The following is a 57,671-nucleotide window of genomic DNA, read 5'->3' as shown; positions in this document are numbered from 1 at the left end:
GGGCGCAAGATTGACGACCAGAAAGCGAAAGAAGTACGATCGTTGAAATTGCCGGGAGTTTACATAACAGAGGAAGGGAAGCGGTTTTATCCCTTTGAAAATCTGGCCTCCCATATCCTTGGATTTACAGGAGCCGTCAACCAGGGGTTGACAGGGCTTGAGGCATGGTATGACGAGCGGCTCCGCGGAAAGAATGGAAGCATATCGTTTTTTGCCCAGGCCAATCAGCAGAAGATGCCCAACGAGAATGACTCCTATACGCCCCCCGAGAACGGACTCAACATGAAACTGACCATCGACAAGGAAATCTCCAACTTTGTCCGACGCGAGATCGACAATCTGGTGGCTGCCTATAACCCGGATGGCGTTATGGCCATTGTCGCTGACCCGAAGACCGGGGAAATCCTGGCTATGGAGAACTATCCCACCTATAAACCTGCGCAGTACAAAGAGTATCCCCAGGAAGTCTACAACCGGAATCTGGCCATCTGGAAAACCTTTGAGCCCGGATCCACTTTTAAAATCGTGACATTGGCGGCTGCATTGGAAGAGAAGAAAGTCCAACTGACAGAACGGTTCTTTGACCCCGGTTACTACGAAGTGGCAGGACGCAAGATTCGCTGCTGGAAAGCGGGGGGCCACGGCTCCGAGTCCATGCTGGAAGTTGTCGAGAATTCCTGCAACCCGGGTTTTATGCTGATGGGGCAAAGACTTGGCAAAGAAAAGCTGTTTTCCTATATCGACAAGTTCGGATTCGGCAAGAAAACCGGCATCGACATGCCCGGCGAAGGAACCGGAATCCTGTTTAAATTGAACCAGGTCGGACCTTTGGAACTGGCTACCACCTCTTTCGGCCAAGGAGTATCGGTGACTCCGATCCAACAGGTGATGGCCGTTTCCGCAATTGCAAATGGCGGACTTCTGATGGAACCCCATATAGCAAAAGAGTGGATCGATCCGGAAACGGGGAAAGCGGTGGAAACCGTTCAGCCCAAGGTGAAACACCGGGTAGTGTCGGAAGAGACGGCCAAAACGGTTCGTGAAACTTTGGAGAGTGTGGTTGCACAGGGGACGGGACGCCACGCATACCGGGAAGGATACCGGATTGCAGGAAAGACGGGCACCGCCCAGGTTGCGTCACCCGGAGGGGGTTACAAGCAGGGCCATTATATCGTCTCCTTCGTCGGCATGGCTCCGGCAGATGATCCGAAACTCGTGGCTTATCTGGCGGTGGACAATCCAAAGGCCGGTCTGATCTTTGGGGGTTTGATAGCAGCACCCGTTGTCGGCAACATCCTGGCTGATTCCTTGCATTATTTGAATGTCCCCACAAGGAAAAACGGCATCTCTCTCGAATATCGATATGGTGACATCAAACCTGTCGAGGTGCCTCCGGTGGCCGGTCTGACGCTGGAAGAGGCAAAAAGGGAAATGATTAACAGCCACATGCAGCTGCGGGTGGAAACCGTTGGCGAGGGCAAGTTTGTGGTGGCCCAGGCACCAACCCCCGGCACCAAAGTGACTCCGGGGGCGACGATCCGGATTTTCCTGAGCGATCAGCCTGTTCCTTGACAGGTCCTTGCATCTGCCGTACATTCTGACTAATGGGGGGTGAATTCCCCCGTGCATTTGTTTGAGGAGGTTTTTCCATTGCAATTGAGTAAGCTGCTTGCTCCCATTTTGCTGAAGAAGATCACCGACACCATTGATACGCTGGACATCACCGGCATTACCGCCGACTCCCGCAAGGCATGTCCCGGGTGCCTGTTTGTCGCGCTTAAGGGTCATACTGTAGACGGGCACGATTTTGTTGCCGGGGCGGTGGAGCAAGGAGCTGTGGCGGCAGTTGTCGAAAGGGAAGTGGAAGGACTTCCGGTGCCGCAAATTATCGTCCATAACACCCGGGATGTGGTTCCGATCCTGGCTTCAACCTTTTACCGGCATCCGTCCCACTCGATGAAAGTCATCGGTGTGACCGGGACCAATGGCAAGACAACTGTTACAAACCTGATTGACAAAATTCTGACCGATCAGGGACACCGAACGGGCTTGATCGGCACAATCAAGAATCGTATCGGGAATCAGGAGTATGATGCGGCCAACACCACTCCCGAAGCGTTGGAATTGCAAGAGACATTTCACCGGATGAAAGAATTCGGGACAGAATATGTGGCGATGGAAGTGTCCTCCCATGCGCTTGATCTGAAAAGGGTCGCCGGTACCCGCTTCCGGACGGCTGTTTTTACGAACCTGACCCAGGATCACTTGGATTTTCACGGATCAATGGAAAAATACCGGAACGCAAAAGGGAAGTTTTTTTCCCAACTGGGCAATACATACGAGGACCGGCTGGTGGACAACCGATTTGCGGTCATTAATGCGGACGACCCGGAGGCCGGTTTCTTCATTGGTCAGACTGTCGCCCAGGTTGTTACTTACGGAATTGACAAAGAGGCGGATGTCCGGGGCTTGAATGTGCAAATCGAGGCAGGCGGCGCGTCTTTCACGTTGGCGAGCTTTGCCGGATCGATAGATTTGCATCTGCAAATGACCGGAAAGTTTTCCGTATACAATGCATTGGCGGCAGCTGCCGCCTGTCTGTGTGAAGGAGTGGGTTTATCCGCGATTAAAGCTTCCCTCGAATCGGTTTCCGGTGTGGACGGCAGATTCGAACGTGTGGTGGCCGGACAGGATTTTACCGTCATTGTGGACTATGCCCATACGCCGGATTCGCTTGAGAATGTTCTGAAGACCATCCGGGAGTTTGCGAAAGGGAAGGTCTATACGGTCGTAGGATGCGGGGGGGACAGGGACCGTACAAAGCGGCCCATCATGGCACGGATTGCTGCCGCTTACAGTGATGTGGCAATCATTACCTCGGACAATCCCCGAACGGAAGATCCCGAGAAAATTCTTGACGACATGGAGCAGGGGCTGACTGATGTTTCCCGAGACCGATATGTGCGCCTGACAGACAGAAAAGACGCGATCCGTCACGCGGTGGGTCAGGCTGTTGCAGGCGATGTGGTCCTGATCGCCGGCAAAGGGCACGAAACCTATCAGATCATCGGCACAACCAAACATCATTTTGACGACCGGGAAGTGGCAGTCCAGGCGATTCGAGGTGAACTATGATCCGGGCCAGCATCCAAGAAATCGTGAACATGGCGGAAGGGGAACTGCTGAAAGGCGACCCTGCCCTTGTGATACATGGAGTTTCCACAGACTCGCGGAAGCAAATGACCGGGTGTCTTTTCGTGCCGCTGATCGGGGAGCGGCATGACGCACATGAGTTCCTGTCCCAGGCGGTTGACAATGGGGCTGTGGCTGCCCTATGGCAAAAAAACCGGCCTCTGCCCGAACAATCTGTAGGGAAACTTGCGTTCATCGGGGTTGATGATACGCTTGCCGCCCTCCAAAAAATCGCAAAGGCATACCGCCGCACGCTCCGGACAAAGGTGGTCGGCGTTACGGGTAGTAATGGAAAGACCTCAACCAAGGATATGATCGCCCAGGTGCTTTCCGAACGGTTTAAAGTGCAAAAAACACAAGGCAATCTCAATAACCATATCGGACTGCCTCTCATGGTGCTGACATTGGAGCCGGATACGGATGTGGCCGTGCTGGAAATGGGGATGAGCGGCAGAGGAGAGATTGCACTGCTTGCCGACATTGCAGCGCCCGAGATTGGCGTTATCACAAACATCGGGGAGGCGCACATCGAGTTTCTGGGTTCCCGGGAAGGAATCGCCAGAGCCAAATTCGAGCTGATTGAGGCATTGTCCCCGGACGGTTTGGCTTTGCTGCATGGTGACGAGCCGCTGCTGCGGGCTCTCGCTGACAGAATCCCCTGCTTGACCCAATGGTTTGGGTTTGAAGAAAATAACGATTACCGAGCCGTCGACATCCGCTCTCTCGGTTTGGAAGGCACCTCTTTCCGGGTGGAAGGGGAGGGGCTTGAGTACCGGCTTCCGGTTCCGGGTGTTCATCAAGTGGGAAATGCTTTGGCTGCGGTTGCGGTTGGACGTCATCTTGGCATGTCCGTCGGCGAAATTGCAAGCGGTTTGTCAAAGACCGCCTTGTCAGCCATGAGAATGGAAGTAAGAGCCCGTCCCGCCGGCGGATATATTGTCAATGACGCCTATAATGCCAGCCCTACTTCGATGAAGGCGGCCTTGAAGATGTTGTCCGATACACCCGGGACCGATTTCAGGGTGGCTGCCATCGGAGATATGCTGGAACTGGGGGATCTGGCAGCGGAGATGCATTATGAAGTGGGCCGAAAGGCAGGGCATCTGCGGATTGACCTGCTGGTGACCCTTGGCCAACACGCCGCGGATATCGCAAGGGGCGCCGAGGATGCCGGATTCGCCAAAGACCGGATTTTTATGGCGGAAACCAAACAGCAGGCAATCGAATATATTCAACACTGTATCGCAGACAAAGAGTTCCCTGTCATACTTGTAAAAGCTTCACGAGGGATGAAGATGGAAGAAATCGCAGCTGGGTTGTTGGCGTAAGGGGGACCGCGGAATGGAATTGCAAGCGTTGTTTTGGACAGCCGGGGTGGCGTTTTTGATCGCCGTAGTTATCGGCCCCCTGTTTATACCTGTATTGAGACGATTGAAATTTGGGCAGGCGATCCGCTCAGAAGGCCCGCAGGGACATCAGAAGAAGGCAGGAACCCCAACCATGGGGGGGACCATCTTTCTTGTCGCCCTGGCCATTACCTCCATTCAATTCTCGGACAGATCCTCCGAGTTGTGGCTGCTGCTTCTGGTCACGCTCGGGTTTGGCCTGGTCGGGTTTCTGGATGATTACATCAAAGTGGTGATGAAGCGGAATCTGGGACTTCGCGCCAGACAGAAGTTATTGGGACAGATTCTCGTTTCGGCCATTTTCTTTGCGGTCTTATACATTCAACAATTTGACTTTTCCGTATCGGTTCCGTTTACTGATAGTACATGGGACTTGGGCTTGTTATATGCTGTATTTCTGTTTCTTGTGCTGATCGGCACGACCAACGGGGTCAACCTGACAGACGGGTTGGACGGTTTGGCGGCCGGAACCTCGGCTATTGCGTTTGCCACCTATGCTCTGATTGCGGCGGTCTGGTCGAGCCAGTTTGATGTGGCCATTTTTTGTGCCGCAATGGCAGGGGCTCTGCTTGGATTTCTTGTGTTTAACGCACACCCCGCCAAAGTGTTCATGGGGGACACCGGGTCGCTGGCCCTGGGTGGCGGACTGGCTGCCGCAGCGATCCTGACCAAGACGGAGCTCCTGTTGGTGCTGATCGGGTTCGTGTTTGTGGCTGAAACCTTGTCCGTCCTGATCCAGGTATTTTCGTTTCAGGTTTTTGGCAAGCGGGTATTCAAAATGAGTCCTTTACACCACCATTTTGAGCTTTCCGGCTGGTCCGAATGGCGGGTGGTCGCCACCTTCTGGGCTGCCGGTTTGGCCTGTTCCATGGCTGCTTTGTCAGCTTACTTCTAAATAAGCAGAATGAAGGAGCTCTACCACAATGGATTATCAGGGGAAGAACGTTTTGGTTTTAGGCCTCGCCCGGAGTGGCGCGGCCGTTGCCCGTTTATTGAACAAACATGGAGCCCGGGTGGTTGCAAATGATCAAAAGGAGCGCGAATCTTTCGGCGATGTCCCGGACGAACTTGGGAAACTGGGAATCGAAGTGATTTGCGGCGGGCACCCGGAAGGGATTGTCTCCCCGAATCTTGACCTGCTTGTGAAAAATCCGGGAATCCCTTATACGGCAGCCCCGATTCAACAGGCACTGGCATTGGGAATTCCGATCGTTACGGAAGTGGAGGTTGCCTATCAGTTTGCTAAAGCCCCCATTATTGGAATCACAGGATCCAACGGGAAAACCACGACCACCACACTGACGGGTGAGATTCTGAAAGCGGCCGGACTCAATCCGGTGGTCGCGGGCAACATTGGTACCGCGCTGTCCGAAATCGTGGAAGAAGTGCGGGCGGATCAATGGCTGGTGGCGGAACTGTCTTCTTTCCAATTGTTGGGTACCGACACCTTCCGTCCGCGAATCGGGGCGCTGCTCAACTTGTATAAAGCGCATCTGGACTATCATGGCACCATGGAGGAGTATATTGCCGCCAAAAGCCGCCTCTTCCGCAACCAGGCGGAAAATGACGTGGCTGTGCTGAACGCGGATCAGCCGGCGGTAATGGAACTGGCAAACTCTTTGCAGGGGCGGATTTTTCCGTTCAGTATCCGGAAAAGATTGGAAGAGGGAGTTTTTGTCAAGGATGAAAGTATCATCGTTCGATCCAGCGGCCAGGACGTCCCTGTATGCCGGTTGAATGACATTCCCATCAAAGGGGCCCACAATCTGGAAAACGTTTTGGCAGCCACTGCCATAGCCTATTCTGCCGGTGCGTCCCCCGGATCCATTCGCGAGGGAATCCGCGGGTTCAAAGGAGTCGAGCACCGCTTGGAATTCGTGGCCGAGAAAAATGGGGTCACCTACTACAATGATTCAAAGGCCACCAATGCGGAAGCGGCCACAAGGGCCATTACGTCCTTCTCCAACCCGGTGGTGCTGATAGCAGGCGGCCTTGATCGCGGAACCGATTTCGCCGAGCTGATTCCCGTTTTTCAAAAACATGTGAAAGCGATCGTCACTCTGGGGCAATCGGCTGACAAGTTGGCGGCTGCGGCCGAGAAGGCCGGCGTCCTGACAAGGTTCAAGGCCGGTTCCATTGAGGAAGCGGTTTCCATTGCAGCCAATGCTGCGGAAACAGGGGATTCGGTTCTGCTTTCACCCGCTTGCGCCAGTTGGGACATGTACAGTTCGTTTGAAGAAAGGGGACGTATTTTTAAAGACGCCGTGCATACAATGTAGCGATTGGACGAGACCGAGAAGGGGGATCTCAATTGCAGGCGTACGATCGCAAAAATCCGGATTTGATCATTATTGTGACGGTTCTTCTGCTGCTCGGGCTTGGCGTCGTGATTGTATACAGCGCAAGTGCGATTAAAGCGGAAGGAACGTACGGGGACAGCTTCTATTTTGCCAAACGCCAGTTGCTGTGGGCAATCGCGGGACTTGGCATGATGTTTTTCATGATGAACTTCCATTACACCCGGTTGAAAAAATGTGCCAAAACCATCATGCTGGTCTGTTTTTTGCTGCTGATTCTCGTTCTGACTCCGCTTGGAGTGGAGCGGAACGGTTCCCAGGCATGGCTGGGAATCGGCTCATTCGGCATTCAGCCGTCAGAAGCGGCCAAATTGGGATTGATCGTTTTTTTCGCCTGGTATCTGGAAAGGCATCAGAATCAGATCCATCATTTCAGGAAAGGTCTGCTTCCTCCCCTGTCCATTCTGGTTCTGGCGTTGGGACTGATCATGCTGGAACCTGACCTGGGCCAGAGCACAGTCATTGCGGGCACCACCATTATCCTGATTTTTGCGGCGGGGGCAAGGGTCAGTCATTTGCTTGGATTGGCGTCCCTGGCGATTCCGGCTTTTGCTGCTTTGGTCATGGTGGCGCCTTACCGGCTCAAGCGGATTTTTGCATTCCTGGATCCGTGGAAATACGAGCTTGGTGAGGGATACCAAATCATTCAGTCGCTTTACGCGTTGGGGCCGGGGGGGCTGATGGGACTTGGGCTGGGCCGTTCCCGCCAGAAGTTTTTGTACCTGCCGGAACCGCAGACTGACTTTATCTTCTGTATTTTGGCGGAAGAACTGGGGTTCATCGGAGGGGCCACCGTTATCATGCTGTTCCTGCTGCTGCTTTGGCGGGGGGTACGCGTGGCCATCACCGCCAGGGATCCCTTTGGCAGTTTGCTGGCTATCGGAATTACAGCCATGATCGCGGTTCAAGTCATCATCAACATCGGAGTGGTCACCGGCTCCATGCCTGTAACGGGGATCACCCTGCCTTTCATCAGTTACGGCGGTTCCTCCCTGCTCCTGATGTTGACCGGGGTTGGAATTCTCTTGAACATTTCCCGCCACTCGCGCTAAAATTGACTTGCAAGCTTGCCTAACGGGAGAAAGCGGGTGTGGATCAGCTTGAAGATCGTTGTTACGGGTGGAGGAACGGGTGGGCATATCTACCCGGCCTTGGCGATAGCAAGATATTTCTCTGAAGTGGAACAGGCGGAGATCCTTTACATAGGAACCGAGCGGGGGCTGGAAAGTGACATTGTACCCCGCTCGGGTTTTGCTTTTCGTACGATTGAAGTCAGCGGACTGAAGAGAAGCTTGTCGTCGGACACGCTAAAGACCTTTGCAAGGCTTGGCAAAGGGCTGCTGCAAGCCCGCAGGATTCTGAAAGAATACCAGCCTGATGTGGTAATCGGCTGCGGGGGGTATGTGGTGGCGCCCGTTGTCTTCATGGCCAAAATGCTGGCCATTCCGACATACATTCACGAAATGGATGTCTTCCCCGGACTTACCAACCGGTCCCTGAGCCGTTTTGCCGATCGGATCGGGGTATCCTTCGAGGGATCGGTGAACTATTTCTCCAATGTAAAACACAAGGTGGTTGTTGCAGGAAACCCAAGAGCCAGCGAAGTGGTGAAGGTGACGCCTGACGAGACTCGTCAGGTCAAACAGGAATTGGGCCTCGATCCGGAGAAAAAAACGGTCGTAATCGTATCCGGATCCCGGGGGGCGAAACCGATCAACGATGCTGTCCTGAGTATGCTCGAGTCGGTGTCCAACCAGAGACGGTTTCAATTGCTCTATATTACGGGTCAGATCCATTACGAGGATGTGGCCGGTCAATTGAAACGCACAGGTTTCGGTCCGCAGTCGGGCATTTTTGTCCAGCCGTTTGTCTACAACATGCCGCCTCTGTTGGCAGGATCCGACCTGCTTGTCTCCCGGGCAGGAGCCACCACAATTGCAGAAGCTACGGCACTGGGCGTACCCGGGATTTACATTCCTTCGCCTTACGTCACCAACAATCATCAGGAATATAATGCCAGATGGCTGGCGGATGCGGGCGCCGGAGTGATGATCAGGGAATCGGAACTGACTCCCGGGCTTCTGTTCCAGGCCATTCAGAGGCTGATGGAATCCCCGTCCGACCTCCGGAAGATGAAGGAGCGGAGCAAGGCGCTTGGTCTTCCGGAAGCGATGTCGAACATTCATCGAACAATTATGGAGTTGGTGAAATAACCGGTGTCTCTCTGGGCTCCTGTCACACATCGGTGGGGGAAGCATAGTATAGGGTACGTAGGCGCTGAACACATTGACCGGATTACGGAGGTTCGTATGAGCAGCAACGATTGGCAATCCATTTTTCACGGGCTTGACCTCGGCACGATTCTTTTTGATGAACCGCTCTCCAGACATACTACGTGGAAAATTGGCGGCCCTGCGGATGTGTTTGTTATTCCCACGAAAGTGGAACATCTTCAAGCATTGGCCAGAATATGTGCGGAGCACCATATTCCCTGGTATGTAATCGGCAGGGGATCCAATCTGCTGGTGCGTGACGGCGGGATGCGCGGAGTCGTTATCAAGCTGGCGGACAACTTTGCGGATCTGTCCGTTGATGGGTCTACCAACCAGTTGACTGCCCAAGCCGGCCGGTCTTATGTGTCAGCGGCAAATACTGCGATTCGCAACGGTCTGCAAGGGCTTGAATTTGCAACCGGTATTCCGGGAACAGTTGGCGGGGCTGTCATGATGAATGCCGGGGCGCATGGAGGAGAAACAAGAGAGGTGCTCCTCAGCGCCGAAATTGTAGAAGAGGATGGCTCCCTTGTAACTCTTCAAAATCATGATCTCCAGTTTGCTTACAGGTACAGCATTCTGAAAGATCATCCGCGGATCGTGGTTCGGGCAACCTTTCAACTGAGACCGGGAAATACGGAAGAAATGCAGGCGAAGGTTCGGAACTGGACCAAACGCAGGCAAACCACACAACCTCTGCAACTGCCCAACTGTGGATCCGTGTTTCGAAATCCGGAGGGAACCCATGCGGGCTTATTGATCGAACAGGCAGGCCTGAAGGGGACCCGTATCGGAGGTGCGCAAATCTCCGATCTGCACGCCAACTTTATTGTCAATATTGACAAAGCACAGGCTTCCGACGTTCTTGCGCTGATTGAGTTGGCGCAGACGACTGTCCGTAATCGTTACGGCGTTTCTCTCATCCCTGAAGTGCGAATCGTAGGAGAGGACTGACAACAAGGAGATCGTGGGGGTGATGAGGTGGAACGACTTGCCATTGAGGGTGGCAAACCTCTCATTGGTTCCGTTCGTGTGCATGGCGCAAAAAATGCAGCCCTGCCGATCCTGGCCGCCAGTGTGATGGCCAAGGGGGAAAGCGTGATTCATGATGTTCCGGATTTGCAAGATATACGTGTTATGGAAGAAATCTTGCGAAGCCTTGGCGCTCGTGTATTCAGAAGAGGCTCCACCGTTACGGTGGATCCGACTCCCATTCATTCAACCGAAGTTCCCGATGAATTAATGCGTCAAATGAGATCCTCCATATTCCTTATGGGGCCGCTTTTATCCCGTTTCGGATCGGTGCGGGTGTCAAAACCGGGAGGATGCACCATTGGGTCCAGACCGATCGACCTGCATACCAAAGGTTTGACTGCCATGGGGGCGGACATCCGGGAAAGTCACGGGTACCTGTTCTGCCAGGCAAACCGGTTGAAGGGAACCTCGATTTATTTAGACATCCCGAGTGTGGGCGCCACTGAAAACATCTTAATGGCAGCGTCTTTGGCAAACGGCACAACCATGATCGGAAATGCGGCCCGGGAACCTGAAATCGTGGATTTGGCCACCTACCTGAACAAGATGGGGGCCAAAATAACCGGTGCCGGGGAAGACACCATCTATGTGGAGGGCGTAGCGGAGCTGACTCCGACAGAACACACCATTATTCCTGACCGGATCGTGACAGGCACTTTGCTGGTCGCAGCCGCAGTCACAAACGGGAACATCCTGCTGGAAAACGTAAATCCCTCCCACCTAGGAGTTGTGCTTACCAAATTAAGGGAAACCGGTGTTGAAATCGAGTTGGGTCGTGATATAATGACTGTAAAATCTAGTAATCCTTTGACTGCCGTAGATAGAATCCAGACATCCTACTACCCGGGATTTCCGACCGACCTGCAAGCTCCCTTCATGGCCATGCTGACTGTCGCAAAAGGGACATCCATTGTTTCGGAGACTGTTTTCGAAGAAAGATTCAAACATGTCAGCGAACTTCGCCGGATGGGGGCGCGGATTAAAGTGGATCTTCGGACTGCATTCATCGAAGGAGTACCCGAGTTGACGGCAGCCAGTGTGGAAGCCACAGATTTACGCGCCGGCGCAGCATTGGTTATTGCGGGTTTGGCGGCTAACGGAACCACCTGCGTGGAGAACACGCACCATATTGATCGAGGGTATGAACGGATTGAAGATGTCCTGTCATCCCTTGGCGCAAGAATTCATCGCATCCAAGATTAAGAACACAAGCGGCGGCATATACAAGGATATGCCGCCTTTTTATGGGGGCATCTTATGGTTGCTGGACAGAAGCGCAAACCCAGATGGAAGGCTTTGACTCTCCTTTTTGTTTTTTTTGCGGGGGTCGGGGCAGCCGTTTTTTTTACATCTCCCTTGTCCAAAATTCGTTCCGTGCAAGTAATCGGCAACAGCCAGATTCCTGCCGACCAGATTGCAAGCGCAAGCGGAGTCATAGTGGGAATGAACTTCTGGGACGTTAAACCTGAGAATGTGGACAAGCAGGTTCGGGAGCAGTATCCGCTTATTGCCAAAGCGGACGTGGAAGTCAAGTTCCCCGGTCATGTGACGATTGCGGTTGCCGAGAAACCGGTTGCGGCAGTTCTGGTGCGGAACGGCGGCATGTTTTACAGGCTGCTGAGCGATGCGACTGTCTATGATGCAATCAAAAACACAAATGGGACAAACCTTCCCCTGATCATTGCACAGAATACGCTTGAAGTGGAACCGGGCAAACAAATCCCCGACCGGGACGTGCAAGAATTTTGCGAACAGCTTGTATCGGTTGATCGCAAGTTGTTGGAACATATATCCCATTTCGAAATCAGGAAAAAAGAAGACAAAAAGGAAAATCTCTGGTCCGCCTGGACGGTGGAAGGGTTTGAAATCCGCTTTCCGCCGGGCAATCTGGCCACAACTCTGGACGTTTATATGAAATTTTGGAAGAAAGAGTTAGAGGGAAAGCTTCCCGGAATCATATATATTTATAGTGAGGATGAAGCTTGGTACGACAGCAACAGGGGGGAGCAGCAGCCCAAAAAGGAGTGAGGAGCATTGTCTTCAAAAACAAGGCTGATACTGACGCTGACCATAATCTCCATAACCCTTGGTTTTATGATGGCAGTCCAATATAAACACACACAAACAGTCAACGAACAGGTAAGCTGGAACGTTTCAAACAGGGACGTGCTGGAAGCCAAGGAAAAATTGGTCGCCATTCAAAAGCAAAACAAAGAACTGGAAAACCACCTGAACGAGCTCAACAAGCAAATCTTGGCTCTGGAGCAGGAAGCTTCCAAATATGACACATCCGATATCCAGAATTCGCTTGAAAAAGCCAGGATCTTGGCAGGAACGTCCCCCGTCAAAGGGCCGGGAATCGTGCTTACGATTGATGACAGCAAAAGAGGGTCAAAGTCATCAGACCCCGTTACCCATGACACGGACGTAATGAGGCTCGTGAACGAAATTTTCCTGTCAGGGGCGGAAGCGGTAAGCGTTAACGGAGAAAGGATAGGGTCGGTTACAGGCATTATGTGCGTTGGGCCCACTGTGCGGATCAATGATCGCTTGCTGACACCCCCCTATAAGATTGAGGCGATCGGAGATCCTTCAACGCTTATCAAAGGACTGACTATGCAAGGCGGTATGCTGGATGAATTAAGGAGTATGGATCGATTATTGCAAATTCAAGGTCCGAAAGAAGTTGATCTGATCCGAATGAAAGGCTATTCCGGAGATCCGGAAAAGCTCTCTTCAAATCCGGCCCGACAGTAATGCGGGAAACAGATAAAGACGGAAACGGGGGGTGGAGTATGGGAAACAAAACTGTGAACAGATTCAAGTTCAGCCTTTTCGGTGTCAGTATTTTGCTGGGCGCCATGCTGACCATTCAGATGACTTCCGGCAAAGGAAAAGACTCCGACTTTGGCGGCGCCGACATCATACAGGTAAAAAACGCTTTGGCTTACGAAAGCAAGCACCAGCAACAATTGATGGACCAAATTTACAAGATGGAAAGAAAAATCCAGGAGTATCAAGCATCTCCCGGCGACAGGGAAAAAGTCCTTGAAAAGATGAAAGAGGAACTTGAGAAAGCCCGTATAGAAGCGGGGTTGACTTCATTGGAAGGAAACGGGATCCGGATTGAAATCAGAGAAAGCTCCATTTTTCCGGATTCAAGGGGCCCACACTCCAAAGAGTTTCATATTTTTGACCATGAACTTGTCTACCTGGTCAATATTCTGCAGGCGAATGGGGCCAAGGCTGTTGCGTTCAACAACCAAAGAATTGTCTCGTCCAGCGGCATCCGGGAAATCGGGATAACTCCCGGCGAGAACAATGTTATTTACCCCGGAGTCATGCAGGTGAATTTTAATGCCGTTAACTACCCGTACGTGATTGACGCAATTGGCAATATTGACAAAATGAAAGGCGCTCTGCTCACTTATCTGGGAAAAGAATTTTTCATTTCGAAAGGGAAAGAACTTGTGATTACGGAATACCGCGATCAGAAAAAACTGATCCTGCCCGCTTTCTCCGGGATTCCGGGCTATCGGTACGCAACTGAAGAAAAAGCGGAGGGAGCGGTCAAGCCATGATTTGGATTCCTATTGTCGGACTCGCTTTGGGTATCTTTTTGGGGTTGATGTTCAACATCGACATCCCTGTGCAATACAGCAGCTATATGTCAATTGCAATTCTGGCTGCGCTTGACACCGTCTTCGGCGGTATCCGTTCCAGTCTGGAACGGCACTTTGAATCTGAAGTTTTCATCACCGGTTTTTTCTCCAACATGTTGATGGCCGCCCTGCTGGCTTACATTGGAAATGAGCTGGGAGTGGACCTTTACCTGGCAGCCGTATTTGCTTTTGGCGTAAGACTGTTCAATAACCTTGCCACCATTCGCCGGTTGCTGCTGCAAAAAGCAAAGCCGACCAACACCAAGAATCTTTAAAACTGTAGGTTCGTCCGTCCGGACATCTCCACAGCCCCCGTAAAGGGGGCTTTTGCAGAAGGTTTTTTTCAAGAAAGTTGGAAAGAAAAAAAGGGATTCGACATAACGCGTTGAATCTTTATAGGGTAAGGTTGTTTTAGATGTTGGGGAGGTGCCACCGCTTGACTAAAGGCGATATCATCGTCAGCTTAGATATTGGAACATCCAAGGTACGTGCGATCATCGGTGAACTCAACGGATCGACCCTAAGCATCATAGGTGTTGGGTCTGCTGACGGTGAAGGAATACGCAAAGGTTCCATTGTTGACATAGATAAAACGGTTCAATCCATCCGTGAGGCGGTTGAACATGCGGAAAGAATGGTCGGTATCAAAATTGAGTCCGCATTCATCGGGATAACAGGGAATCATATTGCACTTCAGCCCAGTCATGGCGTTGTTGCGGTATCTTCTCCCGACAGGGAAATCGGAGACGAAGATGTAGACAGGGTGCTGCAGGCAGCGAAAGTGATTGCAGTTCCGCCTGAACGTGAAATTATCGGTGTTGTTCCCAAACAATTCATAGTTGACAGTCTTGATGAGATTACTGACCCCCGTGGTATGATCGGAGTTCGTCTCGAAGTAGAAGGCTCCATAATTACAGGCTCCCGCACGATTATTTCCAACTTGGTCCGTTGTGTTGAAAGAGCGGGCTTACACAATGCCGGTTTGGTTCTAATGCCCCTGGCAGCCAGTTCCATTGCGCTTTCCAATGACGAGAAGAAACTTGGAGTCGTGCTTGTGGATATCGGTGCGGGCCAAACCACCGTATCTGTCTTTGAGAACGGCGTTTTATCCGCATTGTCCGTATTGCCCATCGGCGGCGATCATGTGACCAACGATATTGCCATTGGCTTGAGGACTCAAACGGAAGTGGCTGAGACGGTCAAACTGCGATACGGCTACGCCATGGTTTCGGAAGCTTCCCCTGAGATTATGTTCAAGGTGTCGCGCATTGGAAGCAATGTGGACAAAGAATTTTCCCAGGCCGAACTGGCCAACATCATTGAGCCCCGAATGCAGGAGATATTCTCAATGGTAAGGCGGGAGGTCGAGAGGTTGGGATATGTGAAAGAGATTCCCAGCGGCTACGTACTGTCAGGAGGAGTTGCCTGCACACCGGCTGTGGACAAGCTGGCCGAATTTGAACTGGAAGCACCTGTAAGGGTTGCCATTCCCGAGTATCTGGGAGTGCGTGATTCTTCCTTTGTGAATGGCGTAGGCATCATTCAATATGCAATCAAAAATTATGTGCGCCGGTCGCACAATGCAAGCAACACTCCCGCGCACCGCAAGGCGGGTGGCTTTATTGAGCGGGTTAAAGGCTGGTTTAGCGAGTTTGTATAAGATTTTATGGTAGTGGCCTAAGGTTCGAATGATCGAGGAGGAAATGGTATGCTTGAATTTGATCTTGACATAGACGCACTGGCCCAGATAAAGGTCATCGGCTGCGGAGGCGGCGGTTGCAACGCGGTAAACCGGATGATCGAATCAGGGATCAAAGGAGTTGAATTCATTACTGTAAATACGGACGCACAAGCGCTAAACCTGTCCAAGGCCCATCAACGTTTGCAAATCGGCGAAAAATTGACCCGCGGACTGGGAGCGGGTGCAAATCCTGATATCGGGAAGAAAGCCGCCGAAGAAAGCCGGGAAGCTATTACAAACGCTCTGCGCGGAGCGGACATGGTTTTTGTCACCGCAGGCATGGGTGGCGGAACAGGCACGGGTGCCGCTCCTATCGTAGCGGAAATTGCCAAAGAATTGGGAGCTTTAACTGTCGGCGTTGTCACCAAGCCGTTCACGTTTGAAGGTCGCCGTCGCATGCAGCAGGCGGAACAGGGGATTGCCAACCTTAAGGAGAAGGTCGACACCTTGATCGTAATTCCGAATGATCGGCTGCTCGAAATTGTTGACAAGAACACGCCAATGGTGGAAGCGTTCCGCGAAGCGGACAATGTGCTTCGTCAAGGTGTTTCCGGCATCTCGGATCTGATTGCCGTTCCGGGATTGATTAACGTGGATTTTGCAGACGTAAAGACCATCATGACCGAGCGGGGATCTGCCCTAATGGGGATTGGTGTGGCAAAAGGCGAGAATCGTGCAACGGAAGCGGCAAAAAGCGCCATCATGTCGCCGCTCTTGGAAACTTCCATTGAAGGTGCACGGGGTGTCCTTATGCATATTGCAGGCGGCAGCAACCTGTCCCTGTTTGAGGTGAACGAAGCAGCCGATATCGTATCGACTGCTGCGGATCCGGAAGTCAACATGATCTTTGGCGCCGTCATCAATGAGAATCTCTCTGACGAAGTGATTGTAACCGTGATTGCAACCGGATTTGAGCATAAAGAGCGTCCACCGGCACCAAGACCTCAGAAAACTTCGGATCTGCGTCCGTTCCATAATGCGGGGACTTCTCTGGACAGTCTTGATGTTCCGGCATTCCTCCGGCGCAATACCGATAAATAATGAAACAGATTTCTCCGTACCAGCGACTTATTTTTAGAACGGATTACAGCGTAACCGCGACAAATGTTTGGAACCCATTACACGGTAACCGTACCAAGTAGAAAGTTTATGCTGAATAGGGGCTATTCTGAAAGTAGATGTTACTTTTGGACTAGCCCCTTTTTATAATAGTACTCTCAGGTAACAGGTGGCAGGTTTTCGGTTTTACAGAATAAGTGTTTAGCAACTATCATTGGCGGACAACTATGCAGGCGGACCACTATCCTAGGCGAATAAACATTTTCAGGCATCTATGTAAGATTTAATACCGCCATTTTCTCAGATAGCGCACTTTTGCGCACTCATTCGGCATTTTTAACTCTAATCTCTTCTTTTGGATGGTGAAACAATGGCACCCAGTGTTGCTATTTCAAGCGATCCCCCTTCAACAAGCCGATTAACGGTATCCAGTGCCGCTATTTCAAGCGATTTCCCTTCAATAAGGCGATTTACGGCACCTAGTGCCGCTATTTCAAGCGATGCCCCTTCAATGATCAGATTAACGGCACTTGGTGCCGTTAAGCAACCTCGGTTGACTCGATAACGGCACTTGGTGCCGCTAAGCAACCTCGGTTGACTCGATAACGGCACTTGGTGCCGTTAAGCAACCTCGGTTGACTCGATAACGGCACCTGATGCCGCTAAACACCCTCGGCTGACTCAATAACGGCACTTGGTGCCGCTAAACACCCTCGGCTGACTCGATAACGGCACTTGGTGCCGCTAAACACCCTCGGCTGACTCGATAACGGCACTTGGTGCCGCTAAACACCCTCGGCTGACTCAATAACGGCACTTGATGCCGCTAAACACCCTCGGTTGACACAGTAACGGCACCTGATGCCGCTAAGCAACGTCGGTAGGCAGCCGAGATAACGGCACCTGATGCCGCTAAACACCCTCGGCTGACTCGATAACGGCACTTGGTGCCGCTAAACACCCTCGGTTGACGAGGTAATGGCACCTGATGCCGCTAAACACCCTCGGCTGACTCAATAACGGCACTTGGTGCCGCTAAACACCCTCGGCTGACTCGATAACGGCACCTGTTGCCGCTAAACAACCTCGACTTATAGGCGTCAGTAGCCCCGGTCTGGTAGCGGAAAGTCGAAACTTTTCCCGATTCTATCGTCAAGTTGCGACAAAATTTGTAATAGATATGTACTATACTAGGGGCATCGACATGTACGGGAGTTGAACCCGTAGGCATGTGCTGTATTGCGGGAGTTGAAACCGCATGTATGTGCTTTATATTGATGTGGTTTGGATTGTGAATTTTCTAATGGACGCGGTGATTCTATCCTTTGCTGCCTGGATGGCCAACCGCAGGGTGAGGGTCTGGCGGATTGTTGCCGGTTCTGCATTGGGCGCATGTTATGCGCTGTTCCTATTCGTGCCGGAAGTGTCACAGCCTGCAATGAGCTTGGCAGCCAAGTTCCTGTTTTCCTGCCTGATGGTTTTGATTGCATACCGCCCCCGTCATGTAATCGGGTTCCTGCGGGATTTGGGGCTGTTTTACCTGGCTTCCTTTGTAGTCGGGGGAGCTGTATTTGCCCTGAACTACATGATTTCGGACACGCGCGTATTGGGGGGTATGGTGCTGATTTCGGGCGCTGCCCTTTGGAATTTAAACATCGGATTTCTTACCCTTATGCTGTCTGCCTTGACTCTTTATCTGATAGGTAAGGCCGTATGGCAAAGAATAGAGAAACAGCGAAACAGAGAAGCCCATTTGTGCCGGGTACGGATTGAGGTTGACGGAATCCGGACAGAGATGACCGGACTCATTGATACGGGGAATGCTTTGACGGACCCGATTTCAGGCCTGCCGGTTGCCGTAGTGGAATGGCAAGCGCTGGTTTCCGTTTTGCCATTCTCTTTGCAGGAAGTATACAAGGCGAACCGGGACGCCACCTTGGCCTTGGGAGATTCCCCACTGGAACCTCGCTGGCAATCCCGGTTGCAGATCGTTCCTTACCGGGGTGTGGGGGGGGCCGTCGGAATGTTGCTCGGTTTTCGACCGTGCGAATTCGTCATTCTCTCCGAAACTGGAAGCCTGCAGCCGGTGAAACTGATAGTTGCGGTCAATCCGAAACCACTATCAACCGATCAGACATACCAGGCGATATTGCCTCCGGCGTGCATGTCCGAAACCGATTCGTCATTGGCTTCTTAGCGGTGGGAACATACTGGAGAATCTAAAAGGACTTATCTTTTTTTATTGGGGAAAGGGGAGTGCCACTTCATGATCATGCCGTACAAGTTTCGGCTGCAGCTTCGTTTGCTCTACTTGCGAATCCTGTTTAAACTTGGAAAACAAGTCGAAGAAATATTCTATGTAGGTGGCAGTGAAGCTCTCCCTCCTCCGTTGTCGCGGGAAGAGGAAGAATTCTTGCTGGGCAAGCTGCCGACGGGAGACGAAGCGGTCAGAGCGGTTCTGATTGAGAGAAACCTCCGGTTGGTGGTTTATATCGCACGAAAGTTTGAAAACACGGGCATCAACATTGAGGATCTGGTGTCCATCGGGACGATCGGACTGATCAAAGCGGTCAACACCTTTGACCCTGAGAAAAAGATCAAGCTGGCTACATACGCTTCCCGTTGCATCGAGAACGAAATCCTGATGTTTTTGCGCCGCAACAATAAAATTCGTTCGGAAGTCTCCTTTGACGAACCGCTTAATGTGGACTGGGACGGAAACGAACTCCTCCTGTCCGACGTGTTGGGGACTGAGAATGACACGATCTACCGCAACATCGAGGAGCAAGTGGACCGTAAGCTTCTCTACAAGGCCCTCGACAAGCTGTCGGATCGGGAAAGAAGGATCATGGAACTTCGGTTTGGCCTGGCGGACGGAAAAGAGATGACACAGAAAGATGTAGCCGACCTGCTCGGTATTTCCCAATCCTATATTTCACGTCTGGAGAAGCGCATTATCAAACGGCTTCGGAAAGAGTTCAGCAAAATGCTGTAATTTCCAAGGGTGCATATTTCTTCCCTCCGAGGAAATACTGTTGACGAAATCCTGCGGCGGATGTGTCAACAGGGAGGGAATGGCATGAAGCGAAATAAAGTCGAGATTTGCGGAGTTAACACAGCTGAGCTTCCTGTTTTAACAAATACGGAAATGAGAAAACTGTTTGTGGAATTGCAACAAGGGGATTTGTCCGCCCGGGAGAAACTGGTTAACGGGAATTTGCGGCTGGTGCTTTCCGTTATTCAACGCTTTAACAATCGCGGGGAGTATGTGGATGACCTGTTTCAGGTAGGCTGTATCGGATTGATGAAGGCGATTGACAATTTTGACCTAAGCCAGAACGTAAAGTTCTCCACCTACGCGGTGCCGATGATCATTGGCGAAATTCGCCGGTATCTCCGGGACAACAATCCCATCCGTGTAAGCAGAAGCCTTCGCGATATTGCTTACAAAGCCCTGCAGGTTCGCGATCAGCTGACCAACAAGAATCTGAGGGAACCTTCCATTATGGAAATCTCCGAGGCGATGGAAATACCGAAAGAAGACGTGGTATTTGCGTTGGACGCCATCCAGGATCCGGTATCCCTGTTTGAGCCGATTTATCATGACGGGGGAGACCCGATTTATGTAATGGACCAGATCAGCGATGAGAAAAATCAGGATTCGCAATGGGTGGAGGAAATCGCTATCGTGGAAGCGCTGCAGAAGTTGAATGAGCGGGAGAAGCGCATCTTGTCCATGCGGTTCTTTGAAGGAAAGACCCAAATGGAAGTCGCTGAAGAGATAGGGATCTCACAGGCACAAGTATCGAGATTGGAAAAAGCGGCCATCAGCCACATGCAAAAGTACATACGACCCTAAAAGTTGGGGAGCAGGACCAGCTGGAAGTCGCGTGATTGCGACTTTTTCTTTTTGTCCTTGCATAGGATGATAGTGGGGTCAAATTCTATCGCCGAGGGGAAGGAAATGATCAAAGTATCGGAACTGCAATCGAAAGATGTGGTGAGCATCACGGATGGCAAACGTCTGGGGATGATAGGCGATCTGGACATCGATTTGGAGAACGGGATGATCCGGGCCATCGTGGTTCCCAGTACAGGCCGATTTTTCGGGCTTTTCGGTTCGTCGCAGGACTATGTCATCCCCTGGAATCAAATCGTAAAGATCGGAGCGGATGTGGTACTGGTGGAACTCAATCCGTCCAGCCAATCCTTCTCTCCACCTTCCTTTTCACCCCGTTCCGGTGGAAGTTCGGATCATTACGGAGGCAATTCGGGCGGATATTAAACGGATTGCAAGATGCGCTTCTTAGGGGCGCTCTCCCAGGATCTACGCCCTTTGCGGGTATCGCGGGTCTGTGATACGATGCAAAAAGAACGGATGAGAGGAGATACCGATGCTGGAACCGCATGTATTGATTGCTGACAATATCAACAGAACCGGAATTGCAAAAGCGGTTTTCACAACCCGGCAGGGTGGCGTTTCAACCGGTGAGTGGGCAGGCCTGAATCTGGGCCTGCATGTGGGGGATCTGCCGGAGTCTGTTATCAAAAATCGGGAACTCGTTTCGCAAATATTGGGTGTTCAGTTGAGTCAATGGGTTTGCGGTGAACAGGTTCATGGCAAACAAGTTGCCGTGGTCGGCAAAGAGCATGTCAGCCGGGGCGCTTTTGTCTATACGGATGCAATTCCGGGGACCGATGCGTTGGTCACCAATCAACCGGGGGTCGTGCTTTCCACGTTTGCGGCCGATTGTGTCCCGATTTTGCTATTGGACCCGGTGCAAAAAGCGGCGGCTTCCATTCACGCCGGCTGGAAAGGAACCAAGAGTCAAATAGCCAAAGAAACGGTTCGCGTTATGCAGGAAGCGTTCGGTTGCGATCCGGCAAATCTGGTGGCTGCCATTGGACCGGGCATTGACGATTGTTGTTATGAAGTGGACGATAAAGTATACGATCCGTTTGTCAACGAATATCCCCGGGGTGCTGCCTTCTTTAAGGCCAATTCCAACGGGAGATGGCAACTGTCGCTTCCTCTGGCCAATCGGCAGATTCTTCTGGAAGCGGGGCTCAGACCGGAGCATGTGGAACGTTTCGGCGGTTGCACCGCATGTGACATAGATACCTATTTCTCTCATCGTGCGGAACGGGGAGCAACAGGACGGCTTGCAGGTCTGGTTGTCCTGTTGTGACAGGCAGGAAAATAGGAAATCAGGAAGAATATATTTCCATTAGGGACAAGCAGTGGTGATAACCGATGGATTACAAAGACAGGCTGACTTCCATACAAAACAGGATTGCACAGGCTTGCGGCAGGTCCGGGCGCAGGCCTGAAGAAGTGACGGTTGTCGCGGTGACCAAATATATCGGCATTCAAGAGACGCGAGCGCTTCTGGCGACAGGTATCCAAGATCTTGGGGAGAACCGGATCCAGGTTGCTCTGCCAAAAGTCAAGGAAATCAAAGACAGCGCAAGATGGCATTTTATCGGCAGTTTGCAGACCAACAAGGTGAAGGACGTTCTGCCCCATTTTCACCTGATCCATTCATTGGACCGCTTGTCATTGGCCAAAGAAATGCAGAAACAAGCGGAGAAACTGGATTGTACCGCATCCTGCCTGATTCAGGTCAACATCTCAGGCGAACAGACTAAGAGCGGATTGGCACCGGATGAGGTTCCTTCTTTTCTGAAGGAAATAGCCGGGATGGATCGAGTTCAGGTACAAGGTCTGATGACAATGGCTCCCATAACCGATGATCCGGAAGAGGCCAGGCCGGTGTTTCGCGGCTTGCGCGAATTACGTGACCAGTTGAGACCGGAATACCCCGATATCAGCCATCTGTCCATGGGCATGTCCGGCGACTTTGAGGTGGCGGTTGAAGAGGGGGCCACTCTGGTCCGGTTGGGAAGCGTATTGGTAAAACCATAAATACGGGGGTATCATCATGTGGAATAAGATGATGCAGTTTCTCGGGTTGATGGACGAAACGGCAAATACGGACAAAAGGCAGGACAAAACGCAGGAAATGGAAAGTGCTTCCGATGTGATTTCCATGCAGCGGAAAGCGGCTGTAGTCAGTTTGCACACACAAAAGCAGGTCCGTCTGATGCTTTGTGAACCTCAATCATTCGAGGAGGCGCAAATGATCGCAGACCATCTTCGGGCTCGCCGCACTGTCGTGCTGAATCTTCACAAGGCGCAATTTGACCATGCACTCCGTATCATTGACTTTCTGTCGGGAACCATTTATGCTCTGGGTGGGCGAATGGAAAAAATCGGCCATCAAATCTTCTTGTGTGCTCCCGATAATGTGGATGTACAGGGGGCTATAAGCGACCTTCTCAACAATAAACCGGAACTCAGTCAAATGGTCTCCAAAAGTCAAATGAGGTGAAAAAATGTCGGAATATGAGCTTTCAAGGCTGATTGACACTGCCTTTCGAGTATATGAATTTATTCTGATCGCCCGGGTGTTGATGTCATGGGTTCCTGATATGGAACGTACCAGTCTGGGCCAATTTTTGTACAAGATTACAGAACCTTACCTGAAGTATTTCAGACGGTTTATCCCTCCATTGGGTCCGATTGACATTTCCCCGATCGTTGCGATCTTTACGTTGATCCTGATCCAAGCAGGTCTGGAAACTGTGCTGAGAAGCATCTTGTAAGGCAAGTGTCAGGGAGGGACTCATGAGTGACAATTGGCTGATGCATTATCGACCGGAAGAAAAGCCTTTCGTTCAGCGGATGATTGAGCTGGTCCACCGGGCCTCCTCCCGGCATTCACCGGTATTGACCCCTTTCCTGGATCCTCGTCAGGTTCGAATCGCCGAGAACATCGCCCGTACAGTGGGCGGTGTTGTTGTTTTTGCAGACGGCGGATGGGAGGGAGCGGAAAGAAAGCGAGTCTTGTTGGCACCCGACTATTGGACTCCGGAACCATCTGAATTTGAACTGGACTGGATGCGCCTTGAGATACCGGGTGAATATTTGACATTGAAGCACGGGGACTATCTGGGGGCATTAACCGGTTTGGGACTGAAACGGGAAAAGATTGGGGATTTGTCCGTGATGGAAGATGGCTGTGATTTGGTGGCGGCCGCCGATGTGGCAGACTATATTCGATTGCATCTTAACAAAGCCGGGCGAGCGTCTGTACTGGTCCGTCAAATAAGCCGTGAAGAGTACCGCCGACCGGTGATTCATTTTTCCGAGCGGGAATTTACTGTCATGTCCCTGCGGGTAGATGCGGTAACGGCTGAAGGGTTCCAGTTGGCTCGCGGCAAAATTCTGGACCCCATCAAGAGCGGCAAGCTGCAGTTGAATTGGCAAACGGTAACGGACCCATCCCTGCAAGTCGAGGAAGGGGATGTCATTTCCTTAAGAGGTATGGGCAGGCTTAAAATCATGGAAATCGGCGGGCTGACCAAGAAAGGGCGAACCCTTGTCAGAATTGGGAAATATCTGTGAGTTGCGTGCAGGAATAAGACTCATTTTGTCGAAATAAAGGACAGGATGTACTTGTTCAATTCAAATGGAGGTGCCTCTTGCATGCCCTTGACTCCCATGGATATTCACAACAAGGAATTTTCCCGTGCCCTTCGCGGTTATAACCAGGATGAAGTTAACGAATTTCTTGATCATGTAATAAAAGATTACGAATCCCTGATTCGTGAAAAGAAGAACCTCGAAGAGCAGGTCTCCCAGTTGAAGGAACGCTTGGCTCATTTTGAGAATATCGAGGACAGCTTGAGCAAATCGATCGTTGTGGCACAGGAAACGGCGGAAGAAGTCAAGGCCAATGCCCGGAAAGAGGCTCAATTGATTGTGAAGGAAGCGGAGAAGAACGCAGATCGAATCGTTAACGAAGCGTTGCTGCGTTCCCGAGAAATCTCATTGGAACTGGAGAATATGCAAAAGCAGGCCTCGATCTACAGGGCCCGGTTCCGTGCCTTGATTCAAGCCCAGCTTGAAATGCTGGAAACCAACGATTGGGACAAGCTGGTTGAAGAATAACGAACTCGTTTGACAGCGCATCAACCCTTTGCATATAATAGAATCCGATTAAAATTTGCTTGGCAAAAAACGATGATCGGGACAAGTACCAGCTGGATGCTTTGCAGCGAACCGGGATTGGTGAGAGCCGGGAAAGCGGAAAGTCAGGGAATATCACCCGTAAGTAGCTTGCTGAAAACCGCTGGCCATTCCTTATGTTTGGCTGCTGCGGGCAGTAGGATAAGCCGGTTCGTGCCCGTTACCGCACCTAAAGTGGCCTGTGCCCTGTTTTTCCGGGGTCCCCATTAAGTACCCGGCGTTTCTGCAACGCTTCACTTCACTTAGCACCCGTCCGGGTATAAGTGGACAACTAAACGGTAAACCGTTAAGTTGCCACTAATGGGGTTAGGCAATGTGGGTGGTACCGCGAAAGTAAGCCTTTCGTCCCTGTTTGGGGCGAAGGGTTTTTTTGATTTGATCCAGGATTGCAAGAATAAGGGGGAATCCAGATGGCAACTGATTACAGCAAAACATTGAATTTGCCAGAAACGGAGTTTCCCATGCGCGGCAATCTGCCGCAGCGGGAACCCGAGATCCAGAAACGTTGGGAAGAAATGGGACTTTACAAAAAGGTGCAGGAGGCCCGGGAGGGAAAGCCCATGTTTGTCCTGCATGACGGCCCTCCATATGCCAACGGAGATATTCACCTCGGACATGCGGTCAACAAAATTCTGAAGGACATGATCGTCAAATCGAAAACGATGGAAGGATACAACGCACCCTACGTACCCGGTTGGGACACACATGGCCTTCCCATCGAGCAGGCGATTATCAAGAACAAGAAGATTAACCGGCACGAAATCCCGGTTCCCCAGTTCCGGCAAATGTGCCATGACTATGCATGGGACTACATTGACCGCCAGCGTGCCCAGTTCAAACGGTTGGGCGTTCGGGGTGACTGGGACAATCCTTACATCACATTGCTTCCTGCTTATGAAGCGGCACAAATCCGAGTATTTGGGGAAATGGCAGCCAAAGGGCTGATCTACAAGGGAATGAAACCGGTCTATTGGTGTCCCAACTGCGAAACTGCACTGGCGGAAGCCGAAATCGAATATGCGGACAAAAAATCGCCCTCCATTTATGTGAAATTCCCGGTAACGGATGGGAAAGGAAGGCTGCCGGAAGGCTCCTTCATCGTGATCTGGACCACAACTCCCTGGACCATTCCGGCCAACGTGGCGATTGCCGTTCATCCGGAGATTGAATATGTCCTGGCTGAGGTAAACGGTGAGAAACTGGTCGTCGCAAAAGAACTGCTGGGGTCTGTCACCAAAGCGGCAGGCTTTGGGGCAGAAGCGAAAGTGGAGGCATCCTTCAAGGGTTCCGATCTGGAACTTGTGGAAGCCAAACACCCGCTTTTCGATCGAAAGTCTTTAGTGGTACTTGGTGACCATGTAACTTTGGATGCCGGTACGGGCTGCGTGCATACGGCTCCGGGCCACGGAATGGAAGACTTCCTGGTAGGGGGGCAGTATGGACTGCCGGTACTGGTTCCCATTGACGACCACGGGAAATTTACAAAAGAAGCGGGTCCTTTTGCGGGTCAATTCTATGCGAAAGCAAACCCTGCCATTACGGAAGCGCTGAAGGAAGCGGGAAACCTGCTGCACGAGTCGGAGATGAACCACTCTTACCCCCATTGCTGGCGCTGCAAGAATCCGGTCATCTACCGGGCGACTGAGCAGTGGTTCGGGTCCATTGACAAGATTCGTGACGAATTGCTGGAACAGATCAAGCAGGTAAAATGGAATCCGTCCTGGGGGGAAGTCCGTCTGCACAACATGGTGGCAGAAAGGCAGGACTGGTGCATCTCCCGGCAACGGGTATGGGGTGTGCCGATCCCGATTTTCTATTGTACGGACTGCAACAAGGAACTGATTACCAAAGTCACGATTGAACATGTGGCCAGCCTGTTTGCGAAGCATGGCTCGCAAGTTTGGTTCGAGCGGGAAGCGGCCGATCTGTTGCCTCAGGGAACCGTCTGTGAATGCGGCAACGGTGCATTCCGCAAAGAGACGGACATCATGGATGTATGGTTTGATTCCGGCTCTTCCCATATTGCGGTCTGTGAAGGCCGGGAAGATCTGCAGTGGCCTGCTGATCTTTACCTGGAAGGTTCCGACCAGTACCGCGGCTGGTTCAATTCTTCGCTGACAACGGCGGTGGCGGTGAAGGGCGGCGCCCCCTACAAGGAAGTTCTTTCGCATGGATTCGTGCTTGATGGGGAAGGCCGGAAAATGTCCAAGAGTCTGGGGAATGTGGTCGATCCGCTCAAGGTGCTGGAAAACCTGGGCGCCGACATCCTGCGCCTGTGGGTGGCATCGGTGGATTACCGTTCAGATGTGCGGGTGTCCGACGCAATCCTGAAGCAGGTGGCGGAAGTATACCGGAAAATCCGCAACACATTCCGTTATTTGCTTGGAAACGTAAATGATTTTGACCCGGTGCGCAATACGGTCCCGTTGGATCAGATGCTGGAAATTGACCGCTGGGCCCTGCATAAGATGGAAGCATTGAAAGAACGGACCATGAAGGCCTATCGGAACTATGACTTCCATGTGGTGTTCCATGACATCAACAACTTCTGCACCGTTGACATGTCCGCTTTCTACTTTGACGTGCTGAAAGACCGAGTATATACAAGTGCGCCTGATTCACTGGAACGACGTTCTGCTCAAACCGCCATGTATCATATTCTGGTGGAATTGGTGAAGTTGGCAGCGCCCATCCTTACCCACACCGCCGACGAAGTATGGCAATACGTCCCGGGCGCGGCGGGAGCAAGCGTTCAGCTGGAACAGTGGAGTCCCGTCAGGACAGATTTCCTGAACCCGGAGCTGGATAAAAAGTGGGAAAAGATCCTTGACCTTCGTGACGAAGTGCTGAAGGCACTGGAAGTTGCACGTCAGGAGAAAGTAATCGGAAAATCCCTGATGGCGGCCGTTGACCTGTATCCGGAGACTTCGGAAGCACTGGTGACTCTGCAGGGCACACCGCGTTTAAAGGAAGTGTTGGGCGTATCGGAAGTCCATCTCTTCCAACCCGGGGCTCCGATTCCACAGGATGCGGCTGCCTATACGGGGCTCTCCATTCGTGTGCGGGTAGCGGAAGGGGAAACTTGTGAACGATGCCGCATTGTGACACCGGAAGTCGGGAAAACGGAAGAGCATCCCACGTTATGTCCTGCTTGCGTGGAGAATGTGAAATTCTTCCTGTAGGAAATGAGAAAAAACCCTTTCACGAGGTTTTTCGTGAAAGGGTTTTTTATATGCGGGTGACGACAAGGAGAGTGATGCCTGCCAAGATGAGGGTGAAGAACACAGGGCTGTAGGGCGTGAGGGTATCGAATTGAAAGATCATTTTTGTCAAGAAGCCTGCAATTATCGCGATAGAGCCGAGCCAGATGAGAATGGAACCTACAGAACGTACCATATGCCGTTTCATGGCAGGAGTTTTTCCCTCCTTTTGGTTACCTTAATACAATACATGATACAAGATATTTCGTCCAATAGAAGATGGAAATAAAGGCATTTCTCTGAACATTTTCGTAACGGCAGCCGCATACATGAGGTATGTCAAAGGTTACAATACCTCAAGGGGGTTGCGGCGGATGAATGAGAAAAAGGATTTGGCAACCGTAAAGGAGCATCTCGAGCGGCTGGCCATGCACCTTGAAAGGGCCCAGTTGGCCGAGTATGTCCAGTTGTTGAACCGACCGCTTCGCCTGATCACTGTCAATTTCATAAGCGGTGTGGCCAGAGGAGTCGGCACGGGGCTTGGCTTTACCGTGATTCTGGCTGTGCTGCTCCTGATTTTGCAGGAACTTGCAGATCGGAAACTTCCATTGATTGGACGCTATTTGGCCGAGATCGTGCGCATTGTAAGGGCGCAATTGGATACGCCGCACATTCCCTGATTACTTTCCGGAGGACGCGGGAACAATTGAAAGTAGCACCCGATGTTGCAGAAGGGGGTCTCCAGGTGAACCTGACAAGCGAACAGTTATTGGAACTGCGCAACCGCTTGGAAGAGGAAATGACCGACATACGCGACGCGCTGGACAGGAATGACCGCTTTGGAATCCCAAATTCCATGGTCGACCAGCTTGGTGAATTGTCCATGTACGATAACCACCCGGCCGATATCGGGGACGAGTTGTATGAACGGGGCAAAGATTTGGCCCTGCGGGATGCTGAATCCATTCGCTTGGCGCGAATTGACGAAGCGTTGGAACGCATGGAGGATGGTACCTACGGAACCTGCGCCCATTGTGGACAAGAGATACCGTTTGAACGGTTGCAGGCGGAACCTGCAGCCGAATTTTGCGTCAGATGCCAGGAAGATGCGGAAGAACACGAGATCGAAGAGAATCGTCCTGTTGAGGAAAACTTTGAGTACCCCGGTTATGGCCGTGTATTTAACGATAACAACCGGCATGAGCAGGTTCCGTATGACGGTGAGGACGCCTGGCAGGATGTTGAACGGTATGGTACTTCCAACTCGGCTGTCGACTTTGAAGACGGGACAGACCCGGAACTGCTTTACATCGACAGTGAAGAAAGAAGGGGTTATGTCGAGGATCTGGAAGGTTATCTGACAGCCGACCTGCATGGCAATCCGACGGGGTTTACGCGAAACGAAGCCTATCGGAGAAATGCCCGGGACTATATGGACGAATTGAACTGGATGGGTCTCGAGTCGGATGACATGTTGAACGAAAGTTCGGAGAACAACTGGGACCGTTTTGACGAAGACCGAAGGGAATAGGGGGGTGTCCCCCTTATTTTTTTTCTTGACAATCGACCAGATTTTTGTAGACTATATTTAGATATTTTTCTAAATATCTAAAGAGGGGATCCAAATGAATGAAACATTCAAAGCCTTGTCCGATCCGACACGACGGAAAATCATCCGACTGCTGCGGGAACGGGACATGACAGCGGGGGAGATCGCCGACCAGTTCAATATGACGAAACCGAGCATTTCCCATCATCTGAATTCTTTAAAACAAGCCCGTCTGGTGTTGGATGAACGGAGAGGACAAAACATCGTGTATTCTCTGAACTCGACAGTGGTGCAGGAAGTCATAGGGTGGTTTCTGGAAATTACCGGAACTGCTGCAGAAAAGGGGGAGAAGAAAGGTGCACATGAAAAGTAAGTGGGGATGGATCGATGTTGTCTTACTCTTTTGAAGCCAATGCTGGCCCTGTAGAAGTGATTTTGCTATCTGGTAGATGTAGCTTCCATAGACAGCGTAAATTATAATTTGGAGTGTGGAGATGAGCTGCATTGCAAAATTGGTTATACATAGGACTTATGGTATTGGCAGGTGTCATGATAGGATTCCAGTCGCCTATTAATACTGCACTTTCAAAAAAAGTGGGGATAATGGAATCCTCCTTCATTTCCTTTACGGTTGGGGTGTTGACTCTGGCTGTAGTAGCAACAATCTGGGGGAAAGGAAACATCAAAGAAGTCATCCATGTACCCTGGTGGCAGTGGTTAGGAGGATTCCTGGGCGCCATATATGTGACTTCCATAATCGTTGCGGTACCGCAGGTAGGAGTAACAACAGTAATGGTGGCAGCGTTAGCAGGACAACTGACAATTGCTCTCTTAATCGACCAATTCGGATGGTTTGGATTAGCCCCTCGTCCTATCGATTGGCAAAGAGTATTGGGTGTCTTCCTATTATTCGTTGCTACTTGGCTGATATACAGCAAAAGATAAGCTTTGGAATGCCTTCGGAATCTTGCTCTCCTATTCCGATCTTCTTACATAGGTTTTATCCCTATATTATACTTAGGGACATAGGAGGCGAATCTCGTGAGTGAGGATCTTCTGGATCAAATCTACGAGGCAGTCTGTACAAACGACCCGAGATTTGATGGGTATGCTAATTCGTGCTATAGCCGAATCAATAGGCTTTCGCAGTGTGTCACATTTTTCGACTACCTTTCAGAAAATTACAGGACACACCCCATCAGCCTTTAGACAAAGTGCAGGTGAAACAATCCATGCGTCAACAGAATGAGCACATCTACTGGGAGTATTTACCCTACAACGACTGGGTCTTTACAGTTGCAGTTACAGAAAAGGGACTCTGTCGGATTCTTCAACCGAACGAACCATTTGAAGTGTTGGAAAAATGGGCCCAACGTCATCTGAAAAATCCGATGTTACAAAGGGACGAGATACATACTGCCCCCTATATTGAACAACTCAAGGAATATCTTTCTGGCGAAAGGAAGTCCTTTGACCTTTCCCTGGACCTTCGGGGTACCCCTTTTCAACAACAGGTATGGAAATCCCTTCTGCGAATTCCCTATGGAGCTACTCGAAGTTACTCGGATATTGCAACAGAAATTCAGTGCCCAAAAGCAGTAAGAGCAGTCGGAGCGTCCAACGGAGCCAATCCGGTTCCGATTGTAGTGCCGTGCCACCGGGTTATTGGCAAGAGCGGGTTCCTGACAGGCTATCGTGGCGGTCTCCAGGTGAAAGAGGAATTGCTCCTGATTGAAGGCGTTACTGCTTTCAGGACTAGGTGAGAGGTTGGGGGTTAGTCACCCCCTCCTGCTCGATTGTTGATTCACCAAATCCAGAACAAAAGATTTCAACCTGTTCAACTTCAACTCGGCTCCTGCATGGCTCTTGTCGACGGCGCTGAAATAGAACTTGATCTTCGGCTCGGTGCCGGATGGGCGAATGGCTACCCAGCTGCCATCCTCCAACACATACTTCAAGACGTTGGATTTGGGCAGACCTTCAATTCCAAGCGCGTAGTCTTTTGTCGCCTGTACGGACAATTCGCCGATCTTTGTCAGCGGTTTCCGCCGCAGTTCATCCATCATCCGGGTGATCTTCTCCGATCCCTGTTTGCCTTTGAAGGTGAAGGAAGAAAGATCTTCCAGGTAGTACCCGTATGTTTCGTAAATCTTTAAGAGAACATCATACAGGGTCTGACCCTTCGTCTTGTAAAAAGCGGCCATCTCGCAGGCCATCATGGCTGCCTGAATGGCGTCTTTGTCCCGTACGAAATCCCCGATCAAATACCCGTAACTTTCTTCGTATCCAAACAGGAACTGATACTGCCCCGTTTGTTCATACTCGTTAATCTTTTCCCCGATAAACTTGAAACCGGTCAATGTATCAACGGTCGCGACATTATAGGCAGAGGCAATGGCCCGTCCAAGTTCGGACGTAACGATCGTTTTGAGCATCACTCCGTTGGACGGAAGTTTGCCAGTTGCCTTTCGCTGCTCAAGAATGTATTGAAGCAGCAGGGCGCCTGTCTGATTCCCATTTAGAGTGACGTATTCTCCGGCGGTGTTCTTGGTCACAAGACCCACACGGTCCGCGTCAGGATCGGTTCCCAACACAATGTCCGCATTCACTTCCCGCGCCAACTTCAGGGCCAGCTCAAACGCCTGCCGTTCTTCCGGATTGGGGGAGGAAACGGTGGAGAAGTTCGGATCCGGCAATTCCTGTTCCCGCACGACATGAACATTGGCGAATCCGAGTTCCCGAAGCACCTTTCGGACCGGTTGGTTGCCCGTGCCGTGCAACGGAGTGAACACGATGTGGAAGTCATTTGCCGCCTGCTTCACTGCTTCCGGCCGCAGTGACAGTGACAATAAGCGGCTGGTGTACTCCCGGTCAATTTCCTCGCCAAGCAGCTCAATCAGACCTTTGGTGATGCCTTCGTCTATGTTCATGGAAACAATCCGCAATTCGTCATCAATGTTGTTGATTTCATTCAGGATTTGATCGGCAGCCGCCGGAGGGATCTGCCCTCCGTCTTCCCCGTAAACCTTATAGCCGTTATATTCCGGGGGATTGTGGCTGGCGGTAATTACAATCCCGGCTGCCGCCCGCAAATGGCGGAGGGCAAAAGAAAGCATGGGGGTAGGACGCAGTTCCCGGAACAGATAAGCCTTTATTCCGTTCTGTGCCAGTACGCCTGCCGCTTCTGCGGCGAATTCCGGTGACAGATGGCGCGAATCGTACGCAATGACCACCCCTTTCTGTTTGGCACCGGCTGCATTTTTCAACAGATGGCGAGCAAGTCCCTCGGTGGCCCGGCGAACGGTGTAGATGTTCATGCGGTTGGTGCCTGCCCCAATAATTCCGCGCAAACCTCCGGTTCCAAATTCAAGATGACGATAAAACCGGTCTTCAATTTCAGTCTCATCGGTCAGACTCCCCAATTCCCGATAAATGGTTGGTTCCAACTGCGCATGCTGCTTCCAGCGCTGAAATGCGAGACGATAGTCGTTCAACTCTTTCTACACTCCCGTTCTATGCAAAATCATTTAACAATCCACTTTCTCTAATGATTCCTGATATACTGAATTATACATGATGTGGGAAGCGATTGTGAGGTGGATGGTTGATGAGTCAACCGTTTGATTTGAACTGGCAGGTGAATCCGCCGACTGCATTCAACATCCTGAAAATGACTCGGTTGGGCATGTTTCTGCTGTTAATTTCGGCTTACCTGTTTGCCGTTGACAATATGGACGGTTGGCAAATGGGGTTTGTGCTGGTTGCAATGGTCGTTTTCACCATCAATCACTTTATTTGTACCAGCCGTTTTGGAATCATCTGTTTCTATCCCGCCATGGCTCTGGATTTCCTTGTAGCTTCCCTGTTCGGTTTTGTGTTTCCGGGATATGAATCGCTGTTTCTGGTTTTCTTCGGAGTCATTGCGGTCAGTTTATTTCTCGGAACGGACAACCGCCGGGCGCTGTTGATCTTTGGCGTTCTTTTTCTGCTTGTCTGGGCAGGGGCGGAGTGGAACACCTACTTCCAAACAGGCGATGTGAAATGGGTCAGCAGCTTCATCAGTTTTGCATTTGTCATTCACGGGTGTCTGGTGGGGGCGCTGATTCGGCACCTGCAACTTGCCCGTCTGAAGATATCGGATCAATATGTCGAAGTCGCCAACGCTCACAAGGCACTTCAGGATGCCCATGAGCAGCTTCGAAGTTACGCCGCGCAAGTGGAGCAGCTGACCGTCACCCGGGAACGAAACCATATTGCCCGGGAGATCCATGATGGAGTCGGACACTCCATGACCGCCTTGCTTGTGCAACTGCAAGCGGCCCGAATGCTGGCTGATCACGATTTGGAGAAGAGCAAGCAAACAATTGCCAGGTGCGAGGAGTTGGCCCGCTGCGCGCTGCAGGAGATTCGTCTCTCGGTCAGAACCCTGCATGAGGAAGGCGCCGTCCAAGTAACATTGGGAGAGTCTCTTCGCAAGCTGATGGCCGATTTTTCCCAGATGACGGGACTTGAAACGTCACTGCAGGTACAGGGGGATCTGTCCTACATCACCACTTCCCTACAGCCGACCATTTACCGGGTTGTTCAGGAGTGTTTGACGAATGCCAAACGCCACGGGAACGCAACTCAGGCTGAGGTGAATATAAGAGTGTCAGAACAACAGGTGGAAATGGACATAGCCGACAACGGTCTTGGCACCGCAGAAGTAGTGCCGGGCTTTGGATTGATCCGAATGCGGGACAGAATCACCGAGCAGGGTGGGACCGTCAGGTTTTGCAGTGAAAAAGGGGCCGGGTTCTCCGTGATGGTAACGTTCCCCTTGCAGCAACAGATCTGGAGATACGGAGGAGTGCAGGCATGATCCGAATCGTGATTGTCGATGATCAGCAGTTGATGCGGGACGGCTTACAAACCATACTCAGCCTCAAACAGGAGATTGAAGTGGTGGGAGTCGCGTCCGATGGGGCCGAAGCGGTGGAAGTGGCGAAGCAGACAAGACCTGATCTTGTGCTGATGGATATTCGAATGCCCGGAGTGGACGGGGTGCAAGGAACAAGGATGATTCGGGAGCAGTTGCCGGAGACAAAGGTGCTCATCCTGACGACTTTCAATGACAGCGAGCTGATCTTTAACGCTCTTGACGAGGGAGCCAGCGGATATCTGCTGAAGGATATGCCGGCCGACACGATTGTTCAGGCGATCTTGACCGTACATAACGGCGGAGTGGTGCTGCCCCCCGATCTGACCGCCCAGGTGGTGGCCGAATTGAAGCGGGCCCGCAATGGCGCTTCCTTGCAGGAGCAAAATGGGGGCAAATGGCAACTGCTAAAGGAACTGCCGGAGGACTTGACCGAACGGGAATATGAAGTGCTAAGACAGTTGGGGTACGGACTCAGCAACCGGGAAATTGCAGACAGGCTTGTCATCACGGAGGGGACCGTCAAGAACCATGTTTCAAACATTATCAACAAACTGGGATTGAGGGATCGGACCCAGGCGGCCATCTTTGCGGTACGGCACGGTATCACAACTTTTGAATAATGCGACATGACTTTTGTCATATGACCTGAGTGCATCAGCGTCCTTTTGCAGGGCGCTTTTTTCATGCCGCCGATCTGCCATGCGGCAGATGTTTTGCGCTCCTCCAAGGAATACAATTTTCCGAGAAGAGCAAAAAGGTGTGGGAGCATGTTCAATTTACAACTGATCGAATGGCTTGCAATTCTTCTGGTCTTATTGACGGCATTTATGGGGGTCGTAGTATTCAGAGCGGCTTGTGACGGTAACAAGGAGGGTTCAGGAATGGAACCGAAGTATGATGTGCTGGTAATTGGTGCGGGATTGGGAGGTTTGTCCTGCGCTGCGCGTCTCGCCAATTTGGGCTACCGCGTCGGCGTCCTGGAGAAGCACACTCTGATCGGAGGGTATGCATCGCATTTCAAGCGGAGAGGGTTTCTGTTTGATGTGTCCCTTCATGGAACAGCGGGACTTGAAGAAGGAAAGTCTCTGCACAGTATATTAACGGCTTGCGACGTGGCAAAGCGTATCACACCGTTGTCCAAACGGCATCCTTATTCGGTCAAGGTTGGCAACGAAGTACTGTCTGTTCCGCAGGACCACATCGAGTATAAAGAGATGTTGTGCCGGATGTATCCCGAAGATCGGGCAGGCATCCATCGCCTGTTTCAAGACTTGAAAAACCTGGATCAAGAGTTGAAATTTCTTTCATCGCCTGATGTATCCAATTGGAAGAAAGGAATGCTGTTTCCGTTCAAGTGCCGGTTGCTGTTGAAATGGTCGAGGATGACCACTTACCAGGTGCTGCGGCATTATGTTTCTTCCGTTTCGCTTTCCAGTTTTTTCACCGTATTGTGGGCCTATTACGGTCTGCCTCCAAAGAAACTGTCTGCCCTTTATTTCTTCATCCCCTGGATTGGCTACCACATGGAAGGAACTTATTACATTCAGGGAGGCGGACAATCGCTCTCAGACGCCTTTGCCGAAGCGATCCGGGAGAAAGGCGGGGATGTGTTCACACGAAAAGAGGTCAAGCAAATCATTACGATCGGCAATCTTGTTTCCGGTGTTCAATTGTCGGATGGATCTGCAGTAACGGCCCGGTGGGTGATTTCCAACGCAAGCCCTGTTCTCACTTTCAACGAGTTGCTGGCAAATGATGTCCAAATGCATGAGAGATATTCGACGAAACTCAACCAACTGGAAGTGGGCTCCTCGTTAACCCAACTGTATTTGGGACTCGAGGGAGACCCGGCAACGTTAGGAATTACACAGGAGGAAACGGTGATCCTGGAAGAGGCGGATCACGAGTTGGACTATGAACGTGCCATGCACGGATTTTATGACAAAGTGAACCTGATTGTAAACAATTACAATTTAATGGATCCTACCCTGAATCCCGGGGACAAGGGAGTGGTAACGGTAACCTGGATTGACCGGATCGGGAATTGGCCGGAACGGGGTTCTGAATATGAACGGAAAAAAGGGCTTGTTACCGATAAGATCCTGGAACGCCTGGAGCGCCATTACCCGGGCATTCGGAAAAATGTTGTCGTGGCGGAATTGGGTACGCCGCGAACCATGCAAAGGTACACCTCCAATCCGGAGGGGGCTGTTTACGGGTATGCCCAAACTGTGAAGCAGTCCGGCATACGCCGCTTGTCTTCCCGGACTCCGTACCGCAATTTGTCTCTGGTTGGGGCCTGGACACAGCCCGGCGGCGGGTATCAAGGCGCGATTCTGTCGGGTTTCATGGAGGCGGAACGAATCGCCAGGAAACTGAAAATCAAGGGCTAGCCTTCCAATGTTGTCACCTTCTCCCAAGTTGTGCTACAATTGGCACGCTGTTGTGCCAAGAGTAAAGCACTTGCGAGAAGGTGATATTATGTTGTATCTGTGGTCGGCACTCGTCGTGGCAGCTGATCAGATTACGAAATATCTGGTAAAGACCTATATGGAACAAGGGGAATCGTTCCCTGTTTTTGGAGAATACTTGCGAATTACATCCCATCGCAATCCGGGTGCCGCTTGGGGGATTCTGGCGGGGCAGAGGTGGTTCTTCGTCGTCATTTCCGTTGCGGTGGCAATCGGTGTAATCTACTATTCCCGCCGGGTGCGGAGCCGCCTGGTCCGAGCAGCCCTCCCCCTGTTGCTTGGCGGGGCGGTCGGCAATATGATAGACCGGGTGCTGTACGGGGAAGTGGTCGATTTTTTCGATGTGCGGATTATCAATTATCCGATCTTTAATATTGCGGATATGGCCATCGTGATTTCAGTGGGTCTCATTTTTCTGGATGCATTGTTGGATTATCGACGTGAGCAGGTGAGCAGACAATGAGCGACCCGAAGACAAAGGAAACCGAACATAGCCAACCGCTTGCCGTTGAGACGATTGATAACGAGTCCGCCGATCAGGAAGTGGAAGCTTCGGAACTCTTTCAGGTGGATGAGGAAATGGCCGGGGAGAGAATCGACCGGTTTCTGGCGGAACGTGTGGCAGATCTGTCACGCTCCCAGATTCAAGGATTGATTGAACACGGGTTTGTGCTCGTGAGCGGCAAGCAGGTGAAATCGAATTATAAACTGCGGTCGGGGGATGAAATTCTGCTGAGCTTGCCCGAACCGGAGCCAACGGAAGTGGAACCGGAGAACATTCCCCTGGAGATTGTCTTTGAGGACAGCGACGTTGTGGTTGTCAACAAACCAAGGGGCATGGTTGTCCATCCTGCTGCCGGGCACATGAAAGGCACCCTGGTGAATGCTTTACTTTATCACTGCAAGGATCTGTCGGGAATCAACGGGATCTTGCGCCCCGGCATCGTGCATCGAATCGATAAAGATACCTCCGGCCTGATCATGGCGGCCAAAAACGATGCTGCCCACGTCAGTCTAGCGCAACAGTTGAAGGACCATACGGTAACCCGCAAATACACAGCTATCGTCCATGGGGTGGTTTCCCATGACCTGGGGACAGTGGATGCTCCCATCGGCCGCCATCCCGTCAACCGTCTGAAGATGGCCGTTGTCAAGCAGGGGGGCCGCCATGCAGTGACCCATTTTTCCGTGCTGGAGCGGTTCAAGGAGTATACGTTGCTGGAATGCAAATTGGAGACGGGCCGAACCCATCAAATCCGCGTTCACATGGATTTTATCGGCCATCCCCTTGCGGGCGATCCTGTTTATGGGCCGAAACGGACTCTGGAGATTGATGGACAGGCGTTGCACGCGCAAGTTCTGGGCTTTGCTCATCCCCGAACCGGTGAGTACATGGAATTCAGCAGTGACCTTCCGGAAGATATGGAACGCTTGATCGAGCAACTTCGGCAGAATGTTTGAGTGAATGATGCGGGATCAGCAGCACCCGTCGATCCCGCACGTTAGCCCTTCAGGAGCTTGCGACTGCTGTTTCTGAAGTTCTTCGTCAATTACCTTTTGCAAAGTATCCTGACTGTACAAGCCTCGTAAAACCCGCTCTCCTATCACAAAAGTCGGTACCGCCGTGATGTTGGCTTCATGGTAGGCATGGTGCAGCGCTTTTTGATGGGCTTCCTTATATTTCCCGGTCTGAATCGCCGCTTTGAAATCTGCTTGATTAAGGCCGATTTCTCCCGCAAGTTTCGTTAACACATTTATGTCCCCAATATCCTGCTCTTCCTGAAAGAACGCGGTAAACATGCGGTGATTATAGTCGTTTCCCTTCCCATGTTCCTTGGCATACTGGTATCCTTCAAAAGCTAGATGGGTATGAGGCTGCGGAGAAACTTTCGGCAGCACCATTTTTACTCCCATGCGTTCCGCCATCGGATAGACCGAATTGGCCCAGGCCGTTTGCAAATACTCTCCTTCCGGTTCCAGAGTCGGATTCGGATAGGGCCGGAGCTCAAACGGCATCCATTCGATTTCGACATCTTTGCCTTTTACAGCTGCTTCCAGCGGACCCTCCGCCAAAAAGCAATATGGTCAAACGTAGTCGGAATACACCCGAATTTTCAGCGCCATGATGGATTCCTCCCAATCAAATTCTAATAAAGCATCTGCCGGTTTCCTGCGAAAGCAGTACTACTGCTTTATTTTATATAGCATATATTGTTTTATCAGTAATATGCGTTACAGATCCCTTTCAGCATGCCAATTTTTGATTAGCGGAATACTGATCCATAGGGTGTGATCCGTTTTGCAAGAACGGCAGTTGTACCTCCGGCAGCGGGGGTCCTTTTTTTGAGACAATTAACCAGCCATAATTCCCGGTTCTTGATCAAAATCTAAGAACAGCACCAAAGAACTGAGGTGAACCCCATGATCGGGTTGCTAAAAAGGATCTTCAATCCGGAAAGGAACGATGAAAAAATGGCAAAAGTCCTATACATCACAGCGAATCCCAAAACAGCGGACCAGTCTTTCAGTTTGTCGGTGGCTAACGAATTTTTAAGCACTTATCGCCAACAGAACCCCAACGATGAAATTATCGAACTCGACCTGTACAAAATTGATATTCCGTATATTGATACAGACGTTTTCAGCGGTTGGGGCAAACTTCAGCAGGGTACCGCATTCGATCAGTTGACTGCCGACGAAAAGGCGAAAGTGGGCAGAATCAACGAATTGACAGATCAGTTCGTGGCGGCTGACAAATATATCTTCGTAACTCCAATGTGGAACTTCAGTTTCCCTCCGAAAATGAAAGCTTATATCGATACGATCTGTATCGCCGGAAAAACCTTTAAATACACGGAACAAGGTTCCGTAGGACTTTTGACCGACAAAGCGGCCGTTCATATTCAGGCACGCGGCGGTGTCTACTCGGAAGGACCCGCGAAGGATTTCGAATTTGGCGACCGATATCTCCGGGCAGTATTGACTTTCCTCGGCGTTCCTTCAATTGACTCCGTGATCGTGGAAGGTATGGCCCAAATGCCGAATGAGGCGGAGAACATCAAAGCCAAAGCGATTGAACGCGCACGCGAAACGGCCAAAAAGTTCGCTGCAGCCAAGGTTACGGTTTAAAAATAAAATTCATGCGATGATCGACAAAGACCGGCTTGTTCACAAGGTGAATAGGCTGGTCTTTGTCTTTGCATACTACTGAAATGTTTCTATAATAATTCAGTATACTATCACGTCAGTACCGCTTCCAGTTCAAACTTGGTCTTGCAGTTCGAATTTCATCCTTCCCGCATATGCTAGATTCTGAGAATGTTAGATTCAACCGTTATCTCTACATATCAATCAATAACCAAATATTTTTAAAACATTCATGTTACAAAATCACTGTTGTTTCGTATTTCCTAATGAGAAAATTTGTACCTGTTTTCCTGCGGACCGGATTCGACGAAAGAGGGGATTTGATGATAACGACTAAGAAAAACCTCTCGGAGCAATTTTTGCAAGTGTATGATCTCCATGTTGACCAAATATGGCGGTATATCAAAGCGAAGGTTGCCCATCCTCAAGACGCTGAGGATCTAACAAGTGAAGTATTCCTTCGAGCTTACAAAGCATGGGATCGTTTCAATCCTGACAAGGCTTCTGTAAGGACCTGGCTTTTTACCATCACACATCGTGTAGTCATCGACTGGTTGCGAAAAAAGGGGGATGTAACAGTGGATATTCAAGAGGTGCAAGTGACCGATTCTTCCGAGACACCTGAGGAAGAAGCGGTTAAGCGAGACCTTATTAATTGTCTTTCCAGGAATCTCAGGAGGTTAGGCCATAGGGAAGTGGAAGCGCTATCACTACGATTTGGATCCGACTTAACAAGTAGAGAAATCGGCACGTTGCTCGGATTAAATGAGGGTACAACCAAGATGATGATTCATAGGACAATTAAGAAGCTGCGGGAGTGGTGCTTATGAATCAGGAACTTCTTGAAGCGGACCAACTTGACCGCGATATCGAGTTGATTAAACAAGGGAAATCTACGGATATCTCTAACCAAGAAATGGCTTTGGTATTACAGTCATTGCATAGGATATTTACTTTTCATGTACCCAATCAAGTACGAAACGAAATTCGTTATAAACTCATGCAGACCATAGATCTTGGCTCAAAGAAGTGGCTGAAAAGACTTCAATGGAGCTTGGCAGCAGCAGGAATCTTTCAGTTAGCTCAGTTTATCGTACCTGTGTTTCTGAAAGAGCAACATTTTATCTCAGACCACATGATTCTGGAATATGGAACTCTCGCTCTGGCTGTAACAGTTTCTATTTTCCTTGCAGCCTTTAAGCCCCAATATATTCACGGCTTACTACCTGTGCTAATGTTCTATAACGGGGTTATTTCAATCCTTTTTATTTCTCACTTAGTCACTACAGGGGACATTGGTGACGAATTTATACACATCCTGAATTTGACCTTTTTGGTGGTAATCTTTTTCTTCTATAAAAAGTGGAGCCGATATACCTCTAATAACTGAGCATTTGATTACAAGGGAGTGATAACTTGTGAAGTGGAGTACCAAAATAAAATCGAAAATAGCAGTGGCGTACTCATCAAATTTTATTGAATCATATAAAAAATTTACCCTGAAACACGTGAGAAAGAATGAGAATGTTCCCGAAGCCCTCCTGCAGAAACCCCTTGATCAGTGTAAAGTGGCTTTGATTACTACCGCCGGAGTTCATTTGAAATCCGATCCCCCTTTTAATGTCGATAATCCTGCAGGAGATCACACAATTCGAATCATTTCATCGGATGCGAAAGCTGAAGATCTTGAAATCACCCATATCTATTACGATACAAAATTTGCCAAGGCAGATCCCTCAGTGGTTTTTCCGCTCCAACAAATCAGGGAATTGGCGGAAAACGGCGTGATTGGCGCTGTTTCCAACGTGAATATAGGTTTGAACGGAGGCATTTTGGACACAACTCTGGTTGAGACCGAGTCCATACCAAAAGCGGTTTTCGACCTTACAAATGAACAGGTGGACATCGCATTACTGGTTCCCGGCTGAGGTTCCTGCCACAACGTTCTCGGGCTGTATGCCCGGGCTTTGGAGAAGTCCGGAATTGTGACAGCGATGATTACGATTCTACCCGAAGTTACACAAGAAGTAGGGGTTCCAAGAACTCTGCACGTTCCTTTTAAACTGGGACGGCCATGTGGAGAACCTTTCGATTTTCACACAAGAAAAAGGGTGGTTCTTCGATTACTGGATCTTACTGCTAAGCCTTCGGGTACATTTGAAGAGTTTGACGCTTGACCAGCAAATGATTCTCTGATATTCTACTGAAGACAAATGAGTTCCTTTAAACTGATCCCGTGAGGTCGGTAAGGAGAGCGGATATTGGTGGATCGAATCGGACTGTCCGGTTCGTGTCACATCGTGTCATCCTGTGTCAAATTCGGATGATGGGAAGCTTCTTGCCTGCCTGGGCAAGAAGCTTTTTTGCTTTCCGGATACTGGAACTTCTCCATGTGAACACTTGTCGTAAAGGGGTGATTGCAACAAATGGAACTGACCTTTAAGACGCAGCTTCTGGATGAACAGGCAGTCCGGCGTGCATTGACACGGATTGCCCACGAGATTGTCGAGAAGAACAAGGGAATCGAAGACATTGTGTTGATAGGCATCAAGACACGGGGCATCCACCTGGCCGAGCGTCTGGGTGAACGGATTAACGCCATCGAAGGCACCCGGGTTCCGGTGGGTTCCATCGATATCACCCTGTATCGTGACGATCTGAAAGAGAAAGCGGAACAACCCCAAATCCACGGTCATGAGATTCCGGTTTCGATTAAAGACAAGAAAGTGATTCTGGTGGATGACGTGCTCTACACTGGAAGGACAGTCCGCGCGGCTTTGGATGCCTTGATTGACCTCGGGCGGCCCAAGCAGATTCAATTGGCGGTGCTGATTGACCGCGGCCACAGGGAATTGCCCATCCGACCGGATTATGTGGGGAAAAATGTTCCCACCTCTCAGACGGAAGTGGTGGCGGTTCAAGTAAAAGAAATAGACGGGGAAGACAAAGTCGTTCTGCTGGAACGAGCTTAAGCACCCGAGGAGGAGACATCAATGGCACAACAACGAGTGGTAGACATTCAGGAAAAATTGCCCCTGGCGCAATCACTTCCGCTGTCCTTGCAACATCTGTTTGCCATGTTTGGCGCTACGGTCCTTGTTCCTTTCCTGACCGGCCTAAACCCGGCGGTTGCCCTGTTAACCAGCGGCATTGGCACCTTGCTCTACATCGTCCTGACCAAGGGACAGATTCCCGGATATCTCGGTTCCTCCTTCGCATTTATCGGTCCCATCATTGCGGTATCCCAGTCCCAGGGCAAGGGAGCAGCCATGTTTGGCGCGCTGCTGTCCGGGATCGTGTATATAGTCGTAGCGGCCATCGTAGGCAGGTTCGGGGTCCGTTGGCTGAACAAACTGATGCCGCCGGTTGTGGTCGGTTCCATTGTGATCGTGATCGGTCTGGGGCTTGCCAATGTTGCGGTTGACATGGCCAAGAAAAACCTGCTTGTGGCGTTCGTCGCTCTGGTGATAGCGATTCTGGCATCGGCCTTCTTCCGGGGATTCCTCGGGGTTATCCCGATCCTGATCGGAATTGTCGGAGGGTATGCGTTTGCAGCCATCATAGGAGTCGTTGATCTCTCCAAGGTTTATACGGCACCTGTTTTCTCCCTTCCCGAATTCACTACCCCGACAGTCTCCTGGACGGCAGCGCTTGTGATAGCCCCTGTTGCTCTGGTGACTATTGCCGAACACATCGGGCACCTACTGGTGACAGAGAATATTGTGGGACGCAATCTTATGGAAAAACCGGGTCTCCATCGCTCCTTGCTGGGAGATGGTGTGGCCACATCGGTGGCAGCTTTGATCGGAGGTCCCCCTACAACAACCTACGGTGAAAATATTGGTGTGATGGCGATTACCCGGGTCTACTCCGTATGGGTAATCGGTGGAGCGGCGGTGTTTGCCATCCTGTTTGCCTTCCTTGGCAAGCTGAATGCCCTCATCTCCTCCATTCCGGTGCCTGTAATGGGAGGCATCTCCATCCTTCTATTCGGGATTATTGCCTCTGCAGGTTTGAGAATGCTTGTGGAGTCGGGGATCAATTACGGCAATAAGCGGAACCTGATCATCTCCAGCGTGATTCTGGTGGTGGGCGTCGGCCATATGGCTTTTGACATCGCACTGAACAACAATGCGAAATTGACGATCGACAGCATGGCTCTGGCAACGATTGTGGGCATTCTGCTGAATCTGATTCTGCCGGACCTGAAGGAAGAACCAGCTGAATAAGACAGTCGAGTACCTTTAAACCGGTCCCGTGAGACAGGAAAGGTGCAGCTTTAAAGTCAGGCACGGATGCGAAGATACTGCCTCCAGCCCGACTTGCACCGGCTCCTGCCCTCGGGCGGGAGCCTTTTTTTGCTAAGAGCCGATAGGCTCAGGAATAATAATACTGTATGTATCCGGAGGAGGACGTAAGCGATGAACCGTCATGTATTGGGAGCCAAACAGTTTGACCGGGCACAATTGGAGTCGATTATGGCGGCCGCACAGGGGATGGAACAAGTGGCACGCAGCGGCGGCAGCCATCTGTTGACAGGAAAGGTGATGGCCTCTCTCTTCTTTGAGCCCAGCACCCGGACCCGTTTCTCTTTTGAGACAGCCATGACGCGGCTGGGCGGTCACGTGATTTCAACCGAGAACGCGTCCCAGTTTTCGTCTGCGATCAAAGGGGAGACTCTGGAGGATTCGATCCGTGTGATTTCTTCCTACGCGGACGTGATTGTGATGCGCCATTACGAAATTGGAGCCGCTGCCAGAGCGGCCAGGATTTCCTCCGTCCCCATTCTGAATGCGGGGGACGGCGCGGGAGAACACCCGACCCAGGCGCTGCTTGACTTGTATACCATCCAGAAAGAACTGGGTTCGATCGACGGGATTTCGATCGCAATGGTTGGCGACCTGACCTATGGAAGAACGGTTCACTCCCTGGCATATGTCCTGGCCAACTTCCGGGACGTGACGATCTGGTTCACCGCTCCGGAGAATACTCCCATCCCGCAGGCGGTCAAGGATTATCTCGCTGAAAAAGGAGTCCGGTATCATGAGGATACGGACTTGAGGCGGGTGGCAGGCCTTGTGGATGTTCTCTACCAGACTCGGGTTCAGAGAGAACGCTTTCCATCCGAGGAAGAATACAAGAAGGCAGCAGGCAAGTACATCGTGGATCGGGAACTCCTCGACAGTATGAAACAAAGAAGCATCCTGATGCATCCGCTGCCGCGGGCTGGCGAGATTGCAACCGAGTGCGACAACGACCCCCGCGCCGCATACTTCCGGCAAGCGGAAAACGGGGTCTATGTGCGGATGGCGCTTCTTGCTAATGCCGTTGGGAAAGGCATGACATTGGTCAACAATCGGGAGATGAAGGATCAGTTGATCGGATAGACAAAAAAAGAAGGGGTGGCTTGGTATGGGAATCCTGCTTAAGAACGGAAGACTGTTGGACCTGGAGACGGGCGAACTTCATTCACGCGATGTACTGGTTGAGGGAGACCGAATCTCCCGGATCGGCGAAGACATCGATCCAGCAAGCCACCAGGTACATGAACTGAACGGGAATGTTATAGTACCGGGATTTATTGATATGCACGTACACCTGCGCGATCCCGGACTCGAATATAAGGAAACAATCGAGACGGGAACCCGGTCGGCAGCGGCGGGCGGTTTCACCACAATTGCCTGCATGCCCAACACCAAACCGATTTTGGACAATCCCGAATTGATGAGATACATCTACGACACAACGAACAAAACAGGCTCCTGCAAAGTACTTCCTTATGCGGCCATCACCCGTGGCGAGCGGGGAGAGGAGTTGACCGACATGGAAGCTTTGAAAGAAGCCGGAGCAGTCGGTTTCACCGATGACGGAGTCGGGGTTCAGAGCGGCGGCATGATGCGCTCCGCTATGGAACGGGCGAAAGCACTGGGCCTACCCATAGTTATCCATGCGGAGGATGAATCCCTGTCAGGGAAAGGCTGCATGAACGAGGGAGACGTATCCAAACGACTGGGACTGCCGGGCATTCCGGGGGTTGCCGAGTCGGTGCATGTTGCCCGTGACGCATTGCTTGCCGAATTGACCGGTGTTCATCTGCATGTTTGCCACATCTCCGATGCAAGCGCAGTGGACGTGGTACGTTGGGCAAAGGGCCGTGGAATCCGAATTACAGCCGAAGTGACGCCGCATCATCTGCTCTTGACCGATGAGGGGATTGACGGTACAGACGCCAATTGGAAGGTGAATCCTCCACTGCGCACGGAGAAGGATCGTCTGGCCTGCCTGGAAGGGCTATTGGACGGAACCATCGACATGATTGCCACCGACCATGCCCCCCACTCGGAAGAAGAGAAACGACGTGCATTCCAGGTTGCGCCCTTCGGGTTTGTGGGACTTGAAACGGCATTTCCGCTGCTTTACACGGAACTGGTTGAGAAAGCCAAACTTTTAACCCTGCAGCAACTGGTGAAAAAAATGGCCACCGCCCCGGCGGAAGTGTTCAACCTGCCCGGAGGGACGGTTGCGGAAGGGGGATTGGCGGATTTGGTCGTAGTGAACCTTGAGGAAGAACGTGTGATTGACCCTGCCACCTTTGCATCCAAAGGCCGGAATACTCCGTTTGCAGGGTGGCGTGCCAAAGGGTGGCCGGTTCTGACGATTTGCGACGGCAAAGTTACGTTTGACCGCACAAACTCAAAATGAACGGGGGCGAACAGTATGCGAGCTCGATTGATTCTGGAAGACGGAACCATCTACGAAGGAACCGGATTCGGCGCACAGGGAGAATCCTTTGGGGAGATCGTGTTCAATACCGGAATGACCGGATATCAGGAAATTCTCACCGATCCGTCTTACTACGGACAGATCGTAACCATGACCTATCCGCTGATCGGAAACTACGGCGTGAACGTGGACGATACCGAATCATCCAAACCACATGCCTTCGGATTTGTGGTGCGGGAAGCAGCCGATCACCCCAGCAATTGGCGGAATATGGGGAGGTTGTCGGAGTACCTCGAAAGGAACGGGATTATCGGCATTTCCGGAGTCGACACCCGATCCCTGGTGAAGAAGATCCGGCAAAAAGGCACCATGCGTGCGGTTCTGACAACATTGGATACACCGCTGGAGAACCTCCAGGCAATCCTTCGGGCTTCCCTGCCGGTGGATCAAGTGGCGAGGGTGACAACGCCTATCGTTTATCGCTGTCCGGGGGAGGGTCCGAGGATTGTAGCGATGGACTTTGGAATGAAGGCGGGAGTTCTGCGATCGCTGCTGACTCGCGGCTGTGACGTAACAGTGGTGCCTGCCCATACTTCGGCGGAAGAAATTTTTGCCATGAAGCCGCACGGAGTCATGCTGTCAAACGGGCCGGGCGACCCCGCCGAACTGCCGCATATCGTGGAAACGGTCAGGGAATTGCTTGGCAGAGTCCCGATTTTTGGCATCTGTATGGGTCATCAATTGCTGTCTCTGGCGTGTGGAGCCAAGACCAAGAAACTGAAATTCGGCCATCACGGGGCCAATCATCCGGTCAAGGATTTGCTGACCGGACGTGTCTACATCACGTCCCAGAATCATGAGTATGAAGTGATGAAGGAATCGCTGGCGGGAACCGACCTGGAGCTGACACATCTCAATCAGAACGACGGAACGGTGGAAGGTGTGCGGCACAAGTTCCATCCTGCGTTCTCCGTACAATACCATCCGGAAGCACGGCCGGGTCCGGATGATTCCGATTATCTGTTCGACCGCTTCATGGACATGATCGAACAGTTTCAGGAAATTGTCGCATACGGGGGGAGGAGGAGCTAACATGCCGAAACGAACTGATTTGAAGAAGATCCTTGTGATAGGATCAGGCCCCATTGTCATCGGACAAGCGGCGGAGTTTGATTACGCAGGAACGCAGGCCTGTCAGGCGCTGAAAGAAGAAGGTCTGGAAGTCGTGCTGGTGAATTCCAACCCGGCCACCATCATGACCGATCCTGACATAGCCGATCGTGTATATATAGAACCCCTGACTGTGGAGTTTGTGGCACAGATCATCCGGCAGGAACGTCCCGATGGACTCCTGGCTACCCTTGGCGGTCAGACGGGCTTGAACCTGACCGTTCAGCTTGCGGAGAAAGGGGTCTTGGCCAACGAAGAGGTTGAACTGCTTGGCACCCAGCTGGCTTCGATTCAAATGGCGGAAGACAGGGAAAAATTCCGGGCTCTCATGCAGCGATTGGGAGAACCGGTACCGGAAAGCGCCATTGTGACTACTTGGGAAGAGGCCGAATCCTTTGCAAAGGAGATCGGATTCCCCATCATTGTACGTCCCGCCTATACCCTTGGCGGAACAGGCGGCGGAATTGCAACCGATTGGGATCAGTACAAGGAAATCATCACCCTTGGCCTGACGCTGTCTCCCATCACCCAGGTGCTGGTTGAGCGGTCCATTGCCGGATATAAGGAAATCGAGTACGAGGTCATGCGGGATCGAAACGATAACTGTATCGTGGTTTGCAACATGGAGAATATTGACCCGGTTGGCATCCACACGGGGGATTCGATTGTCGTCGCGCCTAGCCAGACGCTGTCTGACCAGGAATACCAGATGCTCCGTTCCGCGTCCCTTAAGATTATCCGGGCTCTGGGAATTGAAGGGGGCTGCAACGTGCAGTTTGCGCTCGACCCCCACTCTTTCCAATACTATGTAATCGAAGTGAATCCCCGGGTTTCCCGCTCCTCTGCGCTGGCATCGAAAGCCACCGGGTACCCGATCGCGAAAGTGGCGACCAAGGTAGCCATTGGCTACACGCTGGATGAGATTCTGAATCCTGTCACCGGAAGAACCTATGCGGCCTTTGAACCGGCGCTCGATTATGTGGTGACCAAGATCCCCCGCTGGCCTTTTGATAAATTTGTATCGGCCAAACGGGTACTGGGGACGCAAATGAAGGCAACTGGCGAAGTCATGGCGATTGAGCGTTCTCTGGAAGCTTCCCTGCTAAAGGCGATCCGCTCCCTGGAGATCGGTCTTGATTCCCTTGATCTTCCGGAGGCTTCCGGACTTTCGAAAGAAGAACTGGAGAAGCGCCTGGTGCAGGCGGATGATGAAAGGTTATTCCTGCTGGCAGAAGCGTTTAAGAGGGGATATACAGTAGAGCAGCTGCACGACCTGACCGGGATCGACCCCTTTTTCCTGGACAAGATCGAGGGCATCGTCCGGTTCTGCGAGTCCTTGTCCAAGGCAGATGTGTCCGGTGGCCGGCTGGATGAGCGTATGCTTCGCCATGCCAAGCAAATCGGATTGACAGACAAGACCGTGGCGCATTATACGGGACTCTCCGAGTCGCAAGTGCGCGAACAACGGTATGCATACGGAATCCGGCCTGTTTACAAAATGGTGGATACCTGCGCGGCGGAGTTTGAGGCGCAAACTCCCTATTACTACTCCGCATACGAACAAGAGGACGAAGTGGCTGACAGCGACCGCAAGAAAGTGCTGGTGCTCGGGTCCGGTCCCATTCGCATCGGACAGGGAATCGAGTTTGACTACTGTTCCGTGCATGCCGTTTGGGCTCTGAAGAGTGCCGGGTATGAGTCGGTGATCATCAACAACAATCCGGAGACGGTATCCACAGATTTTAACACGTCGGATCGCCTGTACTTCGAGCCGCTCCACGTGGAGGACGTGATGCATGTAATCGAACGGGAGCAACCGGAGGGTGTGATCGTTCAGTTTGGCGGCCAGACGGCGATCAATCTGGCGGCCCCTCTTTCGAAGCGGGGGGTCAGGATTCTCGGAACTTCCCTGGAAGATATCGACCGGGCAGAGGACCGGGAAAAATTTGACCAACTGCTGACCGAGCTGGACATTCCGAGACCGGTGGGAAAAACGGTGTTTACGGTAGAGGCTGCCATCGAAGCGGGGCGCTTTCTTGGCTATCCCTGTGTTGTTCGTCCCTCCTACGTACTGGGCGGCCGGGCCATGGAGATTGTGTATAACGAAGAGGAACTGCTCCACTACATGAACCATGCGGTCAAGGTCAGCGACGAGCACCCGGTCCTGATTGACCGTTACCTGATTGGGAAGGAAATCGAAGTGGACGCCATCTCGGACGGAGAGACCGTACTGATTCCAGGGATCATGGAACATGTGGAGAGGGCGGGAGTTCACTCCGGTGACTCCATCGCTGTCTATCCGACCCAGTCAATTTCTGAAACCATCAAGGACCAAATTATCGAGTACACGATTCGCATTGCCCGTGCTTTGCGGGTGAAGGGACTCCTGAACATTCAGTATGTGGTGCATGGGGACGAAGTGTATGTGCTGGAAGTCAACCCGCGTTCTTCCCGTACGGTTCCCTTCCTGTCCAAAGTAACCGGCGTTCCCATGGTGGATGTGGCGACCCGGGCGATTCTTGGGGAGAAACTCGGCGACATGGGATATGAGAACGGTCTTTGGCAGGAAGCGGACGAAGTATCGGTCAAAGTGCCGGTCTTCTCCTTCGCCAAGCTGCGACGGGTAGATGTCACTCTTGGCCCGGAAATGAAATCCACCGGGGAAGTCATGGGTTCCGAGCGGACTTTCGCAAAGGCTCTCTACAAAGGGCTGCTGGCAGGGGGCATCCGCATACCGGAATCCGGTACGATCATCGCCACCATTGCGGACAAAGACAAGCAAGAGGCATTGGAAATCCTTCAAGGTTATGCTGAACTTGGTTTCAAGATTGCCGCAACGGGTGGAACGGCCAAATTTCTGCGGCAGCATGGCATCCCGGTGAGGCAGGTAAAGAAACTGTCGGAGGGTTCCCCGAATCTGGTGGATCTGATCCGGGCGGGGCGGACCCACATGGTAATCAACACCTTGACAAAAGGAAAGGAACCGCAGCGGGACGGCTTCCGCATCCGGAGGGAAGCGGTGGAACATGGAATTCCCTGTCTGACATCGCTTGATACGGCGCGTGCCATGCTTGAAGTGCTGCGCACGATCAAATTTACAACAAGACCTTTGGGTGGCATGGTGCAGAAACAGTCTCATTCTCGCACCCATCAGGTTGAGCGGAATCCCGATTTTTCGGTTGGGAGCATTCACTAATGTACCGGTTGTTAAGGAAGTACTTATTTGCATTAGACCCCGAAGCGGCTCATGAACGTACCGTGTCAGCGTTGAACATGGTTGATCGCATGGCAGGCGGTAAAACTTTTTTACGCTTGAAGTACGGATTTCATGATGAACGATTATCCAGTCAAGTTTGGGGAATTCATTTCCCCAATCCCGTTGGACTTGCTGCCGGATTTGACAAAAATGCAGAAGCGTATCATGCGCTGGCGGCAATTGGCTTCGGTTTCATCGAAGTTGGAACTCTCACTCCTGTCGGACAGCCGGGAAACCCGCAGCCGCGCTTGTTCCGCTCTGTACCGGATCAAGCGGTGATCAATCGGATGGGGTTTAATAACCATGGTGCTGCAGAAGCGGCGAAACACCTGGCAAGTTATCGTCAGGCGGGGGTTCCGATTGGGATCAATATCGGGAAGAACAAAGAAACGGCGAATGAAGATGCTGCGAGTGACTATATCAAATGCTTGGACGCTCTTTACTCCTATGGGCATTACTTTGTGATCAATGTCAGTTCGCCAAACACTCCCAATTTGCGGGATTTGCAGGCAACCGAGAATTTGCGTCAACTGTTGCGGGCAATCCGCACAAAAGCAAATGAACTTGAACGGAAGGGAGCCGGGGCAAAACCCATTCTCCTGAAAGTGGCTCCTGACATGACAAAGGAGCAAATGCGGGATGTGGTTCAAGCAGCGGTTTCGGAAGGGATCTCAGGCCTTATTGCGACGAATACCACTCTCTCCAGAGAAGGCTTGCAATCCAAAGCTTTTGCAGAGCAGGCCGGGGGCTTGAGCGGACGTCCGCTTACAAAGCGTTCAACGGAATGGATTCGGGAAATCTACCGGCATGTGGGCGGTCAAGTCCCAATCATTGGAGTAGGCGGGATCTTTACAGGTGAGGATGCCTATGAAAAAATTCGCGCCGGAGCGAGTCTTGTGCAGGTGTACACGGGCATGATCTATGAAGGACCCGGCATTGTGAAGGCAATCAATAAACGGTTGCTTGAACTGATGAAGCGGGACGGATTTACTCATATTACGCAGGTTGTGGGTGTGGATGCATGAGAAATGAACGACTGACCGAGCGACTTTATGTTGCGCTTGATTTTGACTTCATGGATGAAGCTTTGCGGATGGTGGACCAATTGGGTGACACTCTTCGCTCCTATAAGGTGGGCATGCAGCTCTTTTATAAAACCGGACCTGTGATCCTGGAGAGATTGCATGCGGAGGGATGCAAGGTGTTCCTTGATCTGAAATTTCATGATATACCCAACACCGTTGCAGGAGCAGCCAAATCCGCCACCAGCCTGGGTGTCTCCATGATGAACGTCCACGCAGCAGGCGGTATGGAAATGATGAAACGGGCGAAGGAGGCATCCGTCGCAGCGGCTCAAGCTACGGGGGCTGAACCGCCCCTTGTCATAGCCGTCACGCAGTTAACCAGTACGGACCAGCAAACCATGAACAATCAGATTGGCATACCGGGAACGGTGGAAGCAGCCGTGATCCGGTATGCAAAATTGGCGCAAGCGGCGGGACTGGACGGGGTTGTCGCATCGGGGCATGAGCTGCCTGCCATTCGTGAGGCTTGCGGGGAGGAGTTTGTCACCGTGATTCCGGGCATTCGCCCTAAATGGGCCGAAGCAAACGATCAGAAGCGGATTCTGACACCAGCGGACGCCATGCGAGCGGGAGCTCATCGGCTGGTGATCGGCCGGCCTATCACCCACGCGGCAGATCCCAGGGACGCTGCCCGAAGGATTCTTGAAGAGATGGGGGAAGTTTTATCATGACAAAGCAAATGGATCAAAACCGGGCTCGAACCATTGCTCACATGCTCCTGCAGATTAACGCTGTGACGCTGCGCCCGAATCACCCATTCACCTGGACTTCGGGGATCAAATCCCCGATTTACTGTGACAACCGTTTGACCATGGCCTATCCGCAAGTAAGGGATTTCATTGCGGAGGGGTTTGTGGATCTGATTCACCGGGAATGGGGGCAGGTGGACGTGGTGGCGGGAACGGCTACTGCGGGAATCCCGCATGCCGCTTTTGTCTCACAGAAAATGTTCCTGCCCATGGCTTATATCCGCTCCAGTGCGAAAGGACACGGCAAAGAGAACTTGATTGAGGGCCGGATTCGTGCCGGCCAGCGGGTGGTTGTCATCGAAGATTTGGTATCCACAGGTGGGTCTTCCGTAAAGGCAGCACAGGCTGTGCAAGAGATAGGGGGGATCGTTGCCGGGGTAGCGGCGATTTTTACCTATGGCTTTGAAAAAGCGGCCAAGACATTCGCGGAAGCTGGAATTCCGTTGCGCACACTCACTTCCTACGAAGTGCTGCTGCAAGTTGCTCTGGCAAACGGTTCGATCTCGGAAACAGAAGTGGAATTGCTTGCATCCTGGAGAAAAGATCCTGAACACTGGGAGCCAACCGCCTGATTCAGCGCAGGTTTTGAGATGCATCGCAACCCAAACAGAAACAGCCGCCTAATAAAAGGTGGCTGCTTTTTGTTGACCCTACCGGCGTTACAAAAAATAGATTTCTCCCTCGTCAACCTCCGGCAGATCCCCTGTATGAACAGGTACTTTCAGCGCTTTAAAACGTTTTTCGGATATTCGGACATATTGAGCGGAGTAACCATATTTATATTCTTTTTTTATGATCATGTAGTACTGATCGTCACGCTGCAATTTTTCAAGCACAAACAACTTTCGCCCGTCCTCTTTTAAAATATATTTGTTCACTTTCGTTCCCTCCGATGCTCAAGGTTAATTGATTCGCATCCATTCAATGACTTCTTACATTCAGTTTAGAAGTACAGAATAGTCGAAACAATCAATAATGTTATGTTATCTTACATGAATTTTTGTGGATTTTGCCCTTTTTCCACTGCTAAGAGAAGGAAAGACGGGTTTTTTAAATAAAAATGTAATGTTTCCTTACATACAAAATTGAAGCGACCCTCCTCCTCTTGGTACTCTGTATACAGAACCAAACGAAAGAAAAGGAGGGTTTGAATGATTGGAGCCCGAGTGATCAAAACGTCCCTGGCAGTGATGGTTTCCATTCTTATAGCCAGAAGTTTTGAACTCGATACGCCACAATTTGCAGGTATTATTTCGGTATTGGCAGTGCAACCCTCCATCTACCGAACATTGCGTCACGGGATTCGACAAACCGTCAGCGCTGTCGTAGGAGCTTCATTAGGAGCGTTCGCATTATATGCGGTGGGAAATTCCTTTCTTGTGATGGGGAGTGCGGTATTATTGCTCATGACTCTGCATGTGAAAATTGGCTGGACGAATTCGCTTTTGGTCTCCGTTGTGGTCGCGATCAATACAATGGGAACGACGAGTCTCTCCTTTGGGGAATCGGCTTTGAATCAAATCGCACTTGTGGTGATCGGGATGGGAGTCGGTACTCTCGTTAACCTGCTTTATAAGCCGGTACACGAAACAAGAGCGGAAATTCTGCTCACTCAGTCGGAGGGGATGCTAAGAGCTCTTCTCCATTTCGTGAATCTTGATTTGGAGGCAAACAGAATCACTCCCTACAAGCCTGTTATGAAGGAGCAAATTGAATATGTGCGAAAGTATGTTGAACAAGGAAAAGAAATTTCGGGTTTGATTAAAGAAGACAACAGAATCCGCCTGTTTCCCTCTAAAAACACTTTCACGGTTTTTCATTCTTTTGAGACAATGGTTGAGCGAATCCGGGACATGTCAAAAGAACTGCAAAAAATTGATATCACTCACGACGAGTTTATTTTTATGAAAAAAACGGTTCGTCTTGTCATCAGTGTTCAAGAAAGAGCAATGAACCGGCAGTACAGCCATGTAAAATTGATGAAGGGTACGCTGGAAAAAAGAAGAAATGAGATGTGGAACACACGGGGAGTCCCTGAAGACATCACAAGCAAGTTGGCTTTTTACAATATCTACGGCTATTTAATTGAATATCTTCGGGAAATTGATGCATTTCAAGTCTCACATGGCAACAAGCCACCAGCTGTCAAAGAGAGTTACACCCTTGTGAATCAACCTGCTTTGCCAAAAAACCTAACATCGAATGTTTTTTAACCAAATCCATGATTTCTCTCAAGGCAAAGGGACTGAGTCGTCAAGCAGTTGGATCTGCTCTTGGCCCAGTCCCCGGTGATGTATAAATCAGCCCTTCAACTTCGCAAGAAACTCCCTCATAAAGCCTGGAAAATAGGGCCAAGCATGGCCTGAAACCAACACCATTCGGTAGAACAGCCGAATTGGCGGCTGAAAACAACTTGCCTATGGTCATGGATCAGTGCATTGCTGTTTCGCACAGCGTATTGCTGGGTGGCAAGTAAGCTTGACGGTTCGTTGACATCTGTCTTTCTTCTGTGGTACCATAATCCGGTGAGTGATGAGCGTACTATGCTATGCTCATTGTAACCGCATGGCACGGGTTCCCGAAATCCCATGGCAGAGCATGGGTACCTAGGAGCGAGCGAGTCTGAATGAAGGAGGTGCTGCAGATGTACGCAATTCTCGAAACCGGTGGCAAGCAGTACAAAGTGCAGGAGGGGGATGTCCTCTTCATTGAAAAATTGGCTGCTGAAGAAGGCGAAACCGTAAACTTCGACAAGGTTCTGCTCGTTGGCAAGGAAGACGGCGTAGTTGTCGGGGCTCCGACTGTAGCGGGAGCATCCGTTTCCGCTAAAGTTGTGGGTCACGGCAAAGCGAAGAAGATCATTGTCTTCAAGTACAAGGCGAAGAAGAACTCCCGCAAGAAGCAAGGTCATCGTCAACCGTACACCAAAGTCCAGATCGAAAAGATCAACGCGTAATGATTAAGGTGCAGGTATTTCGGAATCCGCAAGGGCGCATCGAACGCTTTCGCGTGGATGGACATGCCGGGTTTGCGGATTACGGCAATGATATTGTATGCGCAGCTGTATCGGTATTGATCCAGAACGGTGTGAACAGCATAGAAGCCCTTCTGGGCGTTTCGCTTCCCGCTGTCAGCCGCGAGGGATTGGTGGACTGCAAGATTCCGGTCTTGCCTGCCGATGAGTCAGACCGGGTACAATTGCTGCTGGAAAGCATGCTATACGGCTTACGTTCTCTTGCGGAAGAATATCCCAAGCACGTGAGCTTCGCAGATAATGTACGGCAAGTCTAACACTAAAGGAGGTGCACACAATGCTGAAGCTGAATCTTCAACAGTTTGCGTCCAAAAAAGGGGTAGGTAGCTCCAAGAACGGCCGTGACTCGATCTCCAAGCGCCTTGGCGTGAAGCGCCAGGACGGTCAAGTCGTTACCGCGGGCAGCATCCTTGTCCGTCAGCGTGGCACCAAGATCTATCCGGGTACCAACGTTGGCAAGGGCGGCGACGATACCCTGTTCGCAACGGTTGACGGCCGCGTAGCGTTTGAGCGCATGGGCCGCGACAAGAAAAAGGTTTCCGTTTACCCGCTGGAAGCAGCTCAAGCGTAACGGACAACAATAAAGAATGCAGCCCAGCCTGTTGTGAACTTGGCTGGGCTTTCTTTTTAACAGGGGCAGGTTTGCAGGAGCGGAGGGACGGACATGTCGAGGGTTTCCAAGAAAATTCGGTACATATCGTTGCTCCAGGCGTGGATTGCCGGAGGTATACTGCTGTTTGGCTTCCTGGGAGGTCATTTCTTATGGCTGGCGGCGGTTTTATGCGTCGCCGTCTTCTCAATAGCCATCTGGGCCGGTCTAATTTTGCCCGAAGAAGCTGAAGAGGAGATGGTTCGGCAAAAACTGAAAAGCCACAAACAATCGCTTGAAATGCTTTCCCATTACCGGCACGACGTTATGAACCAAATCCAACTGCTGAAAGGATATCTGCAGCTGCAAATATACGACCGGCTGCAAGCACCCATTCAGAAATTGGTAAACGATGCACAGCGTCACAGTGTTTTATCCAACCTCCCGGGCAACGAGCTCCCATATGTCCTAATCAAGAGGGAATTGGCTGCCCCCATGCTTCACCTGCAGTTGGAAATCGAAGACAAGGAAAACTGGAAAGAACATTTGGAACAGGAGATTGTTACGTTTATTAACTACCTTTCGGCAATAGGGGAGAACCTGTCTCAGGATTTGGGAATCATCGCCGAGTGGAATATGAAACTGCGTCTTTCCGGAGGGGCCGCATCAATAACCCTTGCCGTTTTGGGGGAACATGTGAATAATACATACATTGCGGAACTCATTGAAGAATTTGGCCGGAAAGGCTTGACGTTGCTGGAGCAGACAGCAGAGGGGCAAACGCACATTTTGTCATTTGGAAGTCAGGTGAAACCCAATGTTCGTTGATGTAGCAAAGGTCTATGTCAAAGGAGGAGACGGCGGGAACGGCATCGTATCGTTCCGCCGTGAAAAATATGTCCCGGAAGGCGGGCCGGCCGGCGGTGACGGCGGTAAGGGAGGGGACGTGGTACTCGTTGT

General features: G+C 51.3%; 58 protein-coding genes and 1 pseudogene (1 of these 59 cut by a window edge). 56 read left to right on the top strand and 3 right to left on the bottom strand.

Going from position 1 to position 57,671, the window contains the following annotated elements; translation table 11 throughout:
• From EFBL_RS14135 to EFBL_RS13975, 32 genes are all read left to right on the top strand, one after another.
• Positions 1-1,572, top strand: part of the annotated coding region (locus tag EFBL_RS14135) for a stage V sporulation protein D (protein ID WP_231705811.1) (this coding region is incomplete at its 5' end). 352 nt of the annotated region lie to the left of the window's left edge; 1,572 of its 1,924 annotated nt are in view.
• Between the two features lie 78 nt (positions 1,573-1,650).
• Positions 1,651-3,135 (top strand): UDP-N-acetylmuramoyl-L-alanyl-D-glutamate--2,6-diaminopimelate ligase, encoded by a 1,485-nt coding sequence (locus EFBL_RS14130; RefSeq protein ID WP_096182738.1) that lies wholly within the window; start codon positions 1,651-1,653, stop codon positions 3,133-3,135.
• On the top strand, positions 3,132-4,520 hold the full coding sequence (locus EFBL_RS14125) for a UDP-N-acetylmuramoyl-tripeptide--D-alanyl-D-alanine ligase (RefSeq protein WP_096182737.1): 1,389 nt from the start codon (positions 3,132-3,134) through the stop codon (positions 4,518-4,520). Before EFBL_RS14130 ends, EFBL_RS14125 begins: the two co-directional genes overlap by 4 nt.
• Before the next feature lie 13 nt (positions 4,521-4,533).
• Positions 4,534-5,493, top strand: a complete 960-nt coding sequence (gene mraY, locus EFBL_RS14120; protein WP_096182736.1) for a phospho-N-acetylmuramoyl-pentapeptide-transferase — start codon at positions 4,534-4,536, stop codon at positions 5,491-5,493.
• Positions 5,494-5,521: 28 nt separating this feature from the next.
• Positions 5,522-6,877, top strand: coding sequence for a UDP-N-acetylmuramoyl-L-alanine--D-glutamate ligase (gene murD / locus EFBL_RS14115; RefSeq protein ID WP_096182735.1), 1,356 nt, complete (start codon positions 5,522-5,524; stop codon positions 6,875-6,877).
• Positions 6,878-6,909: 32 nt separating this feature from the next.
• Positions 6,910-8,007: a stage V sporulation protein E gene (gene spoVE, locus EFBL_RS14110; RefSeq protein WP_096182734.1), complete on the top strand. Its 1,098-nt coding sequence runs from the start codon at positions 6,910-6,912 to the stop codon at positions 8,005-8,007.
• A gap of 48 nt (positions 8,008-8,055) precedes the next feature.
• Positions 8,056-9,168, top strand: coding sequence for an undecaprenyldiphospho-muramoylpentapeptide beta-N-acetylglucosaminyltransferase (murG, locus tag EFBL_RS14105; protein WP_096182794.1), 1,113 nt, complete (start codon positions 8,056-8,058; stop codon positions 9,166-9,168).
• Positions 9,169-9,264: 96 nt separating this feature from the next.
• A complete protein-coding gene (gene murB / locus EFBL_RS14100; RefSeq protein WP_096182733.1) occupies positions 9,265-10,182 on the top strand; it encodes a UDP-N-acetylmuramate dehydrogenase in 918 nt (305 codons plus the stop codon).
• A gap of 27 nt (positions 10,183-10,209) precedes the next feature.
• Positions 10,210-11,466, top strand: a complete 1,257-nt coding sequence (gene murA, locus EFBL_RS14095; protein ID WP_096182732.1) for a UDP-N-acetylglucosamine 1-carboxyvinyltransferase — start codon at positions 10,210-10,212, stop codon at positions 11,464-11,466.
• 54 nt (positions 11,467-11,520) lie between these two features.
• Positions 11,521-12,291, top strand: coding sequence for a cell division protein FtsQ/DivIB (locus EFBL_RS14090; protein ID WP_096182731.1), 771 nt, complete (start codon positions 11,521-11,523; stop codon positions 12,289-12,291).
• A 6-nt stretch (positions 12,292-12,297) separates the two neighbouring features.
• Positions 12,298-13,020, top strand: a complete 723-nt coding sequence (locus EFBL_RS14085) for a DUF881 domain-containing protein (protein WP_096182730.1) — start codon at positions 12,298-12,300, stop codon at positions 13,018-13,020.
• A gap of 38 nt (positions 13,021-13,058) precedes the next feature.
• Complete coding sequence (locus tag EFBL_RS14080) at positions 13,059-13,844, top strand: DUF881 domain-containing protein (RefSeq protein WP_165912492.1); 786 nt, start codon at positions 13,059-13,061, stop codon at positions 13,842-13,844.
• On the top strand, positions 13,841-14,200 hold the full coding sequence (locus EFBL_RS14075) for a small basic family protein (RefSeq protein ID WP_096182728.1): 360 nt from the start codon (positions 13,841-13,843) through the stop codon (positions 14,198-14,200). Before EFBL_RS14080 ends, EFBL_RS14075 begins: the two co-directional genes overlap by 4 nt.
• Positions 14,201-14,361: 161 nt before the next feature.
• Positions 14,362-15,585: a cell division protein FtsA gene (gene ftsA, locus EFBL_RS14070; protein WP_096182727.1), complete on the top strand. Its 1,224-nt coding sequence runs from the start codon at positions 14,362-14,364 to the stop codon at positions 15,583-15,585.
• 48 nt (positions 15,586-15,633) lie between these two features.
• Positions 15,634-16,707 carry a cell division protein FtsZ gene (gene ftsZ / locus EFBL_RS14065; RefSeq protein ID WP_096182726.1) on the top strand — a complete coding sequence of 358 codons (1,074 nt, stop codon included), beginning with the start codon at positions 15,634-15,636 and terminating at the stop codon, positions 16,705-16,707.
• 1,276 nt (positions 16,708-17,983) lie between these two features.
• Entirely contained in the window at positions 17,984-18,922 is a 939-nt protein-coding gene (gene spoIIGA / locus EFBL_RS14060; RefSeq protein ID WP_096182725.1) for a sigma-E processing peptidase SpoIIGA, read from the top strand.
• A 75-nt stretch (positions 18,923-18,997) separates the two neighbouring features.
• Entirely contained in the window at positions 18,998-19,720 is a 723-nt protein-coding gene (sigE, locus tag EFBL_RS14055; RefSeq protein WP_096182793.1) for an RNA polymerase sporulation sigma factor SigE, read from the top strand.
• Positions 19,721-19,804: 84 nt separating this feature from the next.
• Positions 19,805-20,584: an RNA polymerase sporulation sigma factor SigG gene (gene sigG, locus EFBL_RS14050; protein WP_096182724.1), complete on the top strand. Its 780-nt coding sequence runs from the start codon at positions 19,805-19,807 to the stop codon at positions 20,582-20,584.
• 105 nt (positions 20,585-20,689) lie between these two features.
• Entirely contained in the window at positions 20,690-21,010 is a 321-nt protein-coding gene (locus tag EFBL_RS14045; protein ID WP_096182723.1) for a YlmC/YmxH family sporulation protein, read from the top strand.
• A 109-nt stretch (positions 21,011-21,119) separates the two neighbouring features.
• A complete protein-coding gene (gene pgeF / locus EFBL_RS14040; protein ID WP_096182722.1) occupies positions 21,120-21,914 on the top strand; it encodes a peptidoglycan editing factor PgeF in 795 nt (264 codons plus the stop codon).
• A gap of 65 nt (positions 21,915-21,979) precedes the next feature.
• A complete protein-coding gene (locus EFBL_RS14035) occupies positions 21,980-22,651 on the top strand; it encodes a YggS family pyridoxal phosphate-dependent enzyme (RefSeq protein WP_096182721.1) in 672 nt (223 codons plus the stop codon).
• Between the two features lie 16 nt (positions 22,652-22,667).
• Positions 22,668-23,117: a cell division protein SepF gene (locus EFBL_RS14030; protein ID WP_341769632.1), complete on the top strand. Its 450-nt coding sequence runs from the start codon at positions 22,668-22,670 to the stop codon at positions 23,115-23,117.
• 4 nt (positions 23,118-23,121) lie between these two features.
• Positions 23,122-23,391 (top strand): YggT family protein, encoded by a 270-nt coding sequence (locus tag EFBL_RS14025; RefSeq protein ID WP_096182719.1) that lies wholly within the window; start codon positions 23,122-23,124, stop codon positions 23,389-23,391.
• A gap of 22 nt (positions 23,392-23,413) precedes the next feature.
• Complete coding sequence (locus EFBL_RS14020; RefSeq protein ID WP_096182718.1) at positions 23,414-24,193, top strand: YlmH family RNA-binding protein; 780 nt, start codon at positions 23,414-23,416, stop codon at positions 24,191-24,193.
• A gap of 81 nt (positions 24,194-24,274) precedes the next feature.
• Positions 24,275-24,739 carry a DivIVA domain-containing protein gene (locus EFBL_RS14015; protein ID WP_096182717.1) on the top strand — a complete coding sequence of 155 codons (465 nt, stop codon included), beginning with the start codon at positions 24,275-24,277 and terminating at the stop codon, positions 24,737-24,739.
• Between the two features lie 488 nt (positions 24,740-25,227).
• On the top strand, positions 25,228-27,999 hold the full coding sequence (ileS, locus tag EFBL_RS14010) for an isoleucine--tRNA ligase (RefSeq protein WP_096182716.1): 2,772 nt from the start codon (positions 25,228-25,230) through the stop codon (positions 27,997-27,999).
• 392 nt (positions 28,000-28,391) lie between these two features.
• A complete protein-coding gene (locus EFBL_RS14000; RefSeq protein WP_096182714.1) occupies positions 28,392-28,697 on the top strand; it encodes a DUF5665 domain-containing protein in 306 nt (101 codons plus the stop codon).
• Between the two features lie 65 nt (positions 28,698-28,762).
• Entirely contained in the window at positions 28,763-29,548 is a 786-nt protein-coding gene (locus EFBL_RS13995) for a TraR/DksA C4-type zinc finger protein (protein WP_096182713.1), read from the top strand.
• A gap of 94 nt (positions 29,549-29,642) precedes the next feature.
• The gene (locus EFBL_RS13990; RefSeq protein ID WP_096182712.1) at positions 29,643-29,939 is read left to right on the top strand and encodes an autorepressor SdpR family transcription factor; all 297 of its coding nucleotides are present in this window, start codon (positions 29,643-29,645) and stop codon (positions 29,937-29,939) included.
• A 131-nt stretch (positions 29,940-30,070) separates the two neighbouring features.
• Positions 30,071-30,511 (top strand): DMT family transporter, encoded by a 441-nt coding sequence (locus EFBL_RS13985; protein WP_096182711.1) that lies wholly within the window; start codon positions 30,071-30,073, stop codon positions 30,509-30,511.
• Between the two features lie 157 nt (positions 30,512-30,668).
• The gene (locus EFBL_RS21920; protein ID WP_369690105.1) at positions 30,669-30,815 is read left to right on the top strand and encodes an AraC family transcriptional regulator; all 147 of its coding nucleotides are present in this window, start codon (positions 30,669-30,671) and stop codon (positions 30,813-30,815) included.
• On the top strand, positions 30,799-31,329 hold the full coding sequence (locus tag EFBL_RS13975) for a methylated-DNA--[protein]-cysteine S-methyltransferase (protein ID WP_096182709.1): 531 nt from the start codon (positions 30,799-30,801) through the stop codon (positions 31,327-31,329). Before EFBL_RS21920 ends, EFBL_RS13975 begins: the two co-directional genes overlap by 17 nt.
• A 15-nt stretch (positions 31,330-31,344) precedes the next feature.
• Here the strand turns inward: EFBL_RS13975 and EFBL_RS13970 are convergent, their stop codons facing one another.
• Entirely contained in the window at positions 31,345-33,060 is a 1,716-nt protein-coding gene (locus EFBL_RS13970) for a phospho-sugar mutase (protein ID WP_096182708.1), read from the bottom strand.
• 113 nt (positions 33,061-33,173) lie between these two features.
• Between EFBL_RS13970 and EFBL_RS13965 the strand changes: the two genes are divergently transcribed.
• The 5 genes from EFBL_RS13965 to EFBL_RS13945 all read left to right on the top strand — a co-directional run bounded on the left by EFBL_RS13965 (position 33,174) and on the right by EFBL_RS13945 (position 38,419).
• Positions 33,174-34,427 (top strand): sensor histidine kinase, encoded by a 1,254-nt coding sequence (locus EFBL_RS13965; RefSeq protein ID WP_096182707.1) that lies wholly within the window; start codon positions 33,174-33,176, stop codon positions 34,425-34,427.
• Positions 34,424-35,107 (top strand): response regulator, encoded by a 684-nt coding sequence (locus tag EFBL_RS13960; protein WP_096182706.1) that lies wholly within the window; start codon positions 34,424-34,426, stop codon positions 35,105-35,107. The genes EFBL_RS13965 and EFBL_RS13960 overlap by 4 nt, the downstream gene beginning before the upstream one ends.
• Positions 35,108-35,368: 261 nt before the next feature.
• On the top strand, positions 35,369-36,880 hold the full coding sequence (locus EFBL_RS13955; protein ID WP_096182792.1) for a phytoene desaturase family protein: 1,512 nt from the start codon (positions 35,369-35,371) through the stop codon (positions 36,878-36,880).
• Between the two features lie 85 nt (positions 36,881-36,965).
• Positions 36,966-37,421 carry a signal peptidase II gene (gene lspA / locus EFBL_RS13950; RefSeq protein ID WP_096182791.1) on the top strand — a complete coding sequence of 152 codons (456 nt, stop codon included), beginning with the start codon at positions 36,966-36,968 and terminating at the stop codon, positions 37,419-37,421.
• A 116-nt stretch (positions 37,422-37,537) separates the two neighbouring features.
• Positions 37,538-38,419, top strand: a complete 882-nt coding sequence (locus EFBL_RS13945) for an RluA family pseudouridine synthase (RefSeq protein WP_207907568.1) — start codon at positions 37,538-37,540, stop codon at positions 38,417-38,419.
• A 15-nt stretch (positions 38,420-38,434) separates the two neighbouring features.
• On the opposite strand, the gene EFBL_RS13940 is transcribed toward EFBL_RS13945, so the two are convergent.
• Positions 38,435-39,082 (bottom strand): DsbA family oxidoreductase, encoded by a 648-nt coding sequence (locus EFBL_RS13940; protein WP_096182704.1) that lies wholly within the window; start codon positions 39,080-39,082, stop codon positions 38,435-38,437.
• Positions 39,083-39,430: 348 nt separating this feature from the next.
• On the opposite strand from EFBL_RS13940, the gene EFBL_RS13935 reads away from it, so the two are divergent.
• From EFBL_RS13935 to pyrE, 13 genes are all read left to right on the top strand, one after another.
• Positions 39,431-40,087, top strand: a complete 657-nt coding sequence (locus tag EFBL_RS13935; protein WP_096182790.1) for an FMN-dependent NADH-azoreductase — start codon at positions 39,431-39,433, stop codon at positions 40,085-40,087.
• A gap of 341 nt (positions 40,088-40,428) precedes the next feature.
• Positions 40,429-40,935 carry an RNA polymerase sigma factor gene (locus EFBL_RS13930; RefSeq protein ID WP_165912491.1) on the top strand — a complete coding sequence of 169 codons (507 nt, stop codon included), beginning with the start codon at positions 40,429-40,431 and terminating at the stop codon, positions 40,933-40,935.
• A complete protein-coding gene (locus tag EFBL_RS13925) occupies positions 40,932-41,495 on the top strand; it encodes a hypothetical protein (RefSeq protein ID WP_096182702.1) in 564 nt (187 codons plus the stop codon). Before EFBL_RS13930 ends, EFBL_RS13925 begins: the two co-directional genes overlap by 4 nt.
• A gap of 28 nt (positions 41,496-41,523) precedes the next feature.
• Positions 41,524-42,033 (top strand): glycine/sarcosine/betaine reductase selenoprotein B family protein, encoded by a 510-nt coding sequence (locus tag EFBL_RS13920; protein WP_096182701.1) that lies wholly within the window; start codon positions 41,524-41,526, stop codon positions 42,031-42,033.
• Positions 42,034-42,531: 498 nt separating this feature from the next.
• A complete protein-coding gene (gene pyrR / locus EFBL_RS13915) occupies positions 42,532-43,077 on the top strand; it encodes a bifunctional pyr operon transcriptional regulator/uracil phosphoribosyltransferase PyrR (protein ID WP_096182700.1) in 546 nt (181 codons plus the stop codon).
• Positions 43,078-43,098: 21 nt separating this feature from the next.
• Positions 43,099-44,334 (top strand): uracil permease, encoded by a 1,236-nt coding sequence (gene uraA, locus EFBL_RS13910; protein WP_096182699.1) that lies wholly within the window; start codon positions 43,099-43,101, stop codon positions 44,332-44,334.
• Positions 44,335-44,526: 192 nt separating this feature from the next.
• On the top strand, positions 44,527-45,492 hold the full coding sequence (pyrB, locus tag EFBL_RS13905; RefSeq protein ID WP_096182698.1) for an aspartate carbamoyltransferase: 966 nt from the start codon (positions 44,527-44,529) through the stop codon (positions 45,490-45,492).
• A 25-nt stretch (positions 45,493-45,517) separates the two neighbouring features.
• Positions 45,518-46,807 (top strand): dihydroorotase, encoded by a 1,290-nt coding sequence (pyrC, locus tag EFBL_RS13900; protein WP_096182697.1) that lies wholly within the window; start codon positions 45,518-45,520, stop codon positions 46,805-46,807.
• 15 nt (positions 46,808-46,822) lie between these two features.
• Positions 46,823-47,920: a glutamine-hydrolyzing carbamoyl-phosphate synthase small subunit gene (gene carA / locus EFBL_RS13895; protein WP_096182696.1), complete on the top strand. Its 1,098-nt coding sequence runs from the start codon at positions 46,823-46,825 to the stop codon at positions 47,918-47,920.
• 1 nt (position 47,921) lies between these two features.
• The gene (gene carB / locus EFBL_RS13890; RefSeq protein WP_096182695.1) at positions 47,922-51,194 is read left to right on the top strand and encodes a carbamoyl-phosphate synthase large subunit; all 3,273 of its coding nucleotides are present in this window, start codon (positions 47,922-47,924) and stop codon (positions 51,192-51,194) included.
• Complete coding sequence (locus EFBL_RS13885) at positions 51,194-52,279, top strand: quinone-dependent dihydroorotate dehydrogenase (RefSeq protein WP_096182694.1); 1,086 nt, start codon at positions 51,194-51,196, stop codon at positions 52,277-52,279. The genes carB and EFBL_RS13885 overlap by 1 nt, the downstream gene beginning before the upstream one ends.
• Entirely contained in the window at positions 52,276-53,010 is a 735-nt protein-coding gene (gene pyrF, locus EFBL_RS13880) for an orotidine-5'-phosphate decarboxylase (RefSeq protein ID WP_096182693.1), read from the top strand. The genes EFBL_RS13885 and pyrF overlap by 4 nt, the downstream gene beginning before the upstream one ends.
• Positions 53,007-53,660 (top strand): orotate phosphoribosyltransferase, encoded by a 654-nt coding sequence (pyrE, locus tag EFBL_RS13875; protein WP_096182692.1) that lies wholly within the window; start codon positions 53,007-53,009, stop codon positions 53,658-53,660. Before pyrF ends, pyrE begins: the two co-directional genes overlap by 4 nt.
• 87 nt (positions 53,661-53,747) lie before the next feature.
• On the opposite strand, the gene EFBL_RS13870 is transcribed toward pyrE, so the two are convergent.
• Positions 53,748-53,966 carry a hypothetical protein gene (locus EFBL_RS13870; RefSeq protein WP_096182691.1) on the bottom strand — a complete coding sequence of 73 codons (219 nt, stop codon included), beginning with the start codon at positions 53,964-53,966 and terminating at the stop codon, positions 53,748-53,750.
• Positions 53,967-54,239: 273 nt separating this feature from the next.
• On the opposite strand from EFBL_RS13870, the gene EFBL_RS13865 reads away from it, so the two are divergent.
• The 6 genes and pseudogenes from EFBL_RS13865 to EFBL_RS13840 form a co-directional block, all read left to right on the top strand.
• On the top strand, positions 54,240-55,301 hold the full coding sequence (locus EFBL_RS13865; protein ID WP_096182690.1) for an FUSC family protein: 1,062 nt from the start codon (positions 54,240-54,242) through the stop codon (positions 55,299-55,301).
• Positions 55,302-55,732: 431 nt separating this feature from the next.
• Complete coding sequence (rplU, locus tag EFBL_RS13860) at positions 55,733-56,044, top strand: 50S ribosomal protein L21 (RefSeq protein ID WP_096182689.1); 312 nt, start codon at positions 55,733-55,735, stop codon at positions 56,042-56,044.
• A complete protein-coding gene (locus EFBL_RS13855; protein ID WP_096182688.1) occupies positions 56,044-56,379 on the top strand; it encodes a ribosomal-processing cysteine protease Prp in 336 nt (111 codons plus the stop codon). Before rplU ends, EFBL_RS13855 begins: the two co-directional genes overlap by 1 nt.
• A gap of 20 nt (positions 56,380-56,399) precedes the next feature.
• Positions 56,400-56,693, top strand: coding sequence for a 50S ribosomal protein L27 (gene rpmA / locus EFBL_RS13850; protein WP_096182687.1), 294 nt, complete (start codon positions 56,400-56,402; stop codon positions 56,691-56,693).
• Positions 56,694-56,786: 93 nt separating this feature from the next.
• Complete coding sequence (locus EFBL_RS13845) at positions 56,787-57,539, top strand: Spo0B domain-containing protein (protein ID WP_096182686.1); 753 nt, start codon at positions 56,787-56,789, stop codon at positions 57,537-57,539.
• Positions 57,529-57,671 (top strand): annotated as a pseudogene (locus EFBL_RS13840) (GTPase ObgE); the annotation flags it as partial. The gene EFBL_RS13845 and the pseudogene EFBL_RS13840, both read left to right, overlap by 11 nt.

This window comes from Effusibacillus lacus, from assembly GCF_002335525.1.
Taxonomy (GTDB): domain Bacteria; phylum Bacillota; class Bacilli; order Tumebacillales; family Effusibacillaceae; genus Effusibacillus; species Effusibacillus lacus.
Note: the sequence above shows the minus strand (reverse complement) of the source record. Positions and strands in the feature narration are given on the sequence as shown.

Bases quoted from the DNA above. Each gene is read 5' to 3' on its own strand.
- EFBL_RS14020 (WP_096182718.1), top strand. From the start codon at position 23,414: ATGAGTGACAATTGGCTGATGCATTATCGACCGGAAGAAAAGCCTTTC.
- EFBL_RS21920 (WP_369690105.1), top strand. From the start codon at position 30,669: ATGGGTATGCTAATTCGTGCTATAGCCGAATCAATAGGCTTTCGCAGT.
- EFBL_RS14015 (WP_096182717.1), top strand. From the start codon at position 24,275: ATGCCCTTGACTCCCATGGATATTCACAACAAGGAATTTTCCCGTGCC.
- mraY (WP_096182736.1), top strand. From the start codon at position 4,534: ATGGAATTGCAAGCGTTGTTTTGGACAGCCGGGGTGGCGTTTTTGATC.
- rplU (WP_096182689.1), top strand. From the start codon at position 55,733: ATGTACGCAATTCTCGAAACCGGTGGCAAGCAGTACAAAGTGCAGGAG.
- pyrB (WP_096182698.1), top strand. From the start codon at position 44,527: ATGAACCGTCATGTATTGGGAGCCAAACAGTTTGACCGGGCACAATTG.
- EFBL_RS14035 (WP_096182721.1), top strand. From the start codon at position 21,980: ATGGATTACAAAGACAGGCTGACTTCCATACAAAACAGGATTGCACAG.
- EFBL_RS14125 (WP_096182737.1), top strand. From the start codon at position 3,132: ATGATCCGGGCCAGCATCCAAGAAATCGTGAACATGGCGGAAGGGGAA.
- murB (WP_096182733.1), top strand. From the start codon at position 9,265: ATGAGCAGCAACGATTGGCAATCCATTTTTCACGGGCTTGACCTCGGC.
- EFBL_RS13935 (WP_096182790.1), top strand. From the start codon at position 39,431: ATGGCAAAAGTCCTATACATCACAGCGAATCCCAAAACAGCGGACCAG.
- pyrR (WP_096182700.1), top strand. From the start codon at position 42,532: ATGGAACTGACCTTTAAGACGCAGCTTCTGGATGAACAGGCAGTCCGG.
- spoIIGA (WP_096182725.1), top strand. From the start codon at position 17,984: ATGTATGTGCTTTATATTGATGTGGTTTGGATTGTGAATTTTCTAATG.
- EFBL_RS13965 (WP_096182707.1), top strand. From the start codon at position 33,174: ATGAGTCAACCGTTTGATTTGAACTGGCAGGTGAATCCGCCGACTGCA.
- EFBL_RS13925 (WP_096182702.1), top strand. From the start codon at position 40,932: ATGAATCAGGAACTTCTTGAAGCGGACCAACTTGACCGCGATATCGAG.
- uraA (WP_096182699.1), top strand. From the start codon at position 43,099: ATGGCACAACAACGAGTGGTAGACATTCAGGAAAAATTGCCCCTGGCG.
- pyrE (WP_096182692.1), top strand. From the start codon at position 53,007: ATGACAAAGCAAATGGATCAAAACCGGGCTCGAACCATTGCTCACATG.
- EFBL_RS13990 (WP_096182712.1), top strand. From the start codon at position 29,643: ATGAATGAAACATTCAAAGCCTTGTCCGATCCGACACGACGGAAAATC.
- rpmA (WP_096182687.1), top strand. From the start codon at position 56,400: ATGCTGAAGCTGAATCTTCAACAGTTTGCGTCCAAAAAAGGGGTAGGT.
- pyrF (WP_096182693.1), top strand. From the start codon at position 52,276: ATGAGAAATGAACGACTGACCGAGCGACTTTATGTTGCGCTTGATTTT.
- pyrC (WP_096182697.1), top strand. From the start codon at position 45,518: ATGGGAATCCTGCTTAAGAACGGAAGACTGTTGGACCTGGAGACGGGC.
- EFBL_RS14025 (WP_096182719.1), top strand. From the start codon at position 23,122: ATGTCGGAATATGAGCTTTCAAGGCTGATTGACACTGCCTTTCGAGTA.
- EFBL_RS13855 (WP_096182688.1), top strand. From the start codon at position 56,044: ATGATTAAGGTGCAGGTATTTCGGAATCCGCAAGGGCGCATCGAACGC.
- ileS (WP_096182716.1), top strand. From the start codon at position 25,228: ATGGCAACTGATTACAGCAAAACATTGAATTTGCCAGAAACGGAGTTT.
- EFBL_RS13865 (WP_096182690.1), top strand. From the start codon at position 54,240: ATGATTGGAGCCCGAGTGATCAAAACGTCCCTGGCAGTGATGGTTTCC.
- EFBL_RS13975 (WP_096182709.1), top strand. From the start codon at position 30,799: ATGCGTCAACAGAATGAGCACATCTACTGGGAGTATTTACCCTACAAC.
- EFBL_RS13960 (WP_096182706.1), top strand. From the start codon at position 34,424: ATGATCCGAATCGTGATTGTCGATGATCAGCAGTTGATGCGGGACGGC.
- carB (WP_096182695.1), top strand. From the start codon at position 47,922: ATGCCGAAACGAACTGATTTGAAGAAGATCCTTGTGATAGGATCAGGC.
- EFBL_RS14090 (WP_096182731.1), top strand. From the start codon at position 11,521: ATGGTTGCTGGACAGAAGCGCAAACCCAGATGGAAGGCTTTGACTCTC.
- EFBL_RS13930 (WP_165912491.1), top strand. From the start codon at position 40,429: ATGATAACGACTAAGAAAAACCTCTCGGAGCAATTTTTGCAAGTGTAT.
- EFBL_RS13955 (WP_096182792.1), top strand. From the start codon at position 35,369: ATGGAACCGAAGTATGATGTGCTGGTAATTGGTGCGGGATTGGGAGGT.
- EFBL_RS13885 (WP_096182694.1), top strand. From the start codon at position 51,194: ATGTACCGGTTGTTAAGGAAGTACTTATTTGCATTAGACCCCGAAGCG.
- EFBL_RS13945 (WP_207907568.1), top strand. From the start codon at position 37,538: ATGGCCGGGGAGAGAATCGACCGGTTTCTGGCGGAACGTGTGGCAGAT.
- pgeF (WP_096182722.1), top strand. From the start codon at position 21,120: ATGCTGGAACCGCATGTATTGATTGCTGACAATATCAACAGAACCGGA.
- sigG (WP_096182724.1), top strand. From the start codon at position 19,805: ATGAAGCGAAATAAAGTCGAGATTTGCGGAGTTAACACAGCTGAGCTT.
- carA (WP_096182696.1), top strand. From the start codon at position 46,823: ATGCGAGCTCGATTGATTCTGGAAGACGGAACCATCTACGAAGGAACC.
- EFBL_RS14045 (WP_096182723.1), top strand. From the start codon at position 20,690: ATGATCAAAGTATCGGAACTGCAATCGAAAGATGTGGTGAGCATCACG.
- ftsZ (WP_096182726.1), top strand. From the start codon at position 15,634: ATGCTTGAATTTGATCTTGACATAGACGCACTGGCCCAGATAAAGGTC.
- EFBL_RS14000 (WP_096182714.1), top strand. From the start codon at position 28,392: ATGAATGAGAAAAAGGATTTGGCAACCGTAAAGGAGCATCTCGAGCGG.
- EFBL_RS14080 (WP_165912492.1), top strand. From the start codon at position 13,059: ATGGGAAACAAAACTGTGAACAGATTCAAGTTCAGCCTTTTCGGTGTC.
- EFBL_RS14030 (WP_341769632.1), top strand. From the start codon at position 22,668: ATGTGGAATAAGATGATGCAGTTTCTCGGGTTGATGGACGAAACGGCA.
- EFBL_RS14075 (WP_096182728.1), top strand. From the start codon at position 13,841: ATGATTTGGATTCCTATTGTCGGACTCGCTTTGGGTATCTTTTTGGGG.
- sigE (WP_096182793.1), top strand. From the start codon at position 18,998: ATGCCGTACAAGTTTCGGCTGCAGCTTCGTTTGCTCTACTTGCGAATC.
- murD (WP_096182735.1), top strand. From the start codon at position 5,522: ATGGATTATCAGGGGAAGAACGTTTTGGTTTTAGGCCTCGCCCGGAGT.
- EFBL_RS13845 (WP_096182686.1), top strand. From the start codon at position 56,787: ATGTCGAGGGTTTCCAAGAAAATTCGGTACATATCGTTGCTCCAGGCG.